We start from the raw sequence: 57,359 nt of genomic DNA, 5'->3' as shown, positions 1-57,359 counted from the left end.
TATAGTCTCTCCGTATTTTTATGAAGAGTATTTACAAAGAGCTTATTTACATCCTCATGGAACGGAGAAAAGATTTCTATGCCCGATAAAACGGATGTGGCAAAAATCTGATCAATCTCTATAATGTCTTCAGCTGTAAATCTTTTTGTGCTGTAAAGGACCAAATGCTTTATCCTAAGATTTTCTACTGATTGTTTTATTTTTTTTAAAACAGAAATTTCTGAAAACTCTATAAAAATTTCTGTAAGAATACTGGGCTCATCATATTCATAAGAAAGAGCCGGGAAATTTTCGTCCCAATTATCCTCTGTAATAAACCCATACTCATTTTGTAACAAAATATTTAAATATTCGTTGATTATTACTTGAGACTCTTCATCATAATCATCAATGATATTTTCTATACAATGGTTTTTTAATTCCTCTATGAGATCATACAATTCCAAAGGGTAGAGTTCCGATACATTCCTTTGAAGATCTGATATTAAAATTCTACCTGCTCCTTTCGTAACTAATATATTTGAAAACAAATTGAAATATTTCATAACAATCGTGTTAGTGGTTTTACAGGTTTCTCCCTTACATAAAAATTACTTTGGTATTTTTCACTTTTCAGGATATATATAATTTTTTTATTGCTCTTTTTACTTCTGTGTTCATAATATTCCATTTGTTTAAATGATAAAGGCAGTTTATGCTTTTCTCCAAAATTTTCTTTCATAAATAATCAGCAATTTTTTTAAATAAGGGGTAATTACAATGATAAGCTACATTAGCAAACTGTCCTACCGGATTTACCTCCAGGAAGTAGTAAAGATCTCCGCTTTTAATAAAATCCAAAGAACCACAATTAAGATCCAGCATCTGCATTAGCTTTTGAATCTTAACTTCTATATCTTTTGGGAGATTATATCTGATATTTCTATTCGGTTTTTCATTATTGTACTTTCTGAAGTCTGTTTTAGTCTGGTCATCATTCTGAGAAAAAATAGCCATTGAATAACATTCACCGTTCAAATAAAAAGTTCTGATCTCAAAATCCTTTTCTATTTTCTCCTGGAAAAAAGAAATGAAAAATGATTCTTTCTCTTTTTTATCAATGATACTGGTATACAGCATTCCATCTTTATTGTCTGAAATATTATCCAGAGAAGCATTTCCGGTAATTGCTTTTGTAATGGTTTTTGAGAGAATTACTTCATCGGTATTTTCTGCCAAAAAATACTCAGGAACATTTAGCTCTATATTTTGTGCATACTCTAATACCAGGAGTTTATTGACGTGACTATTACTTTGTTTATTAATGTGCTTTTTGGATTCTAAAGTCTTAAGTATATAATCTTCCAGCCAGTGCTGGGTTTCATTCATATAGATATTAATAGAATTATTGCTGTATTGATAGCGTTTGAAGAAAAGTCCTCCTCTCCTGTACCATACGCTTTGTATATCATCAAGAAAAAAGCTGTTTTTTTGGCTTTGCAGAAAGAACCGCTTTTTATCAACTTTAATGTCAAAAAATTCATCATCATTCACAAGAATAAAGTCTTTGCTAAGTGCTACCAGCCAACGTATAACTTCTATCGTTGTTCTGTCGTTATTATCAGAAAATATCAGTATCATTTGGTTTTCAGGCTATCAGAAAAGTCTTTTGCTATTTTGTTTCTATATTTCAGACTTGGCAGTCCTATACTTTTCCGGTTCCGGTCTACTTTCGCTGAATCTGTTATATTTTGGTATCCCTGATAAACACCGTAGGTATAAGGTGTTTTATGATGCAGGTTATTTCGGTCCACCATAGCAGCGTAATCTCGTGGAGAGCAATCACCGGACTTTATATATTCCAGTATTTTTGTTTTGAAATACGGATGGTATTCATCATAATCTGCCATGTGCAGTAATAATACACTCATTGGCATAAAAGCATCCTTATAGTAGAGGCCTATTTTCTGTTTGGAAGGAAAGCCGTGATTCTCAAAAGTCCATTTTAGTAGTTCAGCATTTTTCACGTCATTTTCAGTACGATCAGAATTATTAAGGCGTCCTCCATATTGATCACGAGCAAATGCAATAACAAAAGAATCAATCAGCATCTTGTCATGCTTACTTTCCCATTGCGCAACTTTCTGTTCCATGTTCAGGCTGTCAATTCCATATTTTTTATAAAGCTTAATGAATTTCGGATCTTCTTTTTTATATCGCCAGTAAGGAGCAATTAAAGGAATCAGGCGATAAAGGCTTTTTTGACCTCCGAAATTTTTGCCATATTTATCTGAAACCCTGATGTAGGTTTCATATTCCTCTATACGCTCCTGATTAAGGGGGCGGTATTTCCTGAACAGCTTTTTGTATTTTTTTATGGCTTTTTCAGGCTGCTTGGCCATTCTGTAAATGCTGTCGATCTCGTTTACTTTGTTGTAGTAAGTGATATAATCCCTGCTTTTACAGCAGTAAAAGAAAAAACAGATAATTATAGAAGTTAGACTCAGGTATCTGATATTTAGATTTTGTTTCATATGCAGGATTTCCTTTCACAATAATTAATTATTAAATTGTTTGAACAGATAAACAAACAGGACCATAACAGTCCTGTTTGTACTAAACCTAATTAATAAGCAGTAGTAGGATCGGCTCCCTCAATATATAATGTCATAGTCTTGGTGCCATCTTTGTAATATTCCGTATCAGAACAATTATTACCACATATTGTCTGATTTGAAGTTCTTGCTGTGTCATCTCCTCCAGTGATTGACTGCAAATTTTTCAGTTTTTTGTTTTCCAGTGAAGAAAAGTTCTTCATTCCATTTAACTTTTTCATAATTGAATAATTTTTGGTTAAAATCTTTGTTGTCATATAAACCCTGACATGGGTTTTGTCATTCTTTTATTTCATCCCATACTGTACACTTATAGGCGAAACGGCGAATTACAATCAACGTTGATTGTTTCAAAACTATAAATAATTATATCCCTTTCATGTGATTAGTGTGCGATTTTTTTGTGAATTTATAAACGTATTGTACAGATTAAAATAAATCTTAAAAATACCAGGGTCGTGAAATTTTATTCATTACAGATTATGAAATGTGAGGTTTAGTATTAAAAATTGAATCATTAAATAAATACTCTGATATCACTTTTTGTACACGATGATGACGTATTGTACATACAAAAAAATGGTGTATAAAATACATTAAATCATAAATGGAAGATTTATTTTTTTCATTTATTTTTGCATATTATTAACAGCATCAAAACTTAAATGGCAAAATCGATGTATGAAAACCTTAAACTACTCAATATTGAGTTAAAAAATCATCTTGAGGAAATTAAAGATGAGCTCATTAAAGATTTTGTACAAGTGCTCAAAGGAGAAAATGTAGATTATCTCAGGGGGAAAACTAAATCAGATATGAAAGCCCTGTATTTTGAATACGAATATGATGATCTGGATATTATAGCTTGGGGTGCAGATCAAAAAGGAAATATCATCACACATACAATGTTTTTGCCCTGTCAAAAGAAAAGACAGATAAATAAAAGTGAGAATTGGAATTCTTTTCTTCCGGAGAAAATATGGACTGCAGCTACAGATTTTCAGGAGCAATACGGGGAAGAAGATGACTTCGATGATTTTTGGGATGAATATAATGAAGAAAAATACAGACTGTTTGAAAACTGGTTCTTTGAATGCTGGAAAAAAGCTGCTGAACAATCAAAAGTTATATTTGATGCTTATTTTTCAATTCATGACACATATTTTAGAACAGATCTGAATACTTTTAAAACCATTAATGATGATGAGATTGCGGAACGTTACAAAAATAATTAAACATTAAAATACATTATTATTTATTATGAATACTTATCAATTCTACAAAAAAGAAGGAAACCTTTTTATTTTCAAAAACCAGCCCATATTTAGTTTGGTATTGGTTATTCTTATATGTATTGCTGCAGGGCTTGCTTATAAATACAATTTCCCTTTATTGGGCTTATTCTTAATTGTGGTTACAGGACTGATCATTGCTAATTTTTTTGTAAAAAAGTTTGTGATTGATCCGCAACAACGCACCATTACCTGTAAACCCAGTGTTTTTGTTGCTGCAAAAACCTATGCTTTCCAGGATTTTACAAATTTTGAAGTTTTAACGACAAAATATTTTGGGCTCATTACCATGAATGTATTTCTAAATATTCATTTTGAAGTTAATGGAAAAGAACAGAAATTTATGATAGGGCAGGCTTTTACCCATAAAGCCATACAAAAAATGCTAAACGAAACCGAAGATATTATGGGTTTAAATGAAAATCTGCGATGAATACCAAAGACCGATATAAATTTGAGAATAGCGGCAGTGAAATAAGCTTTATGCCTAATTACAGCTTCCTGCGTACTTTAAGATGGTGGTTAGGGGCTGGCATTTTTGCAATTCCGGTAATGTATTATTTCAGAAATATGCTATCTGAAAAGACCTTTACCATTGCCTCTGTTATATGGGGAGTCTATATGGTTTATTTTCTATGGGATCTTCTTTTTAGAATTCCGGTAAAATATATTTTCGATAAACGGGAGAAGAGCATTTATAGAAAATTATTTCTTACCAAAAAAATTATGGACTTTGATGAAATGACCTATTTTATCAATGATGAAAGTGGTGCCTACTCTTATGTTATCGGGAAAAAAAAGAATCATATTGTCAGGAACTACAGGATCAGCAATTATTTTTCAGGTTCTAAAGCATCCCGGGTAAAAGAAGAGGAATTTCTGGAAAATATATTGTATCCCGTGCTTGATGTAATTGATATTCCTATAAATAGACCACAGTAATCTTATTAACCTTAAAATGAGTACGTAACCCTTCCTCCTCTGGGAGGTTGGCAAGTCAAAAATTTGACGTGCCGGTTAAAAAAACAACTCGGGCTGTTTCGAAGAAACAGCCCGAGCTTATATGATATAATTGATCTTAGTTTGCTAAAACTCTCTTCACAGCCTCTTTCACAGCAGCTGCATCAATCTTATACTTCTTCATCAATTCTGCAGGAGTAGCAGATTCTCCGAAAGTATCATTTACCGCAACAAATTCCTGTCTTGTAGGTCTTTTTCTTGCAAGCATTCCTGCAACAGATTCTCCTAAACCACCAAGGTAGTTATGCTCTTCAGCAGTTACAATCTTACCTGTTTTTTCAACAGATTTGATGATGATCTCTTCATCAAGAGGTTTAATCGTGTGGATGTTGATTACCTCACAAGAAATACCTTCTTTTTCAAGCTCATCTGCTGCTACAAGAGATTCCCAAACAAGATGTCCGGTTGCAACAATTGTTACATCAGTACCCTCCTGAAGAAGAATTCCTTTGCCGATTTCAAAAGGCATATCTTCAGGGATAAATACAGGCACGGTAGGTCGTCCAAATCTTAAATATACAGGACCATCGTGCTCAGCGATAGCGATAGTAGCTGCCTTTGTCTGGTTGTAGTCACAAGGGTTGATTACCGTCATGCCAGGAAGCATTTTCATCATACCGATATCTTCCAAAACCTGGTGTGTAGCACCGTCTTCCCCTAAAGTAAGACCGGCGTGAGATGCACAGATTTTTACATTTTTCCCGGAATAGGCAATAGACTGACGGATCTGGTCATACACTCTTGAAGTAGAGAAATTTGCGAAAGTTCCCGTAAAAGGAATTTTTCCTGTAATGCTCAAACCTGCAGCAATTCCCATCATATTAGCCTCTGCAATACCTATCTGAAAGAATCTTTCCGGTGCTTTTTCGATGAATTTTTCCATTTTTAAAGAACCGATAAGGTCTGCACAAAGTGCCACTACATTAGGATTTTTGTCGGCAAGTTCTGCTAATCCGGCTCCGAATCCTGAACGCGTATCCTTTTTTTCTGTATATGTATATTTCATTTTTACTAAAGTTTTTGATAGTTGATAAACAATGCTTTTCTTTAAAGATTTAAACCATCATCATTCATCATTTATTATTAATAATCGGCAGGAGCTTCTAGGTATAATTGTTTGAATGCGGTGTCAAGCTGCTCATCATTTGGAGCTTTTCCATGCCATGCATGGCTACCCATCATATAATCTATACCATAACCCATTTCTGTGTGAAGAATGATTACTACAGGTTTTCCCTTTCCTGTTTCAGTTTTTGCTTTCTCAAGGATAGCAATCACAGCTTCAAGATCATTACCGTTTTTCTCTTCTAAAACAGTCCATCCGAATGCTTCAAGTTTAGCATGTAAATTTCCTAAGCTTAGCACATCATCCGTATCCCCGTCGATTTGGCGTCCATTGTAATCAATTGTTGAAATAATATTGTCAACTTTTTTAGCCGCAGCATACATCAAAGCTTCCCAAACCTGGCCTTCCTGAAGCTCACCGTCTCCGTGAAGCGTATAAACAAGAGATGTGTCTCCGTCCAGTTTTTTACCCTCGGCTACACCAAGTGCTACAGAAAGTCCCTGGCCAAGAGACCCTGAAGCAATTCTGATTCCCGGAAGCCCCTCATGGGTAGTTGGGTGACCCTGAAGTCTTGAATCCAGTTTTCTGAAAGTTCTCAATTCATCTACCGGAAAGAAATTAAATCTCGCTAAAGTAGAATAGTAAACCGGCGAAATATGCCCGTTTGAAAGATAAAAATGATCCTCATTTTTCCCCTCCATAGTGAAAGGAAGATTATAGTTCATTACATTCCCATAAAGTGCTGTAAAAAATTCCGTACACCCTAAACTTCCGCCCGGATGTCCTGAATTTACAGCATGAACCATTCTTAAAATGTCTCTTCTGATCTGCGTAGTAAGAGATTTTAACTCTTCGATACTTTTACTCATTATATCTGATTTATTTGCACGCGAATTTACAATTTTTTAACGGCTTACGGAAATGCAAAAATCCGGATTGATGATCCGGATTTAGAATTATTTTGGAGGAATATTGATTTTAAAAGCCTTTATTCGCGTATACTGATATTTCTTTAATGATGTTATTCACAAATTTAAAAGAAAGCTTTGTTCCCGCATCCAGGACCTCCAAAGTATTTTTCCTTAACGGTTTAAAAATAAGAGAGTTTTTTTATTTTTTCCCTAATACTTTATGGATAGCACTTTTAATCAAAGGTTCCATAATGCTGTAACCTGCAGACTCAGGATGGATACCATCCTTTGAAAGACCTTCACGCATGCCTCCTTTACTATCACGCATTGCTGTATTATAATCAACAAAAACGAGTTTATTGCTGTGCGAGTACTGTCTTAACCTGTTGTTTAAAGCGTCCACTTTTTGGGGTATTTCAGTTATTTCTTTACGCCAGGGAAATGAAGCTGCAGGAAGTACAGACGCAATGATTACTTTAATTCCATTGATTCGGGCAATATCAGCCATTGCCTTAATATTGCTAAAAGTAAAGTCCTGATCATAAGTCCCAGTGTTTTGAGCAATATCATTAGTGCCTGCATTAATGATCACCAGCTTCGGCTTTAGAGCAACAACATCATTTTGAAACCGCAGGAGCATTTGTGATGAGGTTTGCCCGCCAATTCCCCTGCCTATATAATTATTCTCAGAAAAAAACTCCGGATGGCTTTTTACCCAACCTTCAGTAATGGAATTACCTATAAAGACCACATCAACTTTTTTCTTTGCATTTAAAATTGTTGTATTGTCATCTTTGTACTTGGCAAGATTCGCAAAATCAACAGCGCTTTGAGCATTTATCAGTTCGCTTAAAAGCAAGGCAATAGCCAGTAATATTGATGATTTCATATATTGTTTTTAAGATTATCCATATGTGAGGACAAAAACCATTGAGATATGATTAAGGCTTTAAAACTAATTTCCAAATCAGACTACTCTTAAGTACTGCTTGTTCTTTACCAGCCATAAACCAATAAAAGTAAGCAGACCATTAAGAACAATCAGTTCTACACCAATTCTGTAATCAGTATAGGTGGTAACAGATAAATTGATTAAATAAGTGATAACAGGTGCTAAAATCGTAACAGCAAGAATGGCATATTTTCTTGAAATCTGGAATTTGGTGAAAATTCCGAAAGCAAAAAGTCCCAAAAGTGGCCCGTAAGTATATCCGGCAATTTCCATGATCAGATAAACAATCGACTTATCATTCATGGCTTTGAAAACCATGATCAGAATGAAGAAAACGACCGTAAAAGTTAAATGAACTTTCATACGAAGGTGTTTCTTTTCCTTTTCGGTTTTGGTTTTATCTTCATTAAGGGTTAATAAATCTACACAGTATGAGCTGGTTACTGCTGTAAGGGCGCCGTCAGCCGAAGGAAATAATGCCGAAATCAGTCCAATAATAAAAATAACGGAAATCGCCATTGGGAAATGTCCCTGAAGAGATAAAGCAGGGAAAAGATCGTCTCCCATAATGTTTTTTATATTGCCTGCAGTATCCTTGAAGCCGAAAATATTGGTAACCGTTTCAGATTTTGCCAATCCATATTCTGCGCCGTTCTGCAAAGCAAAAAGATAAAGCAAACCTCCTAAAAACAAGAATGCCAAATTGACAAAAAGTAAGGTTCCCGCGAAGGTCAGCATGTTTTTTTTTGAATTCTGAAGATTATCTACAGAAATATTTTTCTGCATCATTTCCTGATCCAGACCGGTCATGGCGATCGTAATGAAAATTCCTCCTAGAATGGTTTTAAGAAAAAATGTTTTAGAATTGGGATCGAAATTGATAAAATGAGTATAATTTTTCTGTTCTAAAATGGTGTATGCTTCACCAAAAGATAAATTCAGATTGGATAAAATATAAACAATGCAGGCGATCAAGCTGATAATCATGAAGGATGTCTGCAGTGTATCAGTAATTACAATGGTCTTTACACCTCCTTCAAAAGTATATAAAAGGACCATCAGCAAAAGAACAAGAGCTGTCACCCAAAATGGAACACCCAAGCCTTCCAATAAAAATATCTGTAAAACATTCACCACCAGATATAATCGGGCCGTAGCACCAATAGCTCTGGAAATGATAAAAAATAGTGAACCTATCTTATGGGCTTCTACATTAAACCTTTTCCCCAAATAGGTATAAATGGAAGTCAGATTCATCTTGTAATATAGTGGAAGCAATATGGCTGCAACTATAAAATAGCCGATGAAAAAGCCAATGACCATCATATAATACTCAAAGCCTCCGAAAATATATTCAGTGCCTGTCATTTTTCCTACCGTTCCCGGAACTGAAATAAAGGTAACTCCACTTAAGCTGGTCCCTATCATTCCAAAAGCAACGAGCCACCATTTACTTTTCTTATTACCAATAAAAAATGACTGGTTATCAGAATTCCGGCTTGTGAAATAAGAAATCACCAAAAGGCCAACGAAATAGATAAAGACAAATAGCAAAAGGATAGTTCCTGAATTCATGCTGAAATTTTAAATTTCAGCAAATATAGTTTTTTTCTGTTCTGGTCAAAAAGAAAAAACCTTCCAGAGTAAAACATCTGAAAGGTCTGTATTTTAGGACAGAAATAGTATCAATTAATTAAAACATCCTGTAATTCTTCACTTTTCTGAAAACTTGCTTTGGCAAATGGGCAAAGCGGAATGATCTTTTTGTTATTTTTCCTTGCGAAATCTACTGCTTCCAGAAGCATTTCCTTTCCTACACCTTTTCCGTTGTAGGCTTCTTCCACCTCTGTGTGGTCTATGATAAATCTTTCCTCTCCGGCCCAGGTATAAGTCATTACTCCTGCACGTTTTCCGTCTATGAAAGCCTCAAAACTTCCGTGTTTCTCGTCGTTGTTTTGTTTTACTTCGGTCATATTATGAGAATTTTGTTAGTATTTCTATATCGTTGGTTAATATTTTGTGCACAGGGCAGGCATCGGCAATGGTATGCAGCCTTTTCAGCTGTTCATCATCCAGAATGCCTTCAAAACTGATGTCTCTTTTGAATACAGCTCTTTTCGTTAAAGGAAAATTTTCGAGTTCTACTTCTACGTTGATGTTTTCCACGTCCCATTCCTTTCTTTCGATATACATTCTTAAAGTGGCAGCAGTACAGCTTGCCAGAGATGTTGCCAGAATTTCCATGGGATTAAACCCCTTGTTCTGACCGCCTTTATCTATAGGTTCATCGGTAATGATCTGGTTTTCACCGGCCGTTACCTCAGTATAATATTTTGTTTTTCCTAAACTTGCTCTTACCGTTACAGCCATTATTGTTTTATATTGAATTTATAACTTAATGCTCCTGAAGGGCATTGATCTATCTGATTTTTAAGCTCTTCGGGAGTCGCGTTTTCAGCTTTTATCCAGGGTCTGTCTTTAGGATTGTAGACTTTGGGAAGCATTTTTACGCAGACAGCCGAGTGGATACACTTCTGGGGCCGCCAGATGACAGTGATGCTGCCGTTGGGATATTCGTGAGTTTCCATATTAATTTTCTTTTAATGATTTTTCGATTCTTCGGTCCGGAATCAGCCATATGAGAGCCACGAGATAATAAAAACCTATGGCAATATAAGGATAAAAAAATGAAACAGCGATTCCCAGAATGTAAAATATAATCGAGATATATTCTTTAAACTTTGAGTGTATCGCTTCTTTAAGCTTGGAGTCTTCACCTTCATGGCTCACAATCAGGTTCTCTAAAATTGTATAGGCCACAGCAGCCATGATAAGGCAGATTCCATAAGCGGCCACCGGATTCTCTGCAAAATGGGTTGTCCCGATCCATTCCGTAGCGATCGGCATCAGCGAAAGCCAGAACAACAGATGAAGATTAGCCCATAGAATGCTTCCATTAACCTTTTTAACGACCTGAAAGAGGTGATGGTGATTGTTCCAGTAAATTCCTACATAAATAAAACTGAAAATATAAGCGAGAAATTTAGGAAGGAGAGATTTGAGGCTGCCCCAGCTGCTTCCTTCCGGAACCTTCAGCTCGAGGACCATGATCGTAATGATGATCGCCAGAACACCATCACTGAAAGCTTCTAATCTTCCCTTAGTCATTGGTTTTAATCTCTTTTTTAAAGTTCTCTATCTTATCTTTAAGTTCCTGAAGCATATCAGGATTAATAACGCCGCTTTCAAGGTCAAAATTTTCATAAAACTTTGGAAGCGAGAAGGTATCTTTGATATCTGCTGCAAATTGTGGGAAAAAGGTCTTTGCTGTATTCATCACATTGCCGCCTCCATAGCCTCCCGGAGAAGTGCTCATAAGAAACATTGGCTTGTTCTGAAATACTTTGACATTGATCCTTGAAGACCAGTCAAAGACATTTTTAAAAGCTGAACTGTACGATCTGTTATGTTCCGCAAGCGAGCAGATGATCACATCACATTTTTCTATCACTTTTAAAAAATTGTGAGCTTCATCCGGAAATCCTTTCTTTTCAAGATCCACTGAGAAAACCGGCATAGTGAAATCATTGAGGTCGATCAAATTGATCTCTTCATCCTGAAAATCTTTCAGAACAAATTTTACAAGCTCTCTGTTGATCGAAGTGGAAGATGTACTTCCTGCAAATGCTAATATTTTCATGTTTATTAATCTGTAATAGCCTTTATTTTCTGTTTAAAATGGATTTAGGAAGCGGAACATATTCATTTTCATCACCGGGAACCAGAGGAAATGCGTCATGATTCTGATCATTCCAATTGATTTTAGCCTGATTAATCATTTCCTTATCCGAATTCACAAAATTCCAGAATATAAAACGCTCCTCATCAAAAGGGTCGCCACCAAAAAGATACACTGTACCGTTTTCACTCATTTCGAATTCGCAAAGTTTTGTGTCTTTAGCAATCATCAGCTGTTTTGAACCGTAAGAATTTCCTTCCGTAGAAACCGTTCCGTCCAGTACATACATGGCAGCTTCACCATAAAGGTCCTTTCCGATGCTTATTTTCTTTGCTTCTTTCGTTTTGATTTCGATAAAAAACAGTTTACTGTGAACAGGAACTGCAGATTTCCTTCCGAATGCCTCACCGGCAATCAGTTTATACTGAATTCCGTCTTCTTCCCATACCGGGATTTCATCTGCTTCAATATGATGGAATGTAGGTTCTGTCTGCTCAAGATGTTTTGGAAGACCTACCCAGATCTGGAACCCATGAAGCCTTTTTTCACTGTGTCTAAGATATTCAGGAGTTCTCTCCGAATGCACTACGCCTTTTCCGGCGGTCATCCAGTTCACAGCTCCCGGCTTTATTTCAACTGCACTTCCAATGCTGTCTCTGTGAAAAATAGATCCTTCCAAAAGGTAAGTTAGGGTAGATAACCCAATATGTGGATGAGGCGGTACATCAAGATTCTGGTAATCCTTCAGTTCAGAAGGGCCCATATGATCGATGAAAACAAAGGGGCCTACTGCTCTTTTTTCACGGAAGGGAAGAAGTCTTCCCACCAGGAAGTTCCCTATATCTGCAGCCTTTTCTTCTATAATAAGTCCAATATTTGACATAATAAAGTAAATGTTTTTGAATTCTGTTAAGTTAATGAAATAAATTTTTAGAAGCGCTGTTACAGCTTGTTATAGCCTTCAAACCTTTCATCAACAATACGTTTCCAATCAGGATGTTTTTTAATATAGGCAAAAACATATGGACAGAATGGAAGAAGTTTTTTTCCGTTTTCTTCAATATAGGCTAATGTTTTCTCTACTACAGCAGTAGCTGCACCGGTTCCGGCAAGTTCAGGGTCTGTTTCCGTATGTACCAAAGCAATCTGGTGACCCATCTCACGGTAATCAATAAATGCGAAATGCCCGTCGATTTCTATTTCAAATCTTTTACCCGCTTTTACAAGAGGAGTATTTTCAAATTCTGGTTTCATAAATTTTTGTATTGTAAGTAAGCTGGCGGAATTGCAAAGACACAAAATAGCTTGAACCGTGTGTATTTGCATTTCACCAAACACAAGTATATAAAGTTAATAAAAAAGGAAGAATCTAAGATTAAGATAAATTTAATTCTTTAGTCTTCCAGATAGCCGAATTTTCCGGTGTTAAAATCTTCGAAAGCCTGCATGATTTCTTCCCTGGAATTCATTACAAAAGGCCCGTGAGGATAGATTGGCTCATTAATAGGTTCTCCGCTGATGATCAATATTACTGCATCTTCCTGAGCTTCAATACTGAATGTTTCGCCCTCATTTTTAAATAAAACAAAATAGTCAGCCGCAACTTTTTCTTTTCCATTTACCTCAATCCTTCCTTCAATGACCAATGCTGCTGTATTAAAATGAGCAGGAAAATTGAATTCAGCTTTTCCGCCAGCTTTTAACTTGGCATTCATCATATTCAATGGAGTGAAGGTTTCCGCCGGACCTGTATGTCCATTATATTCGCCTGCAATGAGTTCGATAAATCCATTTTCATTTAAATCAACATGTTCCATTGCTGAATTTTCTATAGCCTGATATTTTGGGCAGCTCATTTTATCTTTGGCAGGAAGATTAACCCATAGTTGAACCATCTGAAAAATACCGCCTTTTTTTGACCATTCGGTTTCATGATATTCTTTGTGAAGAATCCCCTTTGCTGCAGTCATCCACTGTACATCGCCTTCGCCTATGATTCCGCCGCCACCGGCACTGTCATGATGCTCTACTTTACCTTTGTATGCTATGGTCACGGTCTCGAAGCCCCTGTGTGGATGAACTCCCACACCTCTGGGTCTTTCAGAACCGTTAAAATGGAATTTTGAATTGTAATCAAGCATGATGAACGGGTCCATTCTTTTCATGTCCAGTCCCTGTATCCCCGGTATAAAATTATGAACTCTAAAACCATCCCCTACAAAATGGGCAGGTTTTGGAGATGCTACGATTTCTACTTTTTTCGTTGTCATAATATTGTGAATTTTATATAACAAAAGTACGGTAGCAAAGATTCAGGTGCATTGATCTGTGTTAAGTTCGTAAGAAGGATGAAAGCTGTCTTACTGATCTTCCTTAGACTTCATATTCTTCCCATCAGAAATGTGGAGCCTTCTGAAGATAAAGCCTGATATGATGGTCAATATACCTACGGTAAGGAAGGTGTAGCGGAAAGCATTGTGCATTTCTCCCTCAATCAGATCAGAATTCTCAAATAATTTTAAAACAATCAGTCCGAAAGCGATTCCGAATCCGATAGCCAGCTGCTGGTTGACTGATATTAATGAATTGCCGCTGCTGGTCTGGAAGTTCCTGAGGTCTGCAATAGAAATAGTATTCATCGAAGTGAATTGTATGGAATTGAAAAATCCTAATATGGCAATAATAGGTACGAACCAATATAAGGAAGTATGGATGTTGGGGATGGCAAGAAGACAGATCAGGGTTCCGATAATGAATGTATTGATCATTAAAGTCTGCCGGTAACCGTATTTATCCAGAATTTTAATAACAGATGATTTCCCGAATATAGCAGTCAGAGCCATGGGAGCAATGATCCATCCGGAAGTCACTGCCGACTGTTTGTAGGCAATCTGTATCATCAGGGGAAGCAAAAGCGGAACGGAACTGATCCCTAAGCGGGTAGCCAGGTTTCCGACAATTCCTACACGGAAGGTTCTTACCTGAAACAGGTCGAGAGGAAAAATGGGATTTCCGCCTCTTCTTGCATGCCTGTAATAATAATAGAGGAATAAAAAGCCCAGAATAAAGACGAAAAGTACCGGGCTTATATTCTGTATATCTCCGAATAATTCCAGCGAAATGGATAACAGCAATGATGCAGCTGCAAAAATGAGAAATCCTTTTAGATCAAAGTCAACATCCGTAGATTTATAATTCGGCATATATTTTAAACCTAAAATAATTCCTAATACCCCGATGGGAATATTGATCAGAAAGATCCAGTGCCATGAAAGATAATCTACCATATAACCTCCTACCAATGGACCAAGTACAGGTCCTATCAGTGCAGGGATGATCGCGAAGTTCATGGCTTTAAGCAATTCGTTTTTATCAAAAGTCTTGATTAGGGCCAGTTTTCCTACCGGTGTCATCAGGCTGCCTCCGACTCCCTGGATTACTCTTGAAATAACCAGATGGGTAAGATTTTGAGATAGGGAGCAGAACAGGGAACCTAAGCTGAAAAGGACCAGAGAAAAAATAAATATTTTTTTGGTTCCGAACCTGTCTGCCAGAAAACCGCTTGCAGGCATAAAAACTGCTAAAGTCAGAACGTAGCTGATAATAGCATTCTGCATATTGAGTGGAGACTCATGCAGGTCCTTAGCGATGGAGGGCAGGGAAGTGTTCAGGATCGTAGAATCCAGCATTTGCATGAAAATAGCAGTAGCCAGGATAAGCGGAAGAATTTTTTTTACAGAGATCTGCTGCGGGTTTGTTTCTGTCATTCGGTGTAGACTGGAAACATGACGAGTTCCAGATTTATTTTTATTGAATCAGTTTTCTGTTTTTAAAACATCTGATCTTTAGATAAAGAATTTCGTATAAAATTAAAAAAGTCCTGTGAATTTTCACAGGACTTTTCAATTTATTTTCTAGGTTTTTCTACCCCTTTCCATTCATCACCGGCTTTTCTGTACTGGCTTAAGATGTAAGTTTTGAAATCTTTTGTTTTGTATTCAATGTTATCGGTGTTTTGTTCAAACGGCATGATGTAGTAGTAGTCGACATCTGTTTTGTCTGATTTGTTTCCTTTTTTCACCGATGGAACGTATTTGGAAAATTTATAGCTTGGAAGATACTGTTTTAACCTTGCATAGAAAGCTTTATTTTCTTTTTCTTCAGGGATGATATCTACAATATTGAAATTGTCTTTTTTCTTATCAATCCACAGGTAATATGTTTTTTCTTCACCTAAATTTCTGTTTAAAGAGTTGAAGGCAAAAAGTTCTTTTGGAACCAGTTCTTTGATTTTTTCAGGATCTACTTTAGTATAGAACTGTCCTTTAGATGGGTCAACATACGTTTCAAGGTTGTACATCAAAACTGAGTTGTTTTCAAATTTTTTGTTCTTAAAATATTGATTTAAAGATAATTCTGCCGTTGCTCTGAGCTCTTTTCCTCTGTCATCCAGTTTTTTGGTAGGATTCTGAGGATTTACTTTTTTTACAAACTCATACAAAATGACAGGTTTTACATCTTTAAGGTGAGGATACGTTTTAAGCTGTTCTGCTTTTACCAGCCAGTAAAACTGCTGATAATAGTCATCCTTATCTGCATCTTTTACGCTTTTATAAGACAAAGCAAGCTTCTTTGAATTTAAGTATTTGCCGTATTTTCCCTGTCCAAAAGCAAAACTGATGGATAGTAAGGCAAATAAAACAGTAAGATTTCTTCTCATTTTTTTATAATTGATATTTTCGTTGTCCAAATATAATTATTTCTTAGATATTATTTTTGATTGTCAGTTAAATTATATTGATATTATTAACGTTATTCAAAAGAAAATCCTGTATTTCTACAGGATTGATAAAATTTTGAAATCAGAAGCTAGATATTAGGGATTAGACGGAAGCTTTTAGATTTTATGAATAATTGTTGAATCAAGAGCCAACACTAAAACCCTCAGGTTCTCAAACCCGAATCACCCATCTCGAACTCATTACTCATAACTTGTTTCATGTACTTTCACCGCTCTTCCGCTCGGGTCATTCATTTTTTTGAAAGCTTCATCCCATTCTAAAGCGATAGGAGTGGAGCAGGCCACTGAAGGAACCGAAGGTACTGTTGCTGCGGCTGTTTCACTTGGGAAATGTTCTTCAAAGATGGTTCTGTAACGGTATTCCTCTTTATTCTGAGGAGTGTTCAGCGGGAACCTGAATCTTGCATTGGCCATCATTTCGTCTGTCACCTCTTTCTCGGCAACCTCTTTTAATGTGTCTATCCAGGAATAGCCCACACCGTCTGAAAATTGTTCTTTTTGTCTCCAGACAATAGATTCAGGAAGAACATCTTCAAAAGCTTTTCGCAATACCCATTTCTCGATTTTTCCTTCTTCAACACTGATCATTTTGTCTTTTGGATTGACAGCCATGGCAATATCCATGAATTCTTTATCCAGGAAAGGAACCCTGCCTTCAATTCCCCAGCTCATCAGGGCTTTGTTGGCTCTTAAACAATCATATAAATGAAGCTTGCCCAGTTTTCTTACCGTTTCATCATGGAATTCTTTAGCATTGGGAGCTTTGTGGAAATATAAATATCCGCCGAACAGCTCATCTGAACCTTCTCCGGAAAGCACCATTTTGATTCCCATAGATTTGATCACTCTTGCCAGAAGATACATCGGTGTGGAAGCTCTGATGGTCGTTACATCATAAGTTTCCAGATGATAGATCACATCACGTACTGCATCTAATCCTTCCTGAACGGTGAAATTAACTTCATGGTGAACAGATCCGATATGGTCTGCGGCTTTTCTTGCAGCAGCCAGGTCTGGAGAGCCTGTTAAGCCTACTGCAAAACTGTGAAGCCTAGGGTACCATGCTTCCTGAGTGTCACCACTCTCAACTCGCTGTCTTGCAAATTTCGCAGTAACTGCTGAAATAACAGATGAATCCAGACCTCCGGAAAGGAGAACCCCGTAAGGAACATCACTCATCAGCTGTCTGTGAACGGCATCTTCAAGGCCTTTTCTTATTTTTGAAATATCGGTTTCGTTGTCTTTTACGCTGTCAAAGCTTTCCCAGTCTCTTTTGTACCATTTTTGAAGTCCTGCTCCATCAGGGCTGTATACAAAATGCCCGGGAAGAAATGTTTCAATGGTTTTACAAACACCTTCCAGTGCTTTTAGCTCAGAAGCGACGTAATAATTTCCGTTTTTATCCCATCCCTGATAAAGGGGACAGATTCCCATATGATCACGGGCGATCAGATAAATTCCTTTTTCTATATCATAAAGGGCGAATGCAAAAATCCCGTTGAGCTTTTCAATGAAGTCTTTTCCGTATTTTCTGTAGAGGGCAAGGATCACTTCACAATCCGACTGGGTCTGAAATTCGAAATCCGGAAATTCTTCTTTTAATTCTCTATGGTTATAGATCTCTCCGTTCACTGCCAGAACTACTTTTTCGTCCTTGGTGAATAAGGGCTGCTTTCCTGAAGTAGGATCTACGATAGCAAGCCTTTCATGAGAAAATACAACTTTGTCATCCTGAAATACACCGCTCCAGTCCGGGCCGCGATGACGGATCTTTTTTGACATTTCTAAAACCTGAGGTCTTAATATTTCGGTCTTTTGTTTGGCATCAAACAAACATACAATTCCACACATGTTGTTACTTATTTGAAGCAAAATTAGCTTTGGTGTTTAAAAATAACAACAAAAAATAATTAAAAATTAATATTTTTAACTTAATAGTTTGTTTTTGTGAAAAATATTAACTATTTGGATCAGTTATCACGTTTTTAATTGATTTTTTTCACCTGAGAAAAATAGAGTTATTATTACCTTCTATACAAAATTAAAATGAAATAATTATTAATATATGGTAATTTATTATATGAATTTTAGCCCTTACTTTGTGGCTCGAAATAATTTTTTTTCATCATTTGTGTTTTTACCTTCTTGCAATTCTCTTTGCAAGAAGGTTTTGTTTTATTGAGACCCAAGCAAAACTCCTGAAACATTCCATGAACTGAAGCTTGTGCCTTCCCTTTCTCCCTGGGGAATCTTTATCTGTATGGTATGTTTACCTGCTTTCAGATTTCCAAGAGGAATGAAGTTTGGATTGGTAACTGTTCCCGGACACCAGTTTGACCTGCTGAGGTCTGATGAAGAAAGTCCGTCCGGGAAATTTCCTGATGCAGGATTGTAAAGTCTGTAAGAGCCGCAGTCTGATCTCCAGGGCACAAAAGAAAACGTCATTTTCCCATCTAAGAATATAGAATTGGGTTTGGGAACAAATTCATCTCCGTTTTCCCAGCCTCCGTGTCCGGTAGTGATGTATCTCAGCTGAGCATTCTTTAAATCTTTTTCTAATGTAAATTCTACAAAGAGTCCTTTATCCTTATCGAACATCGTTGAATAATCCTGACCTGCCATCTCCATGATATTTAAAGTATTAAAAAGAGGAATCGCCACATTATTCTTATAAATATTCTGGTCACTTTTATGAATAGTGATCTCCAGATTTGCTTTGTGACCGCCTTTATCATAATTACCGATAAAAGTCCCCACCCAGACTTCCTTCCCGGAAAGAGAAGGCTTCAGTTCTGTGATATCCTGTCGGTACGGGCTTACGGTCTGCCAGTCTTTTCCTTTTAATTGAATATGATTGAATTTCTGAATCCCGAAGGCTGTAAAGAATCTCATTATCTCTATTGCCGGACTGTAGTTTTCAGTAGCATTTACTCCATGATACAGCTTTCCATTGCCGTTGTCATAAACAGGAAGTATTTTAGCTCCTTTTTCCAGTCCGTCAAAAAATGAGGTTTCTTTATCCTGCGGAATAAAAAATACAGTTCCTGTTCTGTCGTACGCATCTCCGTTGGATTGCTGCTTCACTTCAACAAAGATACTTTCTCTTTCTTTAATTGAAGGGAATTTTATTTTTTTTAGGATAATAGTTCCATTAGCAAATCTTTTGACCTGTTCATCCGATTTAGATTCATCCGAAAAATTAATGATTTCATTTTCAAAAACTTTCAGTGTGGTAAAACGGCTTTTCCAAAGAAGGTCTTTGTAGCCCAGTAGATCAGTGGATTGTATTGAGCCCTTTAAGATGTGGCCAATATCTGTTGTTTTAACTTTTTTAATGGAACTTGCAGTGATCTGCGAATTTTTATTTCTTTCGATTTCCATAACAAATCCCAGATTCTGTCCTAAAACAGACGGCCCGCCATTAATTTTTAAATCATCGGTATACCAAACCTCAATTGTATTGGAATTAATCTTTGTTACTGCTTTTTTACAGGTATACCCCAGAATCTTTTTCGTTTCATTGGTTAATTCAAATGTCTGTTTTCCTATAGATTCTGCGTCTGAAGAAGAAATAATTTCTCCCGGTTTCAGGAAAGCATAAGAAACAACCGTATTGGAAGGTTTCTCAACTTTGGTGATCTCAAATGGATAATCACTTTTCTGTTCTCTGATCTTATTATTCAGAATGAAATTACTTGTTGCATCCGCCCAGACAAGAGTAGGAGACTGTTCGGTAAGAACTTTCCCGTTATAAGAACTGGTGTATTGGATTTCATAAGTCTGTGCATATGAAAGAACACATAGAAATAACGCAAAGAAGCTGGACAGAATTCTTTTATTCATAAATCTGTTTTTCATAAAGTGAATTTTCAAATTTCCGTCTGGATTTTAAAAAGTTTACGATATTATAAGTAGGGATTAATGATGCATATGTTACAAACCGTTTTTCAATGTAGAGAAAACGATATATCTGGCTGAAAATTTTTCAATAAAAAAGCTGCCCCGAAATAGAGCAGCTATATATTTTTATAGATGAATTGAAAAATTAAGAAACTCTTTCAATCAGTGCCATATAGAACCCATCGTAACCATGGCTAGGCATTACTTTATCATCTTTAATTAGCTTATAACCTGAGTTGGTTTTCAGAAACTCTTCTACTTGTAAATTGTTTTCAGAAGGTAATATAGAACAGGTAGCATACACCATTTTTCCGCCTACTTTAAGCATTTTGGAATAATCCTGAAGAATCTGTTGCTGCTCTTTTTTAATTCTGTCAATAAAATCCTGGTCAATTTTCCATTTGCTGTCCGGGTTTCTTTTTAAAACACCAAGTCCTGAACAAGGAGCATCAATCAGAAGTCGGTCCACTTTATCATGAAGACGCTTGATCACTTTGTTGTCAGAGATCATACGGGTTTCGATATTGTGTGCTCCCGCTCTTTTTGCACGGCGTTTCAGTTCAGCCAGCTTCCATTCGAAGATATCCAAAGCTACGATCTGCCCTTTATTTCCCATTAATGCAGCTAAATGAAGTGTTTTTCCACCTGCACCCGCACAGGCATCCACTACTCTTTGCCCTTCTTTTACATCCAGGAAATATCCGATTTTCTGTGAAGAAGCATCCTGAACCTCAAATAAACCTTCTTTAAAAGCAGTTGTAAGGAAAACATTCTTCTTTTCCTCAAGCTGTACAGCATCCGGATAGTTTTTTACCGTGTAAGCCACTACACCTTCATCTGCAAGATCAGAAATAAGTTCTTTTGGAGTTGTTTTAAGACTGTTTGCTCTTAATACGGTCGGAGCCTGCTCGTTTAAAGCGTGCATTTCCTTTTCCCAGCCTGGTCCTAATTCTTTTTCCAAAGTTTCAGCCAGCCATTCCGGAATAGAATGTTCAATTGCTTTCGTAGGAACGGTGTTCTTTTTAAGCTTGGTAAGTATATCTGCGATTTTAATTCCGTCAAATTCTTCAAATTTTTTGTAATTAGTCTTGCTCCAAAGCAGATACGCAATCATCAGTTTATATATATTGGTTGGTTTTACCCCTTCCCCCATATAATATTCAAGACGTTTTTTCCAGCGGATAATGTTATAGAAGATCTCAGAAACAACGGCTCTGTCCTGACTTCCCCATTTTCTGTGGGCTTTTAAAAGTCTTTCGATTACCTTATCGGCATATTTATTTTTCTCGAAAAATGTTTCCTGTAAAGCATCGTGAATTCCGATCGCTAGGTTTCTGTGAATAAGTTCCATAAAATTGCTTCGCTGTTTGAATCTGCAAAAGTACGAATTATAGTTGAGAGTTGAGGATTGGGTTGATGAGTTTGAGTGTAGTAGGGTTTTAGAATTTGTGAGTGGAGAAGGAGTTGCTGTTGACAGTTGCTAGTTCGTAGTAATTAAGCCTCATTTTTTAATGGATTGAAATCTAATATCTTTAGAAATATTAAAATAAGGATAAATATATGATGTCTGAAGGCCTCGAAGCCACCAGTCATGCTATTATTTGATGTCTGAAATCTGGTATCTTGCTTCTTGGCTCTTGACTCCCATTTCCCAAATCCATCATTCACATTTCACTTGCGAGCAAAATTCACAATTGGCGTTTCCAATTTCAATCTTAGTAAGTATCATATCTCGTGTCTGAAATCTGACATCTAAAACAAAAATCTTACCTTTGCAAAAAATAAAAAATATGAGTGATACTGTACTTTGTCCAAAATGCAGCTCCGAATTTACTTATCCGAGTGAAAATAATATGATGACCTGCTCGCAGTGTTTTTACGAATGGAATCCTGAAGAAACGACTGCTGAAAGTTCTAACGAAAAAAAAATATTGGATTCAAACGGGAATGAGCTTCAGGATGGAGATTCTGTAGTAGTAATCAAAGACCTTCCTGTAAAAGGAGCGCCAAAACCGGTAAAAGCGGGAACAAAAGTTAAAAATATCCGTCTCAGACCTGACAGCGATCATAACATTGATTGTAAAATTGATGGTTTCGGGTCTATGGCTCTAAAATCAGAGTTTGTGAAGAAAGCGTAAGGTTTTATTGCATAAAAAAAGGAAAAGATTGGACAGTGTAATCTTTCAAAGACTTAATTGCAGGGAGGTGCTAATGTCCGTCTCAGGGCAGAAAGAGAATTAACCAAAAATTTCCTTATGCTGTAGAAATACAAATGTAAGAAAAAGTTTTAAACCGCTTCTTAGATTTGTATTTTTTTTTATCCATATTTTAACAATAACTATAAGAAAATGTATGAGTTATGAGGTTTAGTCAAAAGAAATCCTGATATTTCCCTCTACCTTCCCGTCTGTATAGACAATAAGCTCTTTATTTTGAGCCTTGATTTTATTCCAGTAATGATTTCCTGCAAACCTGCTTTCCAGCAGTTCGGCTTCGGCTCCGTTTTCAGAAATTTTTATTTCTTTGGGATAATATGAAAATTTAGTAAGCTTGAATTCTGCTCTTTCTTCCTCATTGAATATATTCACTTCACCAAAAAGTTTGGCGACATAAGAATTATAAGGATTTTTGTAAGTTTCTTCCGGGTTGTCGTTCTGGATCAGTCTTCCATCCTTCAGAATGACAATCTGGTCTAGCCACGGCATAATATCCTGAAGTTCATGAGTAGAAATAATTAAAGAAATCTGATGCTGTTTCACGTATCTGAAAAGTCTTTCACGAAGCTCTATTTTTCTGGAGAAATCCAGATTACTGAAAGGTTCGTCTAAAATAAGAAGTTTCGGCAATACAGAAAGAGCTCTGGCTATGGCAACCCTCTGCTGTTGGCCCCCGCTTAAATATTTAGGAAGTACGTGGGCAAATTCCTGAAGCCCTACTACTTCCAGAAGTTCCATGACCGTTTCTTTTTTTTGAGCTAAATGGATATTGGAAATAAATTTCCCTACATTTTCGGCAACAGTGGCGTAAGGCATCAGGTCAAAATTCTGGGCCACCAGTTTCATTTCGGCTTCTCCGGGAACAAGATTTCCTTTAGGACCCAAAAGGCGTTTTCCATTAAAAACAATCTCGCCGCTTTCCCAGTCCAGAAGACCGTAAATCAGGTTAAGCAATGTAGACTTTCCACAGCCGCTTTCTCCTGCCAGTGCAATAATTCTGCCTTCCTTAAACCCCAGATTAAGGTTCTGAAACAGTGGATTATCTTTGGTGTGGGAAAAATATAAATTGTTTATTTCTAAAAGCATAATACAAATGTAAGGTTTTTATGAAAAAATAAAATTTTTTATTATATTAGCGGAAGTAATAAAAATATATCAAAAATGAGAAAAAAACTGTTTTCACTAGCTATTCCTGCTTTATTTGTTGCGGCTGTAGCGGTTTCTTGTAAAAAAGATAAACCGGTTACCAGCGAAAGCAATGAAGTGACAACTACAAAAGACGGGAATCAGTATACAGTGGACACATTAAACAGTAAAGTGGAGTGGAAAGGATATAAAGTTTTCAAGTCCGAAAGTACAAGTCATTTCGGAACAATCAAGTTTGAAAGCGGTGATGTTACCATAAAAGACGGGAAGCTTGAAAGCGGAAAATTTGTTGCTGATATGAACTCTCTGACGTCTGTAGACCTTAAAGACGATGCTGACCAGCTAGGAAAACTGAATGGTCATCTTAAGAGCGGTGATTTTTTTGAAGTGGAAAAATTTCCTACCGCTTCTTTTGAAATTACAAAAGTGACACCGGCTATGGAAGGAGATTACAATACGCTTTTGGATGGAAATTTAACTATTAAAGGTATTTCAAAACCGGTTCAGTTTAAGGCTAATGTTTCTGTAAAAGACGGAGAAGTAAGTGTGGCTACTGAGCCAAAAGATATTAAAAGAGAAGAGTTTGGCGTAAAGTTCCAGGCTCCTGCTGAAAACGGAGTGATTAAGGATGAGGTAACTCTTCAGATCAACGTTAAAGCTTTAGAAAAGAAATAATTTTTTTATTTAAGTGAAATAAGTGATTGAAGTCTGCCTCCCGTAAAGGGGCAGATTTTTTTATCACAGATTCATTATTAAACTTAAAAAACGTATTTTTGCAAAACATTTTGAAAGGGTAAAACAATGATAGAAAAGATAGAAGAACTACTTACCGAAGTAAACAGCTTCAATGCTACGTCTAAAGAGGAAATTGAAAACTTCCGGATTAAGTATAATGGTAAAAAAGGTGTTCTGAATGATTTTTTTGAAAAATTTAAAGAAGTTCCAAACGACCAGAAAAAGGAATTCGGACAGAAGATTAATTCTTTGAAACAGGCTGTTGCAGGAAAACTGGAAGATCTGAAAGATGCTTCCCAGTCTGCTATTGTTACAGAAAAAGAAGATCTTACCAGACCTGCTTTTCCATTGGATCTTGGGTCAAGACACCCTATCAATCTGGTGAAAAACAGGATCATTGAAATCTTCAAATCTATAGGTTTCGCAGTAGCTGATGGTCCTGAAATAGAAGACGACTGGCACAACTTTACAGCGCTTAATCTTCCTGAGTACCATCCGGCAAGAGATATGCAGGATACTTTCTTTATCGAGCAGAATCCGGATATCCTTTTAAGAACGCATACGTCTTCCGTACAGATCCGTTATATGGAAGAAAACCAGCCGCCAATCAGAATCCTTTCTCCGGGAAGAGTATTTAGAAATGAGGCTATTTCTTCACGGTCACACTGTATTTTCCATCAAATTGAAGGATTGTATATTGATGAGAACGTAAGCTTTGCAGATCTTAAGCAGACGATCCAGTTCTTTACCACTGAGCTTTTCGGAAAATCCAAGATCAGAATGAGACCGTCTTATTTCCCGTTCACAGAGCCCAGTGCTGAAATTGATGTATATTGGGGATTAAACTCTGAGACCGATTACAGAATTACCAAAGGAACAGGTTGGCTGGAGATCATGGGATGCGGAATGGTAGACCCTGCGGTTCTTAAAAATGTAAATATTGATTCTGAGAAATATTCGGGATATGCTTTCGGAATGGGGATTGAAAGAATTACAATGCTTCTTTACCAGATGAGCGACATCAGAATGTTCTTCGAAAATGATATCAGAACTTTAGAACAGTTTAAATCACTATAAAAATTAAACCTCCGGATATTCCGGAGGTTTTTGTTTTTAATTACTGACCTAAGAAACAAAACGTAATTAAAAACGAGATTATATTGAAAAATCACAACGTGACCATTTTATACAGAGGTTTATTAATTTTATATTAATTTTTTCTTCTTCGAAATTTCGTCACGCTGAGCGGACTCTAAGCGTTATATTTATTACTCCGGATATTTTTTAGTCTTTACTTTGCTGTTATTAATAAGACAGCCGGAAATTAAAATGTATTACATTACACAATAAAAAATGCCTGCAAAAATATTTTGCAGGCATTTTTTATAATTCAAAAGACTGAGTGTCTTTTACTTATATTTTAAAGGGTATTTCACATTTTTAAGATCATCAATACTTGCTTTCAGTGAGCCTACAGCCAATTCTGCTTTCAGAAGCATGGGAATATGGTTGGCATCATTGGTTACCCACATCGTTACGCCTTCTTTTTCTTTGAAAACCCTTCCGCTTTTTACAGATGGGATAATTTTCAGGCAGTTAATGGTCCCGAACTTGGTTTTCAGATCTTCTGCTCCTGTCACCTTTAGCTGAAACGGAAACATTTCATCATCAATCCATACATTCATATTGATTACTGTTCCTACCTTTAGTTCGCTGGTGCTTTTGCTTCTCAGGTAATAGAAACAGGAAAGCATATCCTGAATACCTTTTACAGATTTAATCACTTTAGACCCGTTGGCAGGAGTCTTTTTATCCGTTAAGATCAGCGTATGATTATTATGGTTGAAAACGGTTTCAAAATGCTGACGATAGCTTCCTTCACGTACATTTCTTACATAAAAGCTAGGCAGCCCGGTTTCTATATTAATAAAGCTTTCATATAAATCTTCCACTTTGAAAAAGGCTTTTACGGCACCTGTAGTCTGGCCTGTGCCTTTCACATACAGATGGGGAGTGCCCATATAGTTGGTCTTTTTGGCAGTAAGATTGGCAGTTCCGGCATTCAGGATTCCATAGTGTATTCTGAATGTAATAGACTCACCGTCAGAGATATTGTCGATCTGAGCATAGCTCATCATGAACATACATATTGCAAAAAGATTTAAAATTTTCTTCATGGTATGACATTTACAAAAACATTGCCAAATTTAAGATTCTTAAGTATTTACAGGAATTTGATAAATCTCAGGTTTTTATTTAGAATCAATTAAATATGCTTCGCATTAAAATTAGTAAATTTGCAGTTACATGTATAATTAAATTATCTTATTATGATAACCACTGATATATTGATCATAGGAGCCGGACCTACCGGGCTTTTTGCTGTTTTTGAAGCAGGTTTATTAAAAATGAAGTGCCATATTATTGATGCACTTCCGCAGCCAGGAGGACAGCTAGCAGAGCTTTATCCGAAAAAACCTATTTTCGATATTCCGGGATATCCTTCAGTGAATGCTGGAGAATTAGTAGATAATTTAATGGAGCAGATCAAGCAATTCCAGCCGGGATTCACTTTGGGAGAAACTGCGGTTTCTTATAAAAAAGTGGATGATGAATGGTTTGAAGTGATCACCAACAAAGGAACGGTGCACAGATGCAAAGCTATTGCCATTGCCGGTGGATTGGGAACTTTTGAGCCCAGAAAGCCTACTTTTGAAAACGTTGCTGACTATGAGGAAAAAGGTCTTGAATATTTTGTTAAAGAGCCTGAGCATTTCAGAAACAAAAGAGTAGTGATTGCCGGAGGAGGAGATTCTGCTCTTGACTGGAGCGTTTTCCTTTCCAATGTAGCAAGTGAAGTGACTTTGATCCACAGAAGAAATGAGTTCAGAGGAGCTTTGGATTCCGTAGAGAAAGTTCAGGATCTTAAGAACCAGGGTAAAATTAAATTAATTACGCCTGCTGAAGTTACTGGTATCAAAGGGGACGGAAAAGTTGAAGCGATCACGGTAGAAATTGAAGGCCAGGAAGCTTTCGATATTGAAACAGATTATTTCATTCCTCTATTCGGACTGACTCCAAAATTGGGAGAGATCGGAAACTGGGGACTGAATATTGAGAAAAATGCGATCGTTGTAAACAATGCGCTTGATTATCAGACGAATATCGATGGAATCTATGCGATCGGAGATATCAATACCTATCCGGGAAAACTGAAGCTGATCCTTTGTGGTTTCCACGAAGCTACTTTAATGTGTCAGAGTGTTTACAACAGACTGAATCCGGGTAAGAAATTTGTCCTTAAATATACAACAGTAAGCGGTGTAGATGGATTTGACGGCAGCCGTAAGGAAGCAGAAAAGGCAGTTGTGAAAAAAATTGACTAATTTTGCATTATTATGTCAGATATTAATATAAAGATCACGGATCGGGAAGGGGTGACCCATGATGTTGTAGCACCTACAGATATGTCTATGAACCTGATGGAGATCATCCGCTCTTATGAACTGGCGGAAGAGGGAACCATCGGAGTATGCGGAGGAATGGCGATGTGTGCCTCATGTCAGGTATATGTGATTAATGATCCGGGCCTTGAGCCAATGGGCGATGAAGAAGATGCCATGCTGGCGGAAGCTTACCACGTGAAAGACAACAGCAGACTGGGATGTCAGCTGCATATGATGGATGCTATGGAAGGTCTTGAAGTGGAGATTGCTCCCTATCCTTAGAATATATTTAATTTAAGTTAATATAAAAACCGCTTGGAAATTTCCAAGCGGTTTTGTTATGTGTATATTATTTACTATTTTTTATTTGAATAATATTTCTCTTCGTGAATGATTATAGTATCTTTTTTAATTATTATATCTTCTCCTTCGAAATCCATTTTCCTACAGTAGGCGCCTGATAATTTCTCATTTTATCCAAAAGCTCGTCAATGCTGCCACTTATCAAAAGCATATCACGATTCACTTGCTTTAAAAATCCTTTATCAACCATAGTTTGAACCAGTCTTATTAAATCATCATAAAACCTATCGATATTTAAAATACCGATCGGTTTTTTATGAAGCCCGAGCTGTGCCCATGTGATCATTTCAAAGAACTCTTCCAAGGTTCCGTAGCCGCCGGGAAGAACGATCACGCCATCGCAGAGGTCATTCATCTTTGTTTTTCTTTCATGCATGGTTTCTACGAGGATGAGTTCGGTAAGTTTTTTATGGGCAATTTCTTTGGATTGCAGGAAGTGGGGAAGAACTCCAACGACTTTCCCCTTTTCATTTAAAGCTCCATCTGCAACGGCTCCCATCAAACCAACATCTGCACCGCCGTAAATCAGTTGAATGTCTTGTTTTGCCAATGTTTGTCCCAGAAGGAAAGCCTGTTCTTTAAAAATATCATCTGTGCCGAAACTTGAGCCGCAGAATACTGTTATACTTTTCATTATTGTAAATCTTGTTAAATGATTTTTGAACCATTAAGATCAATGAAGTGATTAAGGAAAGTTAAGTAAAATATCGAAGATATTTTTAAGCGTAATATCTGTAAATTCTTAATGATCTTAACGACTTAAAAAAAAACTTAATGGTTCAAATTAAAAATATCCAAAATCAAACGACTTTGGATATTCAATATAGCAATTTTATCTTCTTATTTTAAAGGAATATTCGCTAAAATATCTTTAGTAAAGCTCCAGAACTTCTGAGCAGAAGGAATATTAGCTTTTTCATCCGGAGAGTGAGCTCCTCTGATTGTTGGCCCGAAACTTACCATTTCCATTTCAGGATAATTGGCTCCGATAATCCCACATTCCAGTCCTGCGTGACAAGCTACCACATGAGGCTTTTCGCCAAATTTTTCGGTGTAGATTTTTTCCATCAGCTGTACGATCTCAGAACCCGGTTTTGGCTTCCATCCAGGATAAGAACCACTGAATTCAACATTCATTCCGGCTAATTCTGCTACAGATTTTAACTGTTCTGCTACCGAATACTTAGATGAATCCACAGATGACCTGGTTAAGTTTAAGATTTTAAGCTCACCGCCTTTTAATTCCACTCTTGCTACATTGTTGGATGCTTCCACAAGATCTTTTACGTCCGGGCTCATTCTGTAAACCCCATTGTGAAGAGATTTTAAAGTAAGAATAATCTTCCTGGAATCATCCTCGGAAACTGCCTTGTCAGATGTTGTGGAATTTTCAATATTGATGTGGAGACCAGGTTCTACCGTAGCAAATTCTTCTAAAATTTCTTTTTTCAGAATTGTAGCTGTTTCGATAAATTCCTGAGCATTTCTCACAGAAATAAGTGCCGTAGCTTCTCTTGGAATGGCATTTCTCAATCCGCCTCCGTCTATAGATACCAATTGAATATTCTGGTTTGCTGAACCACTGTAAAGAAGTCTTCCTAAAATAATATTGGAATTTCCGAAACCTTTGTGAATGTCCATTCCTGAATGTCCTCCCTGCAGGCCTTTCACTTCAATTCTTATAATCTGTCCTTTTGCTGCTTCTGTTCCATAATTTTGAGTAATGGTTACATCTACACCGCCTGCACAGCCGATATCAATTTCATCATCTTCTTCCGTATCCAGGTTTAATAAGATTTCTCCTGTAAGCTGACCCGGCTTTAAACCTAACGCGCCTGTCATTCCCGTCTCTTCATCAATCGTAAAAAGAGCTTCCATAGCAGGATGTGGAATATCTGAACTTTCAAGGATTGACATGATGGTTGCCACTCCTAAACCGTTATCAGCACCCAGAGTTGTTCCTTTTGCCTTTACCCAATCTCCATCTACCTCCATTTTGATACCTTCTGTATCGAAATCAAAATTAACATCGCTGTTTTTCTGGCATACCATATCCAAGTGCGACTGAAGAACGACGGATTTACGGTTTTCCATGCCCGGAGTTGCAGGTTTCCTGATAATCACATTTCCTACTTCATCCACCGTAGTTTCCAATCCTAAATTTTCACCAAATTCTTTGATGAAAGCAATCACTCTTTCTTCTTTTTTAGATGGTCTTGGAACTGCATTTAATTTGGAGAAATTTTTCCAGATAATCTGCGGTTCTATATTAGATAATTCCATGAAATTTTATTTTTATCAAAATTACAAAATAAAAAATGCTTCCGTGAATCCGGAAGCACTTTTTATGTGGAGAATAGAGGTAAATTTGTCTTTATCTCTATTGTTTTTTAACATCCGCATTCCCCGTAAATAGGTAATGTTTCTACAGTACCATCCGGTTTTTCAATCGTCAGGGTACCTTCGAATAATAAAGCTTCTTCGCTTTTTATTTTTTTTCCTTTTACAGAAATCTTATAGTTGTCGCTTTCAATTTCTTTCGTCAGTTCTTCGTCAACTTCCATATCGCTTGACGAGATAAGATTCATTGTTAATCTTTTACCGTCAAGTTTCATGTAGGCTGTTTTTCCTGCATCATCAGCATAAATGTATTTTTCTGCTTCAAAATCAGCCTTATTTCTTGCAAAATAGCATGAGCATTCTTTGATCTCTTTTGGAAAAGGGATAATGTCTACTAGAACTTTTCCTGGTGCTGTTTCTGTTTTTGCAGAATCTTTAACAAGGTTTAAAGAATCTGTTGAAGTGCTATCCCTGACAGTTTCCTTATCTTTTTTACACGCAGTCAAAAGAAGTGCTGAAAAAAGAATGATTAAATATTTCATTGTCTGTGGTTTTTATGTTTAGCCTCTTGCTCTTTCAAGAAGAACCATCATCAGTAAGGATAAGATGACTAAACTTTCGTCTTCGTCATCAATATCGATCATTCTGTCAAGCTGGAATCTTCTTCCGAAGAACGAAGGCATTTTTTTAAGTTTAAAATATTCTTTTCCGTCAATACCTCTTACGGTATAAGCGGGGTTAAGAAAATATCCTGTGAACATTCCTATAATTGGAATCTCACTCACCATGCCATCAAAGAATTTTGTCCATGCATTATCCTCTGTGACTGTGAATTTGGGTTGGTCGTTTGAATCCAGGATGTCATAAGTAGATTTCCAGAGAGAGCGCATCCCTTTTCTTGCCAGTCTTCCGTAATTTTTGTTGTCAGTGAGGTCGTTTAAAGAATAAGAAGCATTGAAATCGATCCATTGATTGGCTTTGATCCTGAAAAGCTCTTTAGATTTGCTTTCGTCATTGAAAACAATAACATCTTCCTTCAGCTTGAACATTTTCTGACGGACATACGCTACATAGTTCCCGTTTCTGTCTGTAATATTGAAATCACTTGCCAAAGTGGAGATTTTAAATTTGAAATCCAGAGGATAATTTAGGTTTTTAAGTACCATTAGTTTATTTTTTTCATATTAGAACCCCAAAGATAAAGGTTTTTTTAGAACTAAGAACCAAGAACCAAGAACCAAGAACCAAGAGTCAAGAACCGAGATTTTAGATATCAGATGCCAGATTTCAGACACGAGACATGAGACTTTAGGTTAAGGCTGAGATTCAGGTTGGAAAATGCCAATGGTGAATTTTGCTTTGCAAGTGAATGGTGAGTGAGCGAACCACGATGTAAGAGTCAAGAATCCAGATGCCAGATTTCAGATTTCAGACATGAGTACTGGTGGCTTCGGGAGCCTCAGCCTCCAGATATTGGTTTTTTATTCTATATTTCTGACCATGTCAGGTTTTAGTTTATCAACTTCTTTTATAACCACATGCTCTAAACCCCTTCAACGCTCCGACCTGCACCCCGGAGTACGCCCCTGAAACTTATAATTCCCCAACGCTAAAAGCCCTAAAACTCTCTGACTCTCTAACTCATAAACCCCTTCAATTCTCAACAATATTCCTTATTTTTGTAGTTATGGATTACCCTAGTAAAGTGTTAGCAAAAGCCGTAGACGAAATTTCAGGGCTGCCCGGAATCGGGAGAAAAACAGCGTTGAGATTGGCATTGCATCTGTTAAAACAACCCAGTTCCAGAGCAATAGGACTTGGAAACTCATTGATCAACCTTGTTAACGAAATAAAATATTGCAAAGAATGCCATAATTTTTCAGATTTTGACGTTTGTGAGATCTGCAGCAATGAAAAAAGGAACAGCGAGCTGATCTGTATCGTTGAAGATGTACGTGACGTAATTGCCATTGAAAATACAGGAAAGTTTACAGGGAAATACCTGATCTTGGGTGGGAAAATATCACCGATGGAAGGCGTTGGGCCCAATCAGCTGAATATACCGAGTATTGAAAGAAAAGTGAACGAAGGCGGGGTAAAAGAATTTATTTTTGCGTTAAGTGCCACAATGGAAGGGGATACAACAGCCTATTATATTTACAAAAAATTTAAAAACTTTAAGGTCAGTTTTTCAAGCATTGCCAGAGGAATCTCAGTAGGAGACGAACTGGAATATGCAGATGAAGTATCTTTGGGAAGATCCATTATTAACAGGCTGCCATACAACGAAAAGGATTAATATGAAGCTGTCAATAATCATTGTCAATTATAATGTGACCAGGCTGTTGAGAAATTGCCTTCTGTCTATCCAAAAATATGCGGAAGGGGAGGATTATGAAGTAATTGTTATAGACAATGCATCTACTGATGCTTCCTGGAGTGATCTCATTCCGGAATTTCCCAAGGTCCATTTTATATCCTCCGAACATAATGAAGGTTTTGCTGTTGCCAATAACAAAGCGATAAAAACAGCAGCCGGAGAATATGTTCTTCTTTTAAATCCGGATACCGAACTGGAAGGATATTATATGAAAGATATTCTGGATTTTTCTGATTCTAAACCGGATTTTGGATGCCTCGGGGTAAGGATGCATGATGCAGAGGGGAACTTTCTGCCTGAAAGTAAACGCTCAGTACCGGATATGTTCAATTCTTTTGAAAAGCTGTTTACGAATTTCAAGAGAAGCAATTCACAATCCTATTACAGAAGTGATATTGATGAAAATGCAGTTGCAGAAGTAGATGTGGTTACCGGAGCTTTTTTATTAATCAGAAGAGAGGTTTATGAAAAAATTGGTGGGCTGGATGAAGCATATTTTATGTACGGGGAAGACATTGATCTGTGCTATACGCTGTTGAGAAGCGGTTATAAAAACTATTATTATGGAAAGGCTTCCCTTCTCCATCATAAAGGAGAGAGTACTATTAAAGATGAGGTGTATCTTGACCGGTTTTATGGGGCTATGCAGATCTTTATTGATAAATATTACAGAGAATCTAAGCCTATGCAGTATTCATTTTTAAAAGCAGGACTAAGGCTTCGTCACAAGATCGAGAAGATCAAGCTAAAATAAAAAAGCAGTTCAATTTGAACTGCTTTTGTTGTATATAAGATAAATCTGTTATTATTTTGCCGGAGCTACAGGTGTCTGAGCCGGAGTAGTGGTAGTCGCCGCTGGAGTAGATTGTTTAGCCGGAGCTGTAGTTTCTTTCTTCACTGGCTGCTGCTGTGCAGGAGCTGCTGTTGTAGGCTTACCTGTGATCACAACGCTTATAAGGATAAGAACGATGATTACTGCGCCCAGAGTCCATGTTGCTTTTTCCATGAAATCATTGGTTCTCTGTACTCCGAACTGTGCAGGTGATGCACCTCCGAAAGTACTGGAAAGGCCTCCTCCTTTAGGATTTTGAGCCATAACGATGATTACCAATAAGATGCTGGCAATCATAACAAGAACCATCAATAGTGTAAATATAGTATCCATTAATTCTGATATCTTTTTGAATGGGCAAATTTAATCTTTTTTTACCGAATGGCAAAGAAGATCACAGTAAATGTTATTTAAAAATAAAAACGGCAGCGTCAGCTGCCGTTTTTATATAAAAAAAGAGTATTCTTTATTTAAAATCAGAATCTTTAGCCTGGTTCACTTCGTATGATTTTACATTCATTACCATATCCATGCCCATTTGGCTTACGGAGATGGTATATGGCATTTTCACACCATTTACATCTTTGTAATTAGAGAAAGTGGTAGGAATGGTTACTTCCTGTCCCTGCGCTTTTGCAGTTCTGGTTTCTCCTGTTTTTAATCCTGTAGCTACACTGTAGTAATACGTTACATTATTACCTTTTACAGCATAAGAATCTTCACCACCAATTTTTTCAATTCCAGCCACTTTGTATTCTGAAGATTTTGCAAAACCTAACTCTTCAAATAATTCAGTATTTTTCTGTTTTTCAGCAACTTGTTCCGGTTTCATAGGTGTTTTTTGTCCCATTTGCTCAGAATATCCCTGTTTTCCGTCGAAAACCTGCTTTTGAACAACCTGGCCCATGGCGGTAACTGATGTTGATTCCTTTCCACCCTGAGCTTTTATGATTTTAAAATCAATATTCTGCCCCTGCATAGACATCGAAGCATCCATTGTGTAAGAAGAGATTTTTGCGAGATTTGCTTTTCCTCCGATTGCAGTGATGTATTTATCAGCGATAGAAGCTACACTTACATTGGCATCTACTTTTTGTGCAGTCGGTTTTGCTACCGGATTAGCTTCTTTATCGTAATATTTTACAGGGTAGCCTAGTTTTTCAAGCCCTTCAGAAATATCAGCGGCTTTACCGGCAATGAAAATTCTGCTTTGATTGGGTAAAATGGTAGATTTTACTGCATTGGAAATATCAGCTGCAGTTACCTTATCAATTGATTTTAAATAATTGGTATAGAAATCAGACGGAAGGTCCTGGACCTTTTGATTTAAAGCAAATTTGGCAATCGTTTCGGGCTTCTCCAGAGACATGATGAAAGAACCTTTCAGCTTAGCCTTGGCATTTTCCAGTTCTTCAGGTTTTACGGTAGAAATGGCATTAAGTTCATTCATAAATTCCTTAACTGCTTTATCCGTAACCTCATTTCTTACACTTGCATCAGCTGAAAAGTCAGAAGAATATTTACCGGCATTCATACTAGAATAAGCACCATAAGTGAATCCGTTCTTTTCGCGAAGGTTCATGAAAAGTCTCGCTTCACCGCCTCCGCCTAAGATATAATTGGCCATTGTAGCAGCAAAATAATTGGGATCTTTCATTTTAAGATTGTTCAGGTTATTCACCGAAACCACAGACTGTACAGCCGAAGGAACATCTACCACATTAATCTCTGTTTTGGATAGATTGGAAGCCGGTTCCAGTGTAGTTGCCGGTGTATTGGCCTTTTTCCATCCGCTGAAAGCTTTTTCTACCAGTGATTTTACCTTGTCAAATTTCACATCACCTACAATTACTAAATAAGCATTGTCCGGAGCGTAATATTTTTTATAAACGTTTTGTACGTCAGCCAATTGGATTTTATTGATCGTTTCCACGGTTTCGAATTCACCTCTGGCTGTATTTTTACCATACATTAATGCATTGGAAACTTTAGAAGCAATGGAAGAAGCATTTTTTTCATCTGCCTTTAATCCTTCCAATGCTCTTTCCTTTGAGCTTTGGATTTCTTCCGCAGAGAACTTTGGATTAATGATCGCATCTGCCATTAAACCCAGTACCTCAGGGAAATATTTTGAAAGAGAATTCGCAAAAGCACCATTGGAAGAAAAGTTTAAATTGGCTCCCAGATAATCTACTTTTTTATTAAAATCCTCTTTGCTCAGATTGGTTGTTCCGTTTTCGAACTGCTCAGCCATGATAGAGCTTACTCCGGCTACGCTTCCTTCGAGGAAAGGCGGTCTGTCCATAGAAAGAGTAGTGTTTACTCTTGGTAGTTTATTGTTTTCCACAACCATTACCGTAAGACCATTGCTTAGCTGGAAAGTTTTTGGTTTTGCAATGTTGATCGCAGGAGTAGGTCCCGGTTTCGGCATTGCATTAAGGTCAATTTTTTGTGCTGAAACCGTTCCTGCGAATAAAAACGCTGCAGCTATATATGTTAATTGCTTTTTCATTTGTAAAAATTTAATTTTTAATAATCATATTTCAAAACCTGAGTTTTAAATGATTACTTTTTTTCAGGAACGTAATTAATGATTACTCTTTGATTGGAATTCAGATATTTTTTAGCCGCATTCTGCAGATCCTGTCTCGTGATCGATCTGTAAATGTCGATTTCCTTATTGATCAGGTTGGTATCACCCATCAGAACATGATTGGTTGCCAATGAAGCCGCAATTCCCTGAATACTTGAGTTGGCATTTACGAACTGATTCTCATACTGGTTTTGAAGCTTCTGATAATCTTCCTCGGAGATCAGACCTGTTTGCAGTTTTTTAATTTCAGCATCAATATCCGCCTGTAAAGTCTGTTTTGTAGTCTGGCCCATCGGGATTGCGAAGAATGCGAAAATACTGTAATCTTCAAGACCCTGGTTGAAAGCCTGTACGGCAAGCGCTTTTTTATCCTGATCAACTAATTTTTTGTATAAAACTGAAGATTTACCATTGCTCAGATAAGATGAAAGCATATCTAGAACATAGGCATCTTTTTCTTTATTCGCCGGAGTTCTGTACGCGAAAATATACGCAGGAAGCTGAATGTTCGGGTCTGTAGCCGTTACCTCTTTTTCCTGAGTTATAGGAGCATCTTTCGGGAAATCTTTTGGATAAAGGGTTCCTTTCTGGATTCCTCCGTAGTATTCCTGGATCCATTTTTTAGTCTGCTCAGGCTTGATATCTCCTGCAACTACCAATGTGGCATTGTTCGGAACGTAGTATTTTTTATAGAAAGCCTGGAACTCTTCCAGTTTTGCAGAGTTAAGATCTTCCATAGAACCGATCGTAGGCCAGTTGTACGGGTGATTCGTAAATAAATTTTTCTGAATAGTAGGAAAAAGGTTTCCATAAGGCTGGTTGTCCATTCTTAATCTTTTCTCCTCTTTTACAACCTCTCTCTGAGTATCTACCCCCACTTGATTGATCAAGGCATGGCGCATTCTTTCAGCTTCCATCCAAAGACCCAGCTGCTCGTTGTTGGAAGGGAATGTTTCATAATAATACGTTCGGTCATTCGTAGTGTTTGCATTATTTTGTCCTCCGTTTGAAGAAACGATCTTAAACCAGTCACCTCTTTTGATGTTGGGGGTTCCTTCAAACAGAAGATGTTCAAAAAAGTGGGCAAAACCTGTTCTTCCCTTTACTTCATCCTTCGCACCTACATGATACATTACCCCAGTAGTGACTACCGGCGCAGAATTGTCCTGGTGAAGAATTACGTGAAGACCGTTTGGCAGGTCATACTCTTCGAATTTAATTTGCTGTGCATTCAGGACCATTCCGAAGAAAGATGCTGCTGCTACAGAAAGAAGTCGCTTTTTCATAAAGTAGAAATTGTTTTGTATAAATTAGTAGGGCAAACACGGTATTTGTTACATAATTACTCTACTTATTTTTGATTTGCAAAATCTTATGAATCCATTTTTTTGTAACCATAATATTACCAATACAGAAAGTGAAAGTGGACTATTGTGAAAAACTCAAATGATTAAAACTGTTCTAACCCTTAAGAACAGACAGTCTAATTTTTTACTTTCTATAAATTAAACTCATAATTTGAATTGTCCTTTGAATACATTAATTTTGTGTTCCCAAAATTTTTTGCAGTATGGATTATCTGAAAGGACTCAATGAATCACAATATGAAGCCGTTACCTCTCTACAGGGACCATTGATGGTGCTTGCGGGCGCAGGGTCCGGAAAGACACGTGTGCTCACCATGCGTATTGCCCACCTGATCCACAACGGAATTGACCCTTTCAATATTCTGGCCCTGACGTTTACCAATAAAGCTGCCCGCGAAATGAAAGACCGTATCGCGAAAGTAGTGGGAGACAGCAATGCAAGAAGCTTATGGATGGGAACTTTTCACTCTGTTTTTGCAAGAATCCTGAGAATTGAAGGTCATTATCTGGGCTATCCTTCTAATTTTACGATCTATGACCAGCAGGATGCCTTGAATGTTATCAGAAAAGTACTCAAAGACATGAACATCGATGCCGATCTTTATAAGCCTAAAAAAGTTCAGGCAAGAATTTCAACATACAAAAATAATCTGATCACAGTAAAGGCCTATTTCAACAATCCGGAACTGATGGAAGCTGATGAAAAAGCCAATATGAAATTCATCGGAAAGATCTACCAGAAATATGTGGAAGCGTGTTTTAAGAACGGCGCGATGGATTTTGATGACTTACTGCTAAAGACCAATGAATTACTGACCCGTTTTCCGGAAGTATTGGCCAAATACCAGGACAGGTTCAGGTATATCATGGTAGATGAGTACCAGGATACCAACCATTCCCAGTATCTTATTGTGAAAGCTCTGGCCTCAAAATTTGAAAATATCTGTGTGGTAGGAGATGATGCACAGTCCATTTATTCCTTCCGTGGCGCGAATATTTATAATATCTTAAACTTTAAGAAGGATTATCCTGATGCGATAACTGTTTCTCTGGAGCAGAATTACCGCTCGACTCAGAACATTGTAAATGCAGCCAACGTTGTCATCGCAAAAAACTTACAGCAGTTTAAAAAGAATGTTTTCAGCGATAATGAAGAAGGAGACAAGATCAAAATATACCGTTCCCTTTCTGACGCTGATGAAGCAAATTTTGTAGCCGGAAATATCTGGGAACTCAGAAACACTGACCAGAGAAAGTACAGTGATTTTGCAATTTTATATAGAACCAATTCACAGACCAGGGCATTTGAAGACGCGCTGAGACGTAAAAATATTCCTTACAAAGTTTACGGAGGGCTTTCGTTCTATCAGAGAAAGGAGGTGAAAGATCTTATTGCCTATCTGCGTCTTCTGGTTAATGAAAATGATTCTGAGGCATTGATGAGGATCATTAATTACCCTACAAGAGGAATTGGAGAAACCACACAGAATAAACTGATCGTTTTTGCGGATTCCCATAATGTAACCATTTCACAGGTACTGGATAATCTGCCGATGTATGCTCCGCAGTTGGGCTTAAACAACGGTGTTTTAATCAAACTGAATGATTTCTGGTCCATGATCAAAGCTTTCCAGGTATTACTGAAAACTGATACTGCTTACAGTGTTGCTATGGAAGTTGCCAAACGCAGCGGACTGATTAAATTCTTAAAGGATGACCAGACTCCTGAAGGAATTTCCAGGGTAGAAAACGTGCAGGAATTAATGAACTCTATGCAGGGATTCATTGAAGAGCAGATGCAGCTGGAAGACGGAGATCCGAGCCTTCCGAATTTCCTTGAAAATATTGCTCTTTCTGCCGATACTCAGGATAAAAATACAGATGAAGATATGGTTTCTTTAATGACCATTCACCTGTCTAAAGGTCTGGAATTTCCGGTGGTACATCTTGTGGGACTTGAGGAAAATCTATTCCCAAGCTTTATGAGCTCAGCGACAAGGGAAGACCTGGAAGAAGAAAGACGTTTATTTTATGTAGCCTTAACAAGAGCTGAAAAGCAGGTATTTTTCTCGTATGCAGTTTCGCGTTTTCAGTGGGGGAAAATCACGGATGCGGAACCATCAAGATTCTTAAGTGAAATAGATGAAGAATATATTGAATTCTTGAATCCTGCTCTGGAAAAGAGATTTATCAATAATACAGGAATTAAATCCAATATTTTTGATGAGCATCCTTCCGAACAGCGTTCTTTCAGAAAAGTTGAAAAGAAAACCATTGAAAAAGGGGAAGGCTCAAAACCTGCACCTGAAGTCAGAAAGCTGAAGCCGGTAAGCACGGCGAAAATTATCAATCCAAGCGGCGCTTCTTCACAGGATATTGAAGTAGGAGACAAAGTAAGACACGACCGTTTCGGCATCGGGGAAGTTTCTTTCCTTGATGGTACAGATCCGCAGAACATCAAAGCTAAAGTAATTTTCATACATGAAGGAGAGAAAAATCTTATCCTGAAGTATGCAAAACTGACGAAAATATAATAATACATTTTTTAAGCAAAAAAGCTGATTATCATAGTTTAAATTTAAAACGGGTTCCATTTGGGGTCCGTTTTATATTTTACCTTCTCAAAGCCTAAAAGAATGCTGTATTTCCTGCAAACTCTACTGTATCTGCCAAATGTAAAACTCAGGTTGTAGAAGTTCTGAATGTGCTTAGATTAAAAGTTATTATGTTGATTTTAAATATTTATTGGTTGTTCTCATATCGTAACTTGTATATTATTTTGTTTGAGAAATGATAAAATCTACCATCTTGTCAGTAAGCCTGTCCATATAAGCTTTATCTGTCGTTCCGAAACCATGTGTCCCGTTTTTTACAATGATCAGGTTATTCTGAATGTTTTCTCTTCTGAGTTTTCTGTGAAGCTTTCTGGACTGTTTCATAGGAACTACCTTATCTTTATTTCCCTGCACAATCAACGTAGGAACACCTTCTGAAACATAGCTTATGGGAGAAATTTTCTTGAAATAGTCTATGACTTTTCTTTTCTCTTTTTTGATGTCATAACCGGATAATCCTCTTACCAGATCCGTTCTGAGATCCACAATTTTTTTTGCTGCCAGTCCGAAAAAAAAGACAGGCACTTTTCCCAGTCGTGTATGAAGCAGTTTGTTTATATCAGCAGGTCCATAATGATCTACTACATAATTTACTTTTGCAGAGTAAGAAGAAAGTTCAGGGCTTCCTGTAAACTCATTGTCCGGTGTATAGGCTGCGAGCATTGAGAGGTGTGCTCCTGATGAAGCTCCAAAAAAACCAATATTGTTCGAATCGAATTTATATTTTGCTGCATTTTTCCTTATCCATCTTACTGCATCTTTAGTATCTTCTAAAGGAATCGGGAAATGAATGCTGTCATTAAGAAGCGTATAATTGATACTGATTACCGCATATTTTTTATCCAGAAGCTTTGAAATGAATGTTTCAATATAGCTTTCATCTCTGATGGTTTTATCGCCTTTTACCCATGCTCCTCCATGTACATAGACGACGACGGGCATTTTGTCGTCTGAAACAGTTTTGGGAGTATAGAGGTCTAGTGAAACAGGATTTCCTTTTGCATTGGTTTTATAAACAATATTTTCTGAGACTGATGATATTTCCGGGAGAAGACTGCTTTTTGTAGAATTTGATTCAGGTTGGTTTTGTGAATAACTTAAATTAGATAAACCTAAGGAGAAAACAAAAAACAGGTTTATGAAAAACCTGTAGATTGATATGTTGTTTATTGATGATTTCATAGAATACTTTTTGTGTGGAGTGTTATTTTACTAACTCCTCAAAAAGTTTACCAAATGTCTTTTCCAAGTCTTTGGATTTGCCGGGATGAGGCCTGGATGTCTGAACAGAAGAGCTTCTTACAGCGGTCAGCCATCGGAAACGTTCCGGAACATCCATCAGAGCTATAGGCCCCCCTTCCTTATCTCCGTTGGCAATTTTTTGAAAGCTTTCAAGATTCCGGATAATATCATCATAATCCAGTTTGCTATGCATCAGCCTGAATTTATCGGGACATAAGTAAAACTCCATACGGATAAACTTTTCCTTTTTGGAAAACATCAGAAGGCCTATATTGAAAAATTCCTCTCTCTCAACTTTCGGTACCAGGCGTATTACAGCGTATTCGTATATTTTATCCTCTTGCATTTTTAGCTTCGTTTACAAAGATTTGAGAATTTTCTAACCTGGTTTTCAGGAACTGGAAGTAGATCTCACGGATTTCTTCAGGAGTTTCATCGGCGTCATCCCAGTGAAGCCAGTCCTCAGGAATTAAATTGACAATTTCCCTGAACAGTTGATCATTAAGTACTTCATGGGCAAAACGATCAGCTTCATCCAGCATTTTTGCTTTTGGGAGCAGTACATGGTCCTTCACGTATTTGAATGGAGTTTTTGCAGCTGTATCAAAATTCTGCCACGAATGATGGAAATAAAATGAAGCTCCATTGTCGATGACCCAAAGCTCTTTATGCCACATCAGGAGGTTGGTGTTTTTAAAAGTACGGTCAATATTCGTAATGAAGGCATCCAGCCATACAATTTTTGAAGCCAGGAGAGGATCTACCTTTACTCCCGGATCATAAGTGATAGAACCCGAAAGATAATGCAGACCGAGATTCAGGCCTTCTGAAAATTTCAGTAAATCCTGAATTTCCTCATCAGCTTCCGTCCGACCAAAATCAACATCTAGATTGACAAATACGAGTTCGGGAATTCTGAGACCCAAAGCTTCCGTGATCTTGCCGCCCAAAAGTTCGGAGATCAGCATCTTTACTCCGTGGCCTGCGCCCCGGAATTTCAGTACATATTTAAAATCATCATCAGCTTCTGCCAAAGCAGGAAGAGATCCGCCTTCCCTTAAAGGCAGGATGTAGCGTGTAACGGTTACCGTTCTTAAATCCAGCATACCGCAAAAATAAGGTTATTTTTATAACTATTTAATGAATTCCGGTGCAGAGGGTTAACTTTTCCAGCTAAAATTTTTTTATTATATTTCGGTTAAAGTGAATACTGTAGATAGCATTGTTGTTTAAGAATTATAAGTAAATTTCATATGGAATTGATAAAAGACCTTAATATAAAACTTGAGAATGCAGAAACCAGGGATTTTCTCGCCGATGCCATTTATCCTGATACTGATAAAAAACTGCCTTTAGTTATCTTTGTTCATGGTTATAAAGGGTATAAAGACTGGGGAGCCTGGAATCTGATGGCGGAAAAATTTGCTGAGGCGGGCTTTTTCTTTGTAAAATTCAATTCATCCCATAACGGAACCACAGTTGAAGATCCTCACAATTTTAGTGATCTGGAAGCCTTTGGTAACAATAATTATTCGAAAGAACTTTCCGATCTCGGTGTTGTGATCAACCATTTTGTGAAAAACCCGCATGTGGATGACCAAAGGATAATCCTGATAGGACACAGTAGAGGAGGAGGGATTTCCATTATTAAAACATTTGAAGATGAAAGAATCAATGGGCTGATTACTCTAGCAAGTGTAGATACGCTAGAACGATTTCCGGAGGATGAAGCTCTTGAGAACTGGAAAAAGGAAGGTGTATATTATGTACTGAACGGAAGAACAAAACAGGAAATGCCTCATTATTACCAGTTTTATGAAGATTTTGAAAAAAATGTTCTCCGTTTTGATGTGGAAAGAGCTACGGAAATGGCCAAAGCTTTTGTGCTGATCATCCATGGAACTAATGATGAAAGTGTAAGTGTTAAAAATGCGGAACACCTTCACATTCTCAATCCGAACTCAGAATTGTTCCTGGTTGAAAATGCGGATCATACGTTCGGATCAAAAGAGCCATGGACTGAAAAAGTCCTTCCTCACAGCCTGAATATTGTTATAGAAAAATGCATCGATTTTTTCAATAAAAATATGAAGTAAAACAGGCTAAACAATATACCTGAATTTGTGATAGTATTAAAAAACGCAAGGATAAACAAAATTATGTACAAGAATTTTCTTATTCTCAATCAAATAAGATCCCAACAGATATAAATCTGTGCAACCAGTGAGAGATTATTAACCCAAGTTTAAAAATTTGTATGGGTTTTATTTGAAATGAGCTATTTAGAAATTTAATTTTACAATGAAGAAATAAATAAAAAACCAGCCTTATCAGACTGGTTTTATTTTGTTGAATATTATATTGTTAAAAGTGTCCAGGCTTCTTCGATTCTGCTTTCCAACAGTAATTTTTGAGCGTTTATATGAACATTCTCATCTGCATGGAAATCTCCTGCAGGCAGTATTTCTACATTGGCAAGCATTCCCAGATCATTTCCTGTAAATACTTTACTGTACTTAATAGAATCGGGCAGAAGATCAAACCCGATTCCTTTTGTTACCAAAGGTTTCGGAACCTCAAAAAGACTGTTCTCATTGCTTCTGGAATACCAGTTTCCTCCTAGACGGGCTACCATATCAAGCTTTTGCTGATTTAAATTTCCAGCTTCATTCAGATATTCTTCCCGGATGTGGATTTTCTGAACCTCACAGATCACAAGATTTCCTGCACCGCCCTGATCTCCCAGAGATTTCACTTCTAAAACTTTACATTCAAAGTTGACAGGACATTCTTCAATCAGTTTGGGCTGTACCAGATCTGCATCTTTCATAGTCAGACCGGATTTAATAAATTCATTAACTCCGGTTTCATACTCTGTAGAAGCCAGAGATATTTGCTGTACTATAGGAAAATTCACCGTTCCAATTACTACTTCAGGAACTTCCAGAACATTTTCCAGGGTATGTTTAGTGGTATTGTCTCGTACTCTCCTTGATGGTGAAAAAATCAACACGGGCGGAACTGTACTAAACATATTAAAAAAGCTAAACGGAGATAAATTGATGATTCCGTTTTTATCTATTGTAGAGGCCAGAGCAATCGGACGCGGAGACACGGCGGTCTGCATGATAGTCTGAAGCTGTACGGGGGATAATTCGGAGGGTATTACTGTTTTCATTGTTTTTTTATTTAACACTTAAGTTAATTTAGTTTTTCGGCTTATGCTTTATAAGAGCACTTCAGCTTTTTGAAAATCGTAGATTTTCATTCTTTTGGAAGATCCTTAAAAGATTTAGCCGCAAATAACTCACAACCTTCATGATAGAGGTTAGTAACATTAAAATTGACCAGTATTGAACGAGGTGCTTTTAGAAGGTTCATATAGTTCATCGTTTGAGCCTTATGAATCTGATGAATTTCGGAAGTAGATTTTAATTCCAGGACAATTAAATCTTCAATGAGAAAATCACATTTCAATTTACAATCTATAAGCTTCCCTTTATAGATAAATGGAATTTCAAGTTCACTTTGGTATTTTAAACCTAACAAATTAAATTCTTTTTCTAAACATTGGTGATACACATCTTCATATAAACCAGGACCTGCCAGTTTGTGGACCTCTATACAAGCTCCAACAACTTTATAAGAAAGCTCGTTGATTATTTTTTGTGTAATCATAAGTGTAGAAACATCAGTGAAAATCTACGATTTTCAAAAACTAAAGTGAACTTAAATTTCCCATTATTATGTAACTTATTTAAAACTAAAGTGTTTAATTTAAAATAGATATTAAGTAGTTGGAATAATTTTACCGGAAACTTCACCGAAACCTACTCTTATACCATCTTTTTCAGCCCAGGCTTTCATGGTAACGGTATCGTTATCTTCAATGAATTTTCTTTCCTGACCGTCTTTTAATTGTATAGGATTTTGCCCTCTCCAGGTCAGTTCCAGCATAGATCCGAAAGATTTTGGATCGCTTCCTGAGATGGTTCCGCTGGCATATAAATCTCCAACTTCTACATTACATCCGTTTACTGTATGATGTGCTAATTGCTGAGTCATATTCCAGTACATGAACTTATAATTACTTTCTGAAATCAGGTTTTCTTCACCGTTTTCAGGTTGTAAATACACTTCAAGATTGATATCGTAATTTTTATCACCCTCAAACTTTAAATAGTCTAAAACGTCAGGGTCCTGCTTTGGAGAAGATGTTCTGAAAGGTTCCAGTGCTTCAAGGGTAACTACCCACGGAGAGATAGACGAACCGAAGTTTTTACCAAGGAAAGGTCCCAGCGGAACATATTCCCATGCCTGGATATCTCTTGCAGACCAGTCGTTAAATACTACCATTCCGAAGATCGCTTCTTCAGCATCCTTTGTAGAAATGCTTTCACCCATTTCTGAGTTTCTGTTAAGAATAAAGGCCATTTCCAGTTCAAAGTCAAGCTGCTTGCTTGGTCCGAAAACAGGTTTTTCAGCGTCTGCAGGTTTTGTCTGACCTTTCGGACGGTTAATTTCTGTTCCTGAAACAACTATGGATGAAGCTCTTCCATGATAGCCTACCGGAAGATGTTTCCAGTTTGGAAGCAGTGCATTGGCAGGGTCACGAAACATTTTTCCAACGTTCGTTGCATGCTCAATGCTGCTGTAAAAATCCGTGTAATTCGGGATGTGCACAGGCATCATCATTTTTACTTTATCAAGGTCATAGAAGGCATCTGCAATGGTTTTTTCGTCTTTTGAGAGGATGGAGCCTTCCTGTAGAAGTTCCTGAATTCTGGTACGTACTACATTCGTTACAGGTTTCCCCAGTTCAATAAACTCGTTGATGGTGTAGGCTTCAAAAACATTATCATCCAATCCTTCAATATTTTCAAAATATCCAAGATCATAAAGAGTGGCAAGATCAACGACCTGATCCCCGATTCTGGTACAGCATCCGATATATTCTTTATTAAAAACTGCTACTCCGAAAGGAATATTATGTATAGAAAAGTCTGAATCCGAAGAATATTCTACAAATGATTTCATAATTTTTTTGGAATTAAATTAATGGTAAGACAGCAAATCCATAAAATATCTGCTATCTGATTTTCTGTTGGGATTATTTCTTTTTGGAATAAGAGGCTTCATCTATCCATCTGTCTTTGGTATTCACATCGATAAGATAGAGGATGTTATCCTGCTTGGTCAGCAACAAAGTTTTGGTTACAGGAATGGGAACTTTCTTGTTTTCAAGTTTATCCGCTCTCAGAGAAAGAATATTTTTTTTCCTGATGATATCTCCTGTAAAAACGTTTGAACTGCTTTCTCCGGTTGCTTTGTCATCAAAAACTTCTACGTAGGTAGCTTCTTTTCCTTTGATAACAATAAAGTCTCTTTCCGTGTGATCCTCTGCATCTTTAATGAAGACGAATTTCTTATTGTCAATATTTACATTTTCAAGATGCTGATTGATACCTTTTCTTTCTTCCAGCCGGTTGAGAATTTCATTAAGGGTGCCATACTGAGCATTAAGCCCTAATGTTCCAAAAAATAAAATCCCGATAAAAAATTTTCTCATAATGTGTGTTTTAAAAAAAAGTTTTGCCAAGACTCTTTATCCTGACAAAACTTAGTATTCTATATTTAAATTAAAGATTTCCTCTTCTTTCCTGCTCTCTTTCCAATGCTTCGAACAATGCTTTGAAGTTTCCGGCACCAAAACTCTGTGCACCGTGTCTTTCAATGATTTCGAAGAATAGAGTAGGACGGTCTTCTACCGGCTTCGTAAAGATCTGAAGCAAGTATCCTTCTTCATCATGATCAATAAGGATGCCTAAGTCCTGTAATTTTTTAAGATCTTCATCAATATGGCCAACTCTTTCAGGAACCATATCATAGTAAGCCTCTGGTGGAGCTGAAAGAAACTCTACTCCCCGTTTTTTTAATTCTGTTACAGTATGAATGATATCTTTTGTAGCCACAGCGATATGCTGTACCCCTTCTCCTTCATAGAAATCAAGATATTCTTCTACCTGAGATTTCTTTTTACCTTCTGCAGGTTCATTGATCGGAAATTTCGCAAATCCGTTTCCGTTGGACATTACTTTAGACATCAATGCAGAATATTCTGTATTGATCTGCTTGTCATCAAAAGATAGGATGTTTACGAAGCCCATTACTTTTTCGTACCATTCTACAGTAGGGATCATTCTGTTCCAATCTACATTTCCTACACAGTGGTCTACGTATAATAAACCTGTTTCTTCAGGGTTATAATTGCTTTCCCACTTTTCGTATCCGGGCATGAAAGCACCTTTGTAGTTTTTTCTTTCGATAAACATATGGATGGTTTCTCCGTACGTATAAATTCCGGACATTCTTACCTCACCGTTCTCATCCGTTAAAGTTACAGGCTCTAAATATGGTTTCCCACCTCTCTTGGTCGTTTCTTCGAAAGCCTGGTAAGCGTCATCTACCCAAAGTGCCAAAATTTTCACTCCGTCGCCATGCTTTTTTACATGTTCACTGATAGGAGATTCGGATTTAAGCCCTGTTGTTAATACCAGTCTTATTTTTCCTTGTTGAAGAACATAAGAAGCACGATCTCTTACTCCTGTTTCAGGACCTGCATAGGCTACAGACTGAAAACCGAATGCGGTTTTGTAATAATGGGCAGCCTGTTTAGCATTTCCTACATAAAACTCAATGTAATCTGTACCGTTGATCGGTAAAAAATTCTCAGCTTGAGCAATTTTTTCGGCAAATGTAAGTGTTGACATATTTCTATTTTTACTTTTATTTTTATGTATGCAAATTACAAAAATCTTAGAAATAGCGAAAGCATTGAAATGGATTCCTTGAATATAGTTAACATAAAGTTAAAAAAGAGTTCATTTAAGTATATTTAAGTTTTCTTATAACGAAACTTGATCTCTATCTTTGAGATACAAAGAACAAGTGAAAAAAAAATATTTTCGAAACAGGTAAGCCGTAGAATTTTCTACGGCTTACTTCATTTATCTGTTTCTACTTTTCTGTTGAGTCTTCCTGCATCAGGATTATAGTTGTCCCAGATCTTCCAGACATTGTCTATCTTTCGGATAAAATAGATCTGGGTATTGAGCTGGTTAACGAAATGTTCCTCACCGGTTTCGCCTACTTTGAACAAAAGATTCCAGAATTCCTGAGTTTCCAGTATTTTTTTGTCAGGTTCATCAGTGACAAGGTGAATGTCAAAAACTTCATAGTTTGAACGGTTGTTTTTGGTTACCAGCTGAAAATCCCTTTCACATAATTCTCTGCTGAACTGTGAAGTTCTTTCTAAAAATGGTGAGCCATCAAAAACCAGCTCCTTAAAAATTTCGGGTTGATGATTGGGAAAATTCTTATAAAATTCAAATGTGGTGGCACAATAATCATATACCATTTTTGTAAGAAATTCCAGGCTGCCCGTCGGTTCTTTCTCCCGGTTGTTTAATTTTAATGACTGTATGTAGTTATTTAAATCTCTGTAACCGAGGAAGATGCATATTTTATCCAGTGTTTTAAGGAACCTGAGGTCATTATGGGTTTTGTCCTGATAGTCATTTTCAAAAAAGCGTTGGAGAGTAACATGCGATATTGTATTTCCTATTTCAAATTTTTTTCCTCCTTTCAGTTCTTCTGCGTCAGATAATTCATCTTTTATAATTTCAGAAAGAATAATATAATGGCTTCTTTTCCATTCACTCACATTCCCCAAAACAGAATTTCTTACTTTCGAATGCTTTTCAACTTCTTCTCTAATCGAATTATATATAGTTTTCAATTTCCTTTGGTTTTGAATGAGTTTATCAAAAACACTGCCAAATGTTAAAATTTTTATGAGCCGCTTTATTTGAGTTTGGCAAATATTGGCCTTGCTTATTATACAATATTCATAAGAAAAACAGAATAAAATATTTCTTACTGTTTAAATCGTTCATAGGCAGCTCTTTCCAGCATTTCCCTGTCATCCGGGTGTGCGATACTGATAAGCTCCTGAGCCCTCTGGCGGAGATTTTTACCATACAAATAAGCTGTGCCATATTCTGTAACTACATAGTGAATATGTCCTCTTGTTGTCACAACGCCGGCCCCTTGTTTAAGGAAAGGAACGATCCTTGAAACTCCTTTTTTGGTTCTTGAGGTAATGGCAATAATCGGTTTTCCGTCTTCACTCAAGGCTGCACCTCTCATAAAGTCCATCTGGCCTCCGATTCCACTGTACTGCAATGTTCCGATGGAGTCTGCGCATACCTGTCCGGTAAGGTCAATCTCAATGGCAGAATTGATGGCAACCATTTTTTTGTTCCTCATAATATTAATCGGAAAGTTCACATCGCTTACATCTTTGAAGGCGAAAACGGTATTGTCATCCACATAATCGTAGAGTTCTCTTGTTCCGAAACAGAAACTTGTGATGGTTTTATTATCATTATAACCTTTGTACTTGTTATTGATCACGTCATTCTTGATCAGGTCGATCACCCCATCGCTCAGCATTTCCGTATGAACCCCCAGATCTTTGTGATTGGTTAAACATTTTAGTACGGCATCAGGAATGGTTCCAATACCCATCTGCAATGTTGACCTATCTTCAATAAGTTCTGCTACATTTTTTCCTACAAGCATTTCCTCCGGACCTACTTTTGAACCGTAATCTACCGTTGGGAGCTCTTCTTCATGCCATACCAGCTTATGAATCCTGCTGATATGGATCATTCCGTCTCCGTGGGTTCTTGGCATTAAAGGATTGACTACGGCAACAATGAGCTTAGCAGTATCAACAGCTGCTCTTGCGACATCTACCGAGGTTCCCAAAGTACAGAAACCATGTCTGTCCGGTGGAGAAACGGTCACCAGAGCAACATCCAGCGGCAGAATATTTTTTCTGAACAGAATAGGAATCTCGCTTAAGAAAACGGGAACAAAATCTCCCCGATCCGAATTAACAGCATCCCGTACAGGTGTTGATACGAATAATGAATTAACAAAAAAGCTGTTTTTGTATTCGGGTTTTGCAATTTCTACATTTCCCTGTTGAGTAATGGAAACCATCTCTACATTTTCCAGACGGTGAGATTGTCTTGCCAGCTCGTCAATAAGATGATTAGGAGTACATGCACTTCCGTGGAAAAATACGCGGTTTCCGCTTTTTACAGTATATATAGCTTCTTCTGCACTAATATAATTGTACATAATGAAATTTTTATGAGTGATTTTTTATTCCTGAGAACGGTCTTCCATGGTTTTATCTGATTCTTCCAGCCATGAAGTTTTATAGGAAGGATCTTCTACTTTTAAGGCTTCTTCGGTAATTTTCAATGGACGGAACGGGTCTACCATAACCGCATATTCTTCAGTAAATTTTTTCCCGATACTTCTTTCCATAGCTCCCGGGTGAGGTCCGTGTACGATTCCTCCGGGATGTAGGGTAAAGTCCATCAGGTCGATATGATTACGGCTCATGAAATCACCTTCAGTATAGAATAAAACCTCATCAGAATCAATGTTTGAGTGGTTATAAGGAGCTGGGATAGCCAGTGGATGGTAGTCATACATTCTGGCGCAGAATGAGCAGACTACGAAATTATGGCCTTCAAAATTCTGATGTACAGGAGGCGGCTGGTGAATTCTTCCGGTAATAGGCTCAAAGTTTTTAATATTGAATTTATAAGGATAAAAGTATCCGTCCCATCCTACAACATCAAACGGATGTGTTGCGTAGATGAAATCTGTGATCTGGTTTTCTTTTTTTACTTTAATTAAAAATTCTCCTTTTTCATCTTTAGGTTCTTTAAAAACCGGAGGAATCATGTCTCTTTCGCAGAAGGGAGAATGTTCCAACAGCTGCCCGAATTCATTTCTGTATCTTTTCGGAGTATAGATAGGAGAGTGGCTTTCAAGCACAAAAAATACGGTGTCTTCTGATTTCAGTTCTACCTGATAAATAGTTCCTCTCGGAATAATAAGATAGTCTCCGATAACAAATTCCAGGTCACCAACAAAGGTTTTCAGGATTCCTGTTCCCTGGTGAACATATAAAAGCTCATCACACTCTGCATTTTTATAGAAATAGTCCATAGATTTTCTGGGTTTTGACAATCCCATTTTCAGGTCATTGTTCATCAGAAGGATCTTTCTGCTGTCCATAAAATCGTCCTCAGGTGTTACATTCATCCCCTTAAACATTCTCGGAGCAACGTTTTTTTCCACCGCGATCTTTGGGGTTACATCTTTTGCAGGTCCAATTGATTTGATCTGTGTAGGTCGGTGCGTATGGTAGAGCAATGAGGAAATTCCGTGAAAGCCTTCCGTTCCGAAAAGCTGTTCATAGTAAAATTTATCTTCCGGTGATTTGAAAATCGTATGTCTTTTTGGTGGGATATTACCCGCTTGATGATATCTCATTTTACTTTTTATATCTAGTTTCTCAAATTTAATCATTTTTCGTGAATTCATTCCAACAACATTTGTCATGGTGTTTTGTAATTCAAAAATAATTGTTAGATTTGTCTAACAATTATAATTTCATGAAGCGAATACTATTTTCTGTTATTCTTTTATCTTCTTTTTGTTTTTCTCAGGAGACAGACAGCTTGAGTATACAGCAAACTATAAAAGCTGATTCAACAACAATTCCCAAAACAAAAATCAAGATGAGTACTATTGAAGATGTTGTTATTACCGGAACCATAAAGCCTTTCAGCAGATCAAAAAGTCCTGTAGCCGTAGAAGTTTACAGCCAGAAGTTTTTTCAGAAAAATCCAACTCCGAGTATTTTTGAAGCCATTGCGATGGTCAACGGAGTGAAACCACAGCTCAATTGTTCAGTATGTAACACGGGTGATATCCATATCAACGGTCTGGAAGGTCCTTATACGATGATTCTGATTGATGGGATGCCTATTGTAAGCTCGCTTTCCACAGTATATGGGTTGAGTGGAATTCCCAACAGTCTTATCGACAGAATTGAAGTGGTAAAAGGTCCCGCTTCTTCTATTTATGGTTCTGAAGCTATGGGTGGAGTAATCAACATTATCACCAAGAACGCACTGACCGCTCCAAAATTAAGTGTAGACCTGATGACGAGCACCTGGAGTGAAAATAATCTTGATGTTTCAACGAAATTTAATATTGGAAAGAATGCTGCGTCTTTACTGAGCTTCAATTATTTCAGCTTTAAAGAAAAAATAGATCAGAACAAAGACAATTTTACGGATGCAGCATTGCAGAGCCGGATTTCTGTTTTCAATAAATGGAATTTTAAAAGAAAAGAAAACCGTCAGGCGAGTATGGCGTTGAGGTATTTATATGAAGACCGTTTTGGCGGGGAAATGCAGTGGGACAGATCTTACCGCGGAAGCGGAGATGTGTACGGAGAAAGTATTTATACAAACAGGGCAGAAGTGTTTGGACTGTACCAGTGGCCTTTAAAGGAATATATCGTTACCCAGTTTTCTTATAATTATCATGACCAGAACTCTTTTTACGGGAGTAACCCCTATGATGCGCTTCAAAAAGTGGCTTTTGCACAGACCTATTGGAGCAAAAAAGTAGGCAACCATGACCTGACAGGAGGAATTACTTTCAAAAGAACATTTTACGATGACAATACACCAGGAACCTTATCCGGAGACGGAATGACCAATGCACCGATGAAATCGCCGATCTGGGGAGCTTTTGTTCAGGATCAGTGGGAAATTAGTGAAAAGCATACTTTGCTGGTAGGCTACCGTTTTGATTATGACAAAATTCATCATGAAGTACATTCACCAAGGCTGGCATGGAAATTTTCCCCGAACCCCTATCATACGCTAAGATTCAACTTTGGAACTGGTTTTAGGGTGGTCAATCTCTTTACAGAAGATCATGCTGCACTCACTGGCTCCCGTGAAGTATTGATCAAATCAGATCTGAAACCCGAAAGATCAGTCAACGGAAACCTAAACTATATCTGGAAAATTCCGGTGGGAACCCGCATGCTGCAATTGGATGCTTCTGCATTTTATACCTATTTCAGCAATAAGATCGTTGGGGATTTTGATACCGATCCGGATAAAATTATTTATGACAATCTTAATGGATACGGAATTTCAAGAGGTGCTTCACTGAATATGGACTTCAGCTTCAGTTTTCCTTTAAGCGTCAATTTAGGAGTGACCTATCTTGATGTCTATCAGAAATTCGATGGAGACCATAAAAAATCGCAGCAATTACACGCACCGAAATGGAGTGGAACTTACAACCTCTCCTATAAGTTCGCGAATGACCTGGCTGTAGATTTTACAGGACAATTCTACGGGCCGATGCGACTTCCTGTGCTGCCGGATGATTACCGTCCTGAATATTCACCTTTTTATTCTTTAGCCAATATTCAGGTTTCAAAAAGCTTCAGATCTGGCTTTGAGGTGTATTGCGGGGTGAAGAACCTGTTCAATTTTACACCGAAAGATCCTTTGATGAGACCGTTTGACCCGTTTGATAAACATGTAAACGATCCGGTAAATAACCCGAACCATTATACTTTTGATACTGCTTATGGATATGCACCCATGCAGAAAATCAGAGGTTTCCTCGGAATAAAATATACTTTAAAATGAAAAATTTTATTTTATTTTTAATGTTAGTGCCCTGTTTTTATCTGTCTCAGATGAAGACAGGCACTTTTTCTGATCTTGAAACATCGATGAAAAAAGATCCGAAACCCACTATTATCCATCTATATACAGACTGGTGCTCGGTCTGTAAAATGGAAAAACATGCACTAAATAAAGACAGGGAAACAGTGGATTTAATCAATGAACATTTTTATCTGGTCAATTTTGAAACTGAAAAAACGAAAGAAAAAATACGGTTTCAGGGAAAAGAATTTGGGTATCTGCCGAATGGGGGCTCCGGAATTCATGAATTGGCTTTGGCTTTGTCTAAAAATAAGGACCAGCCTGTTTATCCTTTGTGGATTGTTCTGGATAAAGATCAGAAGCTTGTGTATTATCATGAAGGGCTGTTGACTCCTGAAATGATGAAGCAGAAACTTTTGGAAATTTCTGCTTTGTAGTTTTTCTGATAAACGCAAGGGAAGCGATATTTTTTTTAATCCGATGTTTTTAAGTAAAAGGACTTTATCTCCGATAAAATTTGATTGTCCTTGCCATTGCGAGAACCTAAGAGACGAAGCCAAAAAAAAATGAATATTATTTGAGATTGCTTCACCTAAAGGTTCGCAATGACAGATTCTTTATAGAATTACTTTAAAAGAACAGCAATAATGGCCAGTATAGCCGGCAATGCCTGTACGAAAAATATCTTTTTTGTTGCAGAAATAGCCCCATAAATTCCAGCTACAGCTACACATCCTAAAAAGAATAATGCTATATTATCCTGCCACTTCGGATCTTCGATTAAAAAGGACCAGATCAGCCCTGCGGCAAGAAAACCATTATAAAGCCCCTGATTGGCGGCAAGTCCTTTCGTAGGTTTGAACATTTCTGCCGGCAATGCAGCTTTGAATACTTCTTTTCCTTTGGTTTCCCAGGCGAACATTTCCATCCACAGGATATACATATGTTCCAGTGCAACGATGGCGATGAGAATTTTAGCAACGAGTTCCATGATTTAATATTTTTGACATTGTAAAACTAAAAAAATAAAGTTAAGTTTGGTTATTCAATTGCAAAGATGGACACTTTCAAAGCACATTTAAATAAATTTATTAAGATCACTGATGAAGAATATGCTTCTATATTTTCTTTTTTTAAGGAGTTGGAAGTGAAAAAGAAACAGAATCTGATGCTTAGCGGTGAAATCTGCAGATCAATGTATTTTGTGTCTGCGGGCTGTCTGAGAAAATTTTTTGTGAACGAAAAAGGAACAGAGCAGACCACTGAATTTGCGATAGAAAACTGGTGGATCACGGATACTTTCGCGTATGAAAGGCAGATGAAATCAGATTTTTGTATCCAGGCAGTGGAACGTTCTACCATTGTTGTTATTGATCTTCAAGAGCAGGAGCTTCTTTTAGAAAAACATCCGGTCATGGAACGGTATTTCAGGATGATCTACCAAAGGGCTTATGCAGCTTCGGAAAGACGGATCCGTTACCTGTACGAGATGTCCAGGGAAGAGCTTTATGTACATTTCAGCACACTGTATCCCTGGTTTATCCAAAGAATTCCACAATATCTTATTGCTTCTTTCCTGAATCTTACTCCGGAATATCTGAGTGAAATCAGAGCAAAATTACGTTCTTAAACCAGTTTAAGATTTTTACGGATAATAAACCGCAAATTTGTCTTGTTATTAAGCTAATATTATGACAGATAAAAATGTTCAGTTTCCACAGTTGTTTTTAAGACTTGCCCTTTCTGTGACCATGCTTTCTGCAGTGGCAGACAGGTTCGGTTTCTGGGGCAACAACTCTGCGTGGGGAAACTGGGAAAACTTTGAAGCGTACACCCGGAAACTTACTTTTTTTCTTCCGGAAAGCTTAAGTGCATTTTCTGCTTATACCGCGACTTTTTTTGAAATACTTTTTCCTCTGATGTTATTTTTAGGCTGGGGAACCAGAATAGCAGCTTTCGGAGCGGGCTTTCTGTTGCTGGTATTTGCTTTGTCAATGACTATGGCATTGGGATTTAAAGCTCCCCTGGATTACTCTGTCTGGGTAGGTAGTGCCGGAGCCTTTTTACTGGCTGTTCAGCCGAAGTATTTATTTAGTATAGATCATTTAACCAACAAATTATAATATTATGAGCGCAAGATTAAATATTGCCAACGTAGATTCAGCAGCGTATAAAGCGATGCTTGGACTGGAAGGGTACCTTCAGACTATTTCTCTAAACCATATCCAGAAGGAATTAATCAAGATCAGGGCTTCACAGATCAATAAATGTGCTTTCTGTCTTGATATGCATACAAAAGATGCCCTTAAGTACGGTGAAACAACTCAAAGAATTTTCATCCTTAACGGCTGGAGAGAAGCGAAAGACTTTTTCACAGAAGAAGAACAGGTTCTTTTGGCGATGACGGAGGAAATTACTCTAATTAGTGATAAAGGGCTTACAGAAGAAACCTTCCAGAAAGCAAAACAGTATTTTGATGATGCAAAAATAGCACAGATCATTATGGCTATTGTAACGATCAATGCATGGAACAGAATTGCAGTAAGCACGCATATAGAAGTTCCAAAATAGTTTCTGTTTATAAAATTAGCACAACAAAAAATCCGTTTCACAACAGTAAAAGTGAAACGGATTCTTTTTTATTTAGGACATCCGTGTAATCAGTTTTTTGCCTTCAAGGCTAATAAAAACTCAATTCGATTATTGACTAAGTTCCTTTAAAATCGCTTCACCTACGCTTTTTGCAGATTGAGGATTTTGTCCTGTAATTACTCTTTGATCAGTTACCACATGGTTCTGCCAAAGTCCTGATTTTTCAAATTTTGCCCCTCTTTCTTTCAGTTTTTCTTCCAGAAGGAAAGGAACCACATTCGTTAATTTCACTTCAGCTTCTTCTTCGTTGGTAAAAGCATTGATCTTTTTGCCGTCCACTAAATACTTTCCGTTATTCAGTTTGATATTGACAAGACCGGCCGGGCCGTGGCAAACTCCCGCTACAATGCCTCCATTTTCATAAATTTTTGAGGCAATGCCAGCTAATTCTGTGTTATCTGCAAAATCCCACATGGCACCATGGCCTCCTGCGTAGAAGATAGCGCTGTAATTGTCTGGTTTCACCTGAGAAGGCTGTAAAGAATGATCGATCTTATTTTTGTATTCCGTATTTTCCCAGAA

At 37.3% G+C, this 57,359-nt stretch carries 60 protein-coding genes (2 of these 60 running past the window's edge); 17 read left to right on the top strand and 43 right to left on the bottom strand.

Annotation, left to right across the window (positions count from 1 at the left end):
- From gwsS to DRF60_RS11600, 4 genes are all read right to left on the bottom strand, one after another.
- Positions 1-545: the 5' portion of a grasp-with-spasm system SPASM domain peptide maturase gene (gene gwsS, locus DRF60_RS11620; RefSeq protein ID WP_116012223.1), read on the bottom strand. It extends 523 nt beyond the left edge of the window; only the first 545 of its 1,068 coding nucleotides appear in the window; its start codon is at positions 543-545; the stop codon falls past the left edge of the window.
- Positions 546-717: 172 nt separating this feature from the next.
- Positions 718-1,620, bottom strand: coding sequence for a grasp-with-spasm system ATP-grasp peptide maturase (gene gwsG, locus DRF60_RS11610; protein ID WP_116012221.1), 903 nt, complete (start codon positions 1,618-1,620; stop codon positions 718-720).
- The gene (locus DRF60_RS11605; protein WP_123902675.1) at positions 1,617-2,513 is read right to left on the bottom strand and encodes a hypothetical protein; all 897 of its coding nucleotides are present in this window, start codon (positions 2,511-2,513) and stop codon (positions 1,617-1,619) included. The genes gwsG and DRF60_RS11605 overlap by 4 nt, the downstream gene beginning before the upstream one ends.
- A gap of 92 nt (positions 2,514-2,605) precedes the next feature.
- On the bottom strand, positions 2,606-2,815 hold the full coding sequence (locus tag DRF60_RS11600) for a TIGR04139 family peptide modification target (protein ID WP_116012219.1): 210 nt from the start codon (positions 2,813-2,815) through the stop codon (positions 2,606-2,608).
- Positions 2,816-3,259: 444 nt separating this feature from the next.
- On the opposite strand from DRF60_RS11600, the gene DRF60_RS11595 reads away from it, so the two are divergent.
- From DRF60_RS11595 to DRF60_RS11585, 3 genes are read left to right on the top strand one after another with little or no spacing between them, the layout of a single operon-like run.
- Positions 3,260-3,829 carry a hypothetical protein gene (locus tag DRF60_RS11595; protein WP_116012218.1) on the top strand — a complete coding sequence of 190 codons (570 nt, stop codon included), beginning with the start codon at positions 3,260-3,262 and terminating at the stop codon, positions 3,827-3,829.
- Between the two features lie 25 nt (positions 3,830-3,854).
- Positions 3,855-4,319 carry a hypothetical protein gene (locus DRF60_RS11590; RefSeq protein WP_116012217.1) on the top strand — a complete coding sequence of 155 codons (465 nt, stop codon included), beginning with the start codon at positions 3,855-3,857 and terminating at the stop codon, positions 4,317-4,319.
- Positions 4,316-4,828 (top strand): hypothetical protein, encoded by a 513-nt coding sequence (locus DRF60_RS11585; RefSeq protein WP_238640194.1) that lies wholly within the window; start codon positions 4,316-4,318, stop codon positions 4,826-4,828. Before DRF60_RS11590 ends, DRF60_RS11585 begins: the two co-directional genes overlap by 4 nt.
- 136 nt (positions 4,829-4,964) lie before the next feature.
- Here the strand turns inward: DRF60_RS11585 and DRF60_RS11580 are convergent, their stop codons facing one another.
- From DRF60_RS11580 to DRF60_RS11500, 17 genes are all read right to left on the bottom strand, one after another.
- Positions 4,965-5,912 carry a transketolase family protein gene (locus DRF60_RS11580; protein WP_116012216.1) on the bottom strand — a complete coding sequence of 316 codons (948 nt, stop codon included), beginning with the start codon at positions 5,910-5,912 and terminating at the stop codon, positions 4,965-4,967.
- 77 nt (positions 5,913-5,989) lie between these two features.
- Complete coding sequence (locus DRF60_RS11575; protein ID WP_262510873.1) at positions 5,990-6,844, bottom strand: transketolase; 855 nt, start codon at positions 6,842-6,844, stop codon at positions 5,990-5,992.
- Between the two features lie 238 nt (positions 6,845-7,082).
- On the bottom strand, positions 7,083-7,772 hold the full coding sequence (locus tag DRF60_RS11570; protein WP_116012214.1) for an SGNH/GDSL hydrolase family protein: 690 nt from the start codon (positions 7,770-7,772) through the stop codon (positions 7,083-7,085).
- Positions 7,773-7,850: 78 nt separating this feature from the next.
- Complete coding sequence (locus tag DRF60_RS11565; protein ID WP_116012213.1) at positions 7,851-9,410, bottom strand: sodium:solute symporter; 1,560 nt, start codon at positions 9,408-9,410, stop codon at positions 7,851-7,853.
- Positions 9,411-9,520: 110 nt separating this feature from the next.
- Complete coding sequence (locus DRF60_RS11560; protein ID WP_116012212.1) at positions 9,521-9,808, bottom strand: GNAT family N-acetyltransferase; 288 nt, start codon at positions 9,806-9,808, stop codon at positions 9,521-9,523.
- A gap of 1 nt (position 9,809) precedes the next feature.
- Entirely contained in the window at positions 9,810-10,205 is a 396-nt protein-coding gene (locus tag DRF60_RS11555; protein ID WP_116012211.1) for an OsmC family protein, read from the bottom strand.
- A complete protein-coding gene (locus DRF60_RS11550) occupies positions 10,205-10,423 on the bottom strand; it encodes a (4Fe-4S)-binding protein (protein ID WP_116012210.1) in 219 nt (72 codons plus the stop codon). The genes DRF60_RS11555 and DRF60_RS11550 overlap by 1 nt, the downstream gene beginning before the upstream one ends.
- Position 10,424: 1 nt before the next feature.
- A complete protein-coding gene (locus tag DRF60_RS11545) occupies positions 10,425-11,003 on the bottom strand; it encodes a TMEM175 family protein (protein ID WP_116012209.1) in 579 nt (192 codons plus the stop codon).
- Positions 10,996-11,535, bottom strand: a complete 540-nt coding sequence (locus DRF60_RS11540; protein ID WP_116012208.1) for an NADPH-dependent FMN reductase — start codon at positions 11,533-11,535, stop codon at positions 10,996-10,998. The genes DRF60_RS11545 and DRF60_RS11540 overlap by 8 nt, the downstream gene beginning before the upstream one ends.
- Positions 11,536-11,557: 22 nt before the next feature.
- Entirely contained in the window at positions 11,558-12,457 is a 900-nt protein-coding gene (locus DRF60_RS11535; protein ID WP_116012207.1) for a pirin family protein, read from the bottom strand.
- Between the two features lie 59 nt (positions 12,458-12,516).
- Positions 12,517-12,828 (bottom strand): GNAT family N-acetyltransferase, encoded by a 312-nt coding sequence (locus DRF60_RS11530; protein ID WP_116012206.1) that lies wholly within the window; start codon positions 12,826-12,828, stop codon positions 12,517-12,519.
- Positions 12,829-12,968: 140 nt separating this feature from the next.
- Entirely contained in the window at positions 12,969-13,844 is an 876-nt protein-coding gene (locus DRF60_RS11525; protein WP_116012205.1) for a pirin family protein, read from the bottom strand.
- A 90-nt stretch (positions 13,845-13,934) separates the two neighbouring features.
- Positions 13,935-15,341 (bottom strand): MFS transporter, encoded by a 1,407-nt coding sequence (locus DRF60_RS11520; RefSeq protein ID WP_116012204.1) that lies wholly within the window; start codon positions 15,339-15,341, stop codon positions 13,935-13,937.
- Positions 15,342-15,481: 140 nt separating this feature from the next.
- On the bottom strand, positions 15,482-16,294 hold the full coding sequence (locus DRF60_RS11515) for a hypothetical protein (RefSeq protein ID WP_116012203.1): 813 nt from the start codon (positions 16,292-16,294) through the stop codon (positions 15,482-15,484).
- Positions 16,295-16,555: 261 nt separating this feature from the next.
- Entirely contained in the window at positions 16,556-18,226 is a 1,671-nt protein-coding gene (gene asnB / locus DRF60_RS11510) for an asparagine synthase B (RefSeq protein ID WP_116012202.1), read from the bottom strand.
- Positions 18,227-18,550: 324 nt separating this feature from the next.
- On the bottom strand, positions 18,551-20,218 hold the full coding sequence (locus DRF60_RS11505) for a GLPGLI family protein (RefSeq protein ID WP_116012248.1): 1,668 nt from the start codon (positions 20,216-20,218) through the stop codon (positions 18,551-18,553).
- Positions 20,219-20,420: 202 nt separating this feature from the next.
- Complete coding sequence (locus DRF60_RS11500; RefSeq protein WP_116012201.1) at positions 20,421-21,626, bottom strand: RsmB/NOP family class I SAM-dependent RNA methyltransferase; 1,206 nt, start codon at positions 21,624-21,626, stop codon at positions 20,421-20,423.
- Positions 21,627-22,065: 439 nt separating this feature from the next.
- Between DRF60_RS11500 and DRF60_RS11495 the strand changes: the two genes are divergently transcribed.
- The gene (locus DRF60_RS11495; RefSeq protein WP_116012200.1) at positions 22,066-22,413 is read left to right on the top strand and encodes a zinc ribbon domain-containing protein YjdM; all 348 of its coding nucleotides are present in this window, start codon (positions 22,066-22,068) and stop codon (positions 22,411-22,413) included.
- 228 nt (positions 22,414-22,641) lie between these two features.
- On the opposite strand, the gene DRF60_RS11490 is transcribed toward DRF60_RS11495, so the two are convergent.
- Entirely contained in the window at positions 22,642-23,577 is a 936-nt protein-coding gene (locus tag DRF60_RS11490) for a sulfate/molybdate ABC transporter ATP-binding protein (RefSeq protein WP_116012199.1), read from the bottom strand.
- A gap of 75 nt (positions 23,578-23,652) precedes the next feature.
- Here DRF60_RS11490 and DRF60_RS11485 point away from each other — a divergent pair, with 75 nt between their 5' ends.
- Positions 23,653-24,312: a YceI family protein gene (locus DRF60_RS11485; protein WP_116012198.1), complete on the top strand. Its 660-nt coding sequence runs from the start codon at positions 23,653-23,655 to the stop codon at positions 24,310-24,312.
- Between the two features lie 126 nt (positions 24,313-24,438).
- On the top strand, positions 24,439-25,449 hold the full coding sequence (gene pheS / locus DRF60_RS11480) for a phenylalanine--tRNA ligase subunit alpha (protein WP_111955668.1): 1,011 nt from the start codon (positions 24,439-24,441) through the stop codon (positions 25,447-25,449).
- Positions 25,450-25,781: 332 nt separating this feature from the next.
- Here the strand turns inward: pheS and DRF60_RS11475 are convergent, their stop codons facing one another.
- Entirely contained in the window at positions 25,782-26,549 is a 768-nt protein-coding gene (locus tag DRF60_RS11475; RefSeq protein WP_116012197.1) for a DUF3108 domain-containing protein, read from the bottom strand.
- A 153-nt stretch (positions 26,550-26,702) separates the two neighbouring features.
- Here DRF60_RS11475 and DRF60_RS11470 point away from each other — a divergent pair, with 153 nt between their 5' ends.
- Together DRF60_RS11470 and DRF60_RS11465 are read left to right on the top strand one after the other, a co-directional pair.
- Positions 26,703-27,758 (top strand): NAD(P)/FAD-dependent oxidoreductase, encoded by a 1,056-nt coding sequence (locus DRF60_RS11470; protein WP_116012196.1) that lies wholly within the window; start codon positions 26,703-26,705, stop codon positions 27,756-27,758.
- A gap of 12 nt (positions 27,759-27,770) precedes the next feature.
- Complete coding sequence (locus DRF60_RS11465) at positions 27,771-28,100, top strand: 2Fe-2S iron-sulfur cluster-binding family protein (RefSeq protein WP_116012195.1); 330 nt, start codon at positions 27,771-27,773, stop codon at positions 28,098-28,100.
- Between the two features lie 133 nt (positions 28,101-28,233).
- On the opposite strand, the gene DRF60_RS11460 is transcribed toward DRF60_RS11465, so the two are convergent.
- The 4 genes from DRF60_RS11460 to DRF60_RS11445 all read right to left on the bottom strand — a co-directional run bounded on the left by DRF60_RS11460 (position 28,234) and on the right by DRF60_RS11445 (position 31,687).
- Positions 28,234-28,815, bottom strand: coding sequence for an LOG family protein (locus tag DRF60_RS11460; RefSeq protein WP_116012194.1), 582 nt, complete (start codon positions 28,813-28,815; stop codon positions 28,234-28,236).
- A gap of 206 nt (positions 28,816-29,021) precedes the next feature.
- On the bottom strand, positions 29,022-30,464 hold the full coding sequence (locus DRF60_RS11455; protein ID WP_116012193.1) for an aminoacyl-histidine dipeptidase: 1,443 nt from the start codon (positions 30,462-30,464) through the stop codon (positions 29,022-29,024).
- A 107-nt stretch (positions 30,465-30,571) separates the two neighbouring features.
- Positions 30,572-31,063 (bottom strand): hypothetical protein, encoded by a 492-nt coding sequence (locus tag DRF60_RS11450; protein ID WP_116012192.1) that lies wholly within the window; start codon positions 31,061-31,063, stop codon positions 30,572-30,574.
- Between the two features lie 18 nt (positions 31,064-31,081).
- Complete coding sequence (locus DRF60_RS11445) at positions 31,082-31,687, bottom strand: LURP-one-related/scramblase family protein (protein WP_116012191.1); 606 nt, start codon at positions 31,685-31,687, stop codon at positions 31,082-31,084.
- A 521-nt stretch (positions 31,688-32,208) separates the two neighbouring features.
- Here DRF60_RS11445 and recR point away from each other — a divergent pair.
- The gene (gene recR / locus DRF60_RS11440) at positions 32,209-32,820 is read left to right on the top strand and encodes a recombination mediator RecR (protein WP_111955686.1); all 612 of its coding nucleotides are present in this window, start codon (positions 32,209-32,211) and stop codon (positions 32,818-32,820) included.
- Entirely contained in the window at positions 32,816-33,655 is an 840-nt protein-coding gene (locus tag DRF60_RS11435) for a glycosyltransferase family 2 protein (RefSeq protein ID WP_116012247.1), read from the top strand. The genes recR and DRF60_RS11435 overlap by 5 nt, the downstream gene beginning before the upstream one ends.
- 51 nt (positions 33,656-33,706) lie before the next feature.
- Here the strand turns inward: DRF60_RS11435 and secG are convergent, their stop codons facing one another.
- The 3 genes from secG to DRF60_RS11420 form a co-directional block, all read right to left on the bottom strand.
- A complete protein-coding gene (gene secG / locus DRF60_RS11430; RefSeq protein WP_116012190.1) occupies positions 33,707-34,066 on the bottom strand; it encodes a preprotein translocase subunit SecG in 360 nt (119 codons plus the stop codon).
- Between the two features lie 133 nt (positions 34,067-34,199).
- Positions 34,200-36,245, bottom strand: a complete 2,046-nt coding sequence (locus DRF60_RS11425; protein WP_116012189.1) for a M16 family metallopeptidase — start codon at positions 36,243-36,245, stop codon at positions 34,200-34,202.
- A 53-nt stretch (positions 36,246-36,298) separates the two neighbouring features.
- On the bottom strand, positions 36,299-37,612 hold the full coding sequence (locus DRF60_RS11420) for a M16 family metallopeptidase (protein WP_116012188.1): 1,314 nt from the start codon (positions 37,610-37,612) through the stop codon (positions 36,299-36,301).
- 284 nt (positions 37,613-37,896) lie between these two features.
- Here DRF60_RS11420 and DRF60_RS11415 point away from each other — a divergent pair, with 284 nt between their 5' ends.
- On the top strand, positions 37,897-40,227 hold the full coding sequence (locus tag DRF60_RS11415; RefSeq protein ID WP_116012187.1) for an ATP-dependent helicase: 2,331 nt from the start codon (positions 37,897-37,899) through the stop codon (positions 40,225-40,227).
- Between the two features lie 240 nt (positions 40,228-40,467).
- Here DRF60_RS11415 and DRF60_RS11410 read toward each other — a convergent pair whose 3' ends face one another.
- Genes DRF60_RS11410 through DRF60_RS11400 form a run of 3 tightly spaced genes read right to left on the bottom strand, consistent with a single transcriptional unit; the run spans position 40,468 to position 42,656 of the window.
- Positions 40,468-41,490 (bottom strand): alpha/beta hydrolase, encoded by a 1,023-nt coding sequence (locus DRF60_RS11410; RefSeq protein WP_116012186.1) that lies wholly within the window; start codon positions 41,488-41,490, stop codon positions 40,468-40,470.
- A 22-nt stretch (positions 41,491-41,512) separates the two neighbouring features.
- Positions 41,513-41,896 (bottom strand): DUF3037 domain-containing protein, encoded by a 384-nt coding sequence (locus DRF60_RS11405; protein ID WP_116012185.1) that lies wholly within the window; start codon positions 41,894-41,896, stop codon positions 41,513-41,515.
- A complete protein-coding gene (locus DRF60_RS11400; RefSeq protein WP_116012184.1) occupies positions 41,883-42,656 on the bottom strand; it encodes a HipA family kinase in 774 nt (257 codons plus the stop codon). Before DRF60_RS11400 ends, DRF60_RS11405 begins: the two co-directional genes overlap by 14 nt.
- Positions 42,657-42,803: 147 nt before the next feature.
- On the opposite strand from DRF60_RS11400, the gene DRF60_RS11395 reads away from it, so the two are divergent.
- Entirely contained in the window at positions 42,804-43,646 is an 843-nt protein-coding gene (locus tag DRF60_RS11395; RefSeq protein WP_116012183.1) for an alpha/beta hydrolase family protein, read from the top strand.
- A 260-nt stretch (positions 43,647-43,906) separates the two neighbouring features.
- Here the strand turns inward: DRF60_RS11395 and DRF60_RS11390 are convergent, their stop codons facing one another.
- The 8 genes from DRF60_RS11390 to DRF60_RS11355 all read right to left on the bottom strand — a co-directional run bounded on the left by DRF60_RS11390 (position 43,907) and on the right by DRF60_RS11355 (position 51,972).
- Positions 43,907-44,728 carry a flavin reductase family protein gene (locus DRF60_RS11390; protein WP_116012182.1) on the bottom strand — a complete coding sequence of 274 codons (822 nt, stop codon included), beginning with the start codon at positions 44,726-44,728 and terminating at the stop codon, positions 43,907-43,909.
- Between the two features lie 86 nt (positions 44,729-44,814).
- Entirely contained in the window at positions 44,815-45,228 is a 414-nt protein-coding gene (locus DRF60_RS11385; protein ID WP_116012181.1) for a GxxExxY protein, read from the bottom strand.
- A gap of 111 nt (positions 45,229-45,339) precedes the next feature.
- Complete coding sequence (fahA, locus tag DRF60_RS11380; RefSeq protein WP_116012180.1) at positions 45,340-46,587, bottom strand: fumarylacetoacetase; 1,248 nt, start codon at positions 46,585-46,587, stop codon at positions 45,340-45,342.
- A 73-nt stretch (positions 46,588-46,660) separates the two neighbouring features.
- The gene (locus DRF60_RS11375) at positions 46,661-47,119 is read right to left on the bottom strand and encodes a hypothetical protein (protein ID WP_116012179.1); all 459 of its coding nucleotides are present in this window, start codon (positions 47,117-47,119) and stop codon (positions 46,661-46,663) included.
- 70 nt (positions 47,120-47,189) lie between these two features.
- Positions 47,190-48,320 carry a 4-hydroxyphenylpyruvate dioxygenase gene (gene hppD / locus DRF60_RS11370; protein WP_116012178.1) on the bottom strand — a complete coding sequence of 377 codons (1,131 nt, stop codon included), beginning with the start codon at positions 48,318-48,320 and terminating at the stop codon, positions 47,190-47,192.
- 233 nt (positions 48,321-48,553) lie between these two features.
- Entirely contained in the window at positions 48,554-49,348 is a 795-nt protein-coding gene (locus DRF60_RS11365) for a hypothetical protein (RefSeq protein ID WP_116012177.1), read from the bottom strand.
- 137 nt (positions 49,349-49,485) lie between these two features.
- Positions 49,486-50,760 (bottom strand): acetyl-CoA hydrolase/transferase family protein, encoded by a 1,275-nt coding sequence (locus DRF60_RS11360; protein WP_116012176.1) that lies wholly within the window; start codon positions 50,758-50,760, stop codon positions 49,486-49,488.
- 24 nt (positions 50,761-50,784) lie between these two features.
- Positions 50,785-51,972: a homogentisate 1,2-dioxygenase gene (locus tag DRF60_RS11355; protein WP_116012246.1), complete on the bottom strand. Its 1,188-nt coding sequence runs from the start codon at positions 51,970-51,972 to the stop codon at positions 50,785-50,787.
- A gap of 122 nt (positions 51,973-52,094) precedes the next feature.
- Between DRF60_RS11355 and DRF60_RS11350 the strand changes: the two genes are divergently transcribed.
- Positions 52,095-54,164, top strand: a complete 2,070-nt coding sequence (locus DRF60_RS11350) for a TonB-dependent receptor plug domain-containing protein (RefSeq protein ID WP_116012175.1) — start codon at positions 52,095-52,097, stop codon at positions 54,162-54,164.
- Positions 54,161-54,622, top strand: a complete 462-nt coding sequence (locus DRF60_RS11345) for a thioredoxin family protein (protein ID WP_116012174.1) — start codon at positions 54,161-54,163, stop codon at positions 54,620-54,622. The genes DRF60_RS11350 and DRF60_RS11345 overlap by 4 nt, the downstream gene beginning before the upstream one ends.
- A 188-nt stretch (positions 54,623-54,810) precedes the next feature.
- Here the strand turns inward: DRF60_RS11345 and DRF60_RS11340 are convergent, their stop codons facing one another.
- Positions 54,811-55,176 carry a DUF1304 domain-containing protein gene (locus DRF60_RS11340; protein WP_116012173.1) on the bottom strand — a complete coding sequence of 122 codons (366 nt, stop codon included), beginning with the start codon at positions 55,174-55,176 and terminating at the stop codon, positions 54,811-54,813.
- Positions 55,177-55,242: 66 nt separating this feature from the next.
- Here DRF60_RS11340 and DRF60_RS11335 point away from each other — a divergent pair, with 66 nt between their 5' ends.
- From DRF60_RS11335 to DRF60_RS11325, 3 genes are all read left to right on the top strand, one after another.
- Positions 55,243-55,815 carry a Crp/Fnr family transcriptional regulator gene (locus DRF60_RS11335; protein ID WP_116012172.1) on the top strand — a complete coding sequence of 191 codons (573 nt, stop codon included), beginning with the start codon at positions 55,243-55,245 and terminating at the stop codon, positions 55,813-55,815.
- A 61-nt stretch (positions 55,816-55,876) separates the two neighbouring features.
- Positions 55,877-56,308, top strand: coding sequence for a DoxX family protein (locus tag DRF60_RS11330; RefSeq protein ID WP_116012171.1), 432 nt, complete (start codon positions 55,877-55,879; stop codon positions 56,306-56,308).
- Between the two features lie 4 nt (positions 56,309-56,312).
- Positions 56,313-56,756: a carboxymuconolactone decarboxylase family protein gene (locus tag DRF60_RS11325; RefSeq protein WP_116012170.1), complete on the top strand. Its 444-nt coding sequence runs from the start codon at positions 56,313-56,315 to the stop codon at positions 56,754-56,756.
- 129 nt (positions 56,757-56,885) lie between these two features.
- Here DRF60_RS11325 and DRF60_RS11320 read toward each other — a convergent pair whose 3' ends face one another.
- Positions 56,886-57,359, bottom strand: partial view of a type 1 glutamine amidotransferase domain-containing protein gene (locus DRF60_RS11320; RefSeq protein WP_238640193.1) — the 3' portion only. 279 nt of this gene lie beyond the right edge of the window; only the last 474 of its 753 coding nucleotides appear in the window; its start codon lies beyond the right edge, outside the window — the gene reads right to left on this strand; the stop codon is at positions 56,886-56,888.

This window comes from Chryseobacterium elymi (assembly GCF_003385495.1).
In the GTDB taxonomy this organism is placed as follows: domain Bacteria; phylum Bacteroidota; class Bacteroidia; order Flavobacteriales; family Weeksellaceae; genus Chryseobacterium; species Chryseobacterium elymi.
This window is presented reverse-complemented; position numbering and strand designations above follow the sequence as displayed.

Excerpts from the sequence above, each read along its gene's own strand:
- DRF60_RS11400 (WP_116012184.1), bottom strand. The coding sequence starts at position 42,656 with ATGCTGGATTTAAGAACGGTAACCGTTACACGCTACATCCTGCCTTTA.
- DRF60_RS11555 (WP_116012211.1), bottom strand. The coding sequence starts at position 10,205 with ATGGCTGTAACGGTAAGAGCAAGTTTAGGAAAAACAAAATATTATACT.
- DRF60_RS11450 (WP_116012192.1), bottom strand. The coding sequence starts at position 31,063 with ATGAAATATTTAATCATTCTTTTTTCAGCACTTCTTTTGACTGCGTGT.
- DRF60_RS11520 (WP_116012204.1), bottom strand. The coding sequence starts at position 15,341 with ATGACAGAAACAAACCCGCAGCAGATCTCTGTAAAAAAAATTCTTCCG.
- DRF60_RS11330 (WP_116012171.1), top strand. The coding sequence starts at position 55,877 with ATGACAGATAAAAATGTTCAGTTTCCACAGTTGTTTTTAAGACTTGCC.
- DRF60_RS11350 (WP_116012175.1), top strand. The coding sequence starts at position 52,095 with ATGAAGCGAATACTATTTTCTGTTATTCTTTTATCTTCTTTTTGTTTT.
- DRF60_RS11535 (WP_116012207.1), bottom strand. The coding sequence starts at position 12,457 with ATGTCAAATATTGGACTTATTATAGAAGAAAAGGCTGCAGATATAGGG.
- DRF60_RS11505 (WP_116012248.1), bottom strand. The coding sequence starts at position 20,218 with ATGAATAAAAGAATTCTGTCCAGCTTCTTTGCGTTATTTCTATGTGTT.
- DRF60_RS11355 (WP_116012246.1), bottom strand. The coding sequence starts at position 51,972 with ATGAGATATCATCAAGCGGGTAATATCCCACCAAAAAGACATACGATT.
- secG (WP_116012190.1), bottom strand. The coding sequence starts at position 34,066 with ATGGATACTATATTTACACTATTGATGGTTCTTGTTATGATTGCCAGC.
- DRF60_RS11390 (WP_116012182.1), bottom strand. The coding sequence starts at position 44,728 with ATGAAAACAGTAATACCCTCCGAATTATCCCCCGTACAGCTTCAGACT.
- DRF60_RS11470 (WP_116012196.1), top strand. The coding sequence starts at position 26,703 with ATGATAACCACTGATATATTGATCATAGGAGCCGGACCTACCGGGCTT.
- DRF60_RS11445 (WP_116012191.1), bottom strand. The coding sequence starts at position 31,687 with ATGGTACTTAAAAACCTAAATTATCCTCTGGATTTCAAATTTAAAATC.
- DRF60_RS11525 (WP_116012205.1), bottom strand. The coding sequence starts at position 13,844 with ATGACAACGAAAAAAGTAGAAATCGTAGCATCTCCAAAACCTGCCCAT.
- DRF60_RS11360 (WP_116012176.1), bottom strand. The coding sequence starts at position 50,760 with ATGTACAATTATATTAGTGCAGAAGAAGCTATATATACTGTAAAAAGC.
- recR (WP_111955686.1), top strand. The coding sequence starts at position 32,209 with ATGGATTACCCTAGTAAAGTGTTAGCAAAAGCCGTAGACGAAATTTCA.
- pheS (WP_111955668.1), top strand. The coding sequence starts at position 24,439 with ATGATAGAAAAGATAGAAGAACTACTTACCGAAGTAAACAGCTTCAAT.
- DRF60_RS11500 (WP_116012201.1), bottom strand. The coding sequence starts at position 21,626 with ATGGAACTTATTCACAGAAACCTAGCGATCGGAATTCACGATGCTTTA.
- DRF60_RS11530 (WP_116012206.1), bottom strand. The coding sequence starts at position 12,828 with ATGAAACCAGAATTTGAAAATACTCCTCTTGTAAAAGCGGGTAAAAGA.
- DRF60_RS11425 (WP_116012189.1), bottom strand. The coding sequence starts at position 36,245 with ATGAAAAAGCAATTAACATATATAGCTGCAGCGTTTTTATTCGCAGGA.
- DRF60_RS11585 (WP_238640194.1), top strand. The coding sequence starts at position 4,316 with ATGAATACCAAAGACCGATATAAATTTGAGAATAGCGGCAGTGAAATA.
- DRF60_RS11340 (WP_116012173.1), bottom strand. The coding sequence starts at position 55,176 with ATGGAACTCGTTGCTAAAATTCTCATCGCCATCGTTGCACTGGAACAT.
- DRF60_RS11495 (WP_116012200.1), top strand. The coding sequence starts at position 22,066 with ATGAGTGATACTGTACTTTGTCCAAAATGCAGCTCCGAATTTACTTAT.
- DRF60_RS11605 (WP_123902675.1), bottom strand. The coding sequence starts at position 2,513 with ATGAAACAAAATCTAAATATCAGATACCTGAGTCTAACTTCTATAATT.
- DRF60_RS11420 (WP_116012188.1), bottom strand. The coding sequence starts at position 37,612 with ATGAAAAAGCGACTTCTTTCTGTAGCAGCAGCATCTTTCTTCGGAATG.
- DRF60_RS11455 (WP_116012193.1), bottom strand. The coding sequence starts at position 30,464 with ATGGAATTATCTAATATAGAACCGCAGATTATCTGGAAAAATTTCTCC.
- DRF60_RS11515 (WP_116012203.1), bottom strand. The coding sequence starts at position 16,294 with ATGAGAAGAAATCTTACTGTTTTATTTGCCTTACTATCCATCAGTTTT.
- DRF60_RS11565 (WP_116012213.1), bottom strand. The coding sequence starts at position 9,410 with ATGAATTCAGGAACTATCCTTTTGCTATTTGTCTTTATCTATTTCGTT.
- DRF60_RS11405 (WP_116012185.1), bottom strand. The coding sequence starts at position 41,896 with ATGCAAGAGGATAAAATATACGAATACGCTGTAATACGCCTGGTACCG.
- DRF60_RS11410 (WP_116012186.1), bottom strand. The coding sequence starts at position 41,490 with ATGAAATCATCAATAAACAACATATCAATCTACAGGTTTTTCATAAAC.
- DRF60_RS11570 (WP_116012214.1), bottom strand. The coding sequence starts at position 7,772 with ATGAAATCATCAATATTACTGGCTATTGCCTTGCTTTTAAGCGAACTG.
- DRF60_RS11395 (WP_116012183.1), top strand. The coding sequence starts at position 42,804 with ATGGAATTGATAAAAGACCTTAATATAAAACTTGAGAATGCAGAAACC.
- DRF60_RS11590 (WP_116012217.1), top strand. The coding sequence starts at position 3,855 with ATGAATACTTATCAATTCTACAAAAAAGAAGGAAACCTTTTTATTTTC.
- DRF60_RS11540 (WP_116012208.1), bottom strand. The coding sequence starts at position 11,535 with ATGAAAATATTAGCATTTGCAGGAAGTACATCTTCCACTTCGATCAAC.
- DRF60_RS11560 (WP_116012212.1), bottom strand. The coding sequence starts at position 9,808 with ATGACCGAAGTAAAACAAAACAACGACGAGAAACACGGAAGTTTTGAG.
- DRF60_RS11600 (WP_116012219.1), bottom strand. The coding sequence starts at position 2,815 with ATGAAAAAGTTAAATGGAATGAAGAACTTTTCTTCACTGGAAAACAAA.
- DRF60_RS11385 (WP_116012181.1), bottom strand. The coding sequence starts at position 45,228 with ATGATTACACAAAAAATAATCAACGAGCTTTCTTATAAAGTTGTTGGA.
- asnB (WP_116012202.1), bottom strand. The coding sequence starts at position 18,226 with ATGTGTGGAATTGTATGTTTGTTTGATGCCAAACAAAAGACCGAAATA.
- DRF60_RS11460 (WP_116012194.1), bottom strand. The coding sequence starts at position 28,815 with ATGAAAAGTATAACAGTATTCTGCGGCTCAAGTTTCGGCACAGATGAT.
- DRF60_RS11580 (WP_116012216.1), bottom strand. The coding sequence starts at position 5,912 with ATGAAATATACATATACAGAAAAAAAGGATACGCGTTCAGGATTCGGA.
- DRF60_RS11345 (WP_116012174.1), top strand. The coding sequence starts at position 54,161 with ATGAAAAATTTTATTTTATTTTTAATGTTAGTGCCCTGTTTTTATCTG.
- gwsG (WP_116012221.1), bottom strand. The coding sequence starts at position 1,620 with ATGATACTGATATTTTCTGATAATAACGACAGAACAACGATAGAAGTT.
- DRF60_RS11595 (WP_116012218.1), top strand. The coding sequence starts at position 3,260 with ATGGCAAAATCGATGTATGAAAACCTTAAACTACTCAATATTGAGTTA.
- DRF60_RS11465 (WP_116012195.1), top strand. The coding sequence starts at position 27,771 with ATGTCAGATATTAATATAAAGATCACGGATCGGGAAGGGGTGACCCAT.
- DRF60_RS11375 (WP_116012179.1), bottom strand. The coding sequence starts at position 47,119 with ATGAGAAAATTTTTTATCGGGATTTTATTTTTTGGAACATTAGGGCTT.
- DRF60_RS11550 (WP_116012210.1), bottom strand. The coding sequence starts at position 10,423 with ATGGAAACTCACGAATATCCCAACGGCAGCATCACTGTCATCTGGCGG.
- fahA (WP_116012180.1), bottom strand. The coding sequence starts at position 46,587 with ATGAAATCATTTGTAGAATATTCTTCGGATTCAGACTTTTCTATACAT.
- DRF60_RS11490 (WP_116012199.1), bottom strand. The coding sequence starts at position 23,577 with ATGCTTTTAGAAATAAACAATTTATATTTTTCCCACACCAAAGATAAT.
- DRF60_RS11545 (WP_116012209.1), bottom strand. The coding sequence starts at position 11,003 with ATGACTAAGGGAAGATTAGAAGCTTTCAGTGATGGTGTTCTGGCGATC.
- DRF60_RS11335 (WP_116012172.1), top strand. The coding sequence starts at position 55,243 with ATGGACACTTTCAAAGCACATTTAAATAAATTTATTAAGATCACTGAT.
- DRF60_RS11415 (WP_116012187.1), top strand. The coding sequence starts at position 37,897 with ATGGATTATCTGAAAGGACTCAATGAATCACAATATGAAGCCGTTACC.
- DRF60_RS11475 (WP_116012197.1), bottom strand. The coding sequence starts at position 26,549 with ATGAAGAAAATTTTAAATCTTTTTGCAATATGTATGTTCATGATGAGC.
- DRF60_RS11325 (WP_116012170.1), top strand. The coding sequence starts at position 56,313 with ATGAGCGCAAGATTAAATATTGCCAACGTAGATTCAGCAGCGTATAAA.
- hppD (WP_116012178.1), bottom strand. The coding sequence starts at position 48,320 with ATGTCAACACTTACATTTGCCGAAAAAATTGCTCAAGCTGAGAATTTT.
- DRF60_RS11485 (WP_116012198.1), top strand. The coding sequence starts at position 23,653 with ATGAGAAAAAAACTGTTTTCACTAGCTATTCCTGCTTTATTTGTTGCG.